Source organism: Clostridium sp. DL1XJH146 (assembly GCF_054819755.1).
In genome coordinates, this window is sequence record NZ_JBTVVN010000009.1 from 57,672 (window position 1) to 115,342 (window position 57,671).

Genomic DNA, 57,671 nt, shown 5'->3' on the forward strand with positions numbered 1-57,671 from the left:
ACAATAACATTAATTGATTCAAATAATCACAACGATGTGAAAAATATAGTGGTTGGATTATACCCTACAAAAGTTGATTTTTATGGGAACTCTAATAATTTAATAGTATGTGAAAGTTATCTAGGAAAGAATAGATCGGGTAAATTAAGAATTATTCCAATAAGAAACATATTAGATTTCTCAGAAATTGAAGTTGGAAAATCTCCAGTAGACTTTTTTATAAGAAAAGAAGAATGTTTTGTATCGAATTTTACAGAGGGTAATATTACTTATGTTGAATTAAATAGATTAAAAATTAAAAAAACAATTAGAGTTGGAGGTATGCCAAGAGGGATTGTTTGTCATCGCAATTGTTTATTTGTTGGTGATAATTATAGATATAATATTATTAAAATAAATATTGAAACAAGTAAAAAGAAAATCATACATATTGGAAAAGAACCAACAGGTATGATATTAATTAATCTTCAATAAGAACTTTAAGTAATTTATTGTATAATTCAGAAGAGTTTGCTTTCCATTTTGAACATAACTCTTTGGCTTGAGAATTACTTGCTACATTAACTTTTAAATCTAACAAAATAGATTTATTTTCAGTTGCTTTTAAATTTACAATATAATTATTTCCTTCGATAGTGTAATCAGCGGTTATAGTTATTTCTTTTTTTATTAAATCAAGATTTTGTTTTAAATATTGTTTTATAATATTTAATTTTAAAGGTGATATTCTATTAAAAAAGAGGGTTAGAACTTGTTCACCTTGATTAGTAATAACTAATCTTTGTTTACCATCTAATTCTATGTAGTCAACAAACTTTGCTGAACATAATTCGCTAATGAATTGCTGCAGTGTAAAATAGTCTGTGAAATTATTTTTTAATACTATTTCTGTTAATGAATTATTAGAAATTGGAAGATTAATTTCCTTTAAAATATATAGCACTAAAAGCTTATTCTCTGCTAATTCGGAGGTTCTATTATTAAGCATTATTTTAAACTCCTTATCGTATTCTTAAAATATATTATAACATAAAAAGCACCGATTGAAATCGGTGCTAAAAATTTTTTTATGCTTTTTTCCCATTAAGTATTTCTTTTTCGGCTAATTTAACAAGTCTTTTTGTCATTGTACCACCGACTCTTCCACAATTTTTGGAGCTCACATCTCCCCAATAATCTTCTGAGCCTTGATGTACGCCTAAAGCATACTCTTCTGCTATTTCGTATTTCATATCATCTAATAATTTGTGAACTTCTGGGACAACTTGAGTTCTTCCACTTCCAGATGAACCTAATGCCATAAATAACTCCTCCTCTATGCTGTTAGTATAATGATAGTTTGTCTTGAAAAAAAATTAATATGTAGTATTATTTCAGGTAATAAAACTATAAAGCAACAATATAGGTTTATTATTGAAAGGAAGTAATAATAATTAACTAATTTTTATATATTTTAATAAGAAATAATTATAGGGAGTTAATGATGAAAAAAATTAATAAAGCGAAAAGTTTCATTTTGGTAGGAGTTTCTATAGTACTAATTCTAGTACTAGCTGTTTCTTTAAATCTTAAAACAAAAGGGGTTTTTTTTAATACCGATAAAAAGTTGCCTATTTATTGTGTTGATACCGAGGATAAAAAAGTTGCAATTTCATTTGATGCAAGTTGGGGTGCAAATAATACAGAAAATATTTTAAATATTCTAGATGAATATGATGCTAAAGCTACTTTTTTTCTGGTTGGGAGATGGATAGATGAATTTCCAGAAGAAACTAAAGATATATTTAATAGAGGTCATGAAATTGGTAATCACTCAAATACTCATCCTGATTTCGTGAATATATCTTCTGAACAAATAGTAAAAGAAATAAATGAAACAGATGATAAATTAATGGAGGTGGTAGGTGAAAAAACTAAGCTTTTTCGATTTCCAAGTGGGTCATATAATAATAGAACAGTAGAAGCTGTTGAAAGTACAGGACATAATTGTATACAGTGGGATGTTGATAGCATAGATTGGATGGAACAGGGAGCTAGTATTGAATATGATAGAGTGATGAAAAAAGTTAAACCAGGGTCTATAGTATTATTTCACAATGCCGCTAAATATACACCAGAAAACTTACCTAAAATTTTGAGCGAGTTTAAGGAGCAAGGATATGAATTTGTTACAATATCTGAATTAATATATGAAAATAACTATTATATAGACTATTCTGGTAAACAAATCAAAAAAAATGATTAAATGGTATTGATATTTGGAACAGTTTGTATTATAATCAATATGTAAATTAATGGTAATGAAATTAGATTTTTACTTTATTATTTCTAATTTTTAGTATTCAAAACAGAATTAAGGAATATTTATTTCGAAATTTGAATATTAATATCTTTGTAGATAAGAATTTTAAAAACTAAAGGAGAGATGGGTTATTATGAATAATATGATGTACAATAACAAAATTTATCTAGAAGGTAGAATTGTTAGTGAACTAAAATTTTCACATCAAATGTTTGGAGAGGGATTTTATAATTTCGATATTAAGGTACCAAGATTAAGTGAACATAACGATTTGCTACCAATCACTATTTCAGAGAGACTTCTTACTGATTTTGATTTTAGTATTGATAGGGATATTATAGTCGAAGGCCAATTGAGATCTTATAATAAATATATTGATGGTGCTAATAGACTAATTTTAACTGTATTTGCTAGAGATATACAACCTTTGCTTGAAAAAAGTAAAAATCCTAATCAAATATTTTTAAATGGTTTTGTTTGTAAAGAACCAATTTATAGAGTTACGCCTTTTGGAAGAGAAATAGCAGATATATTATTAGCTGTTAACAGAGCTTATAATAAATCTGATTATATACCGACAATATCATGGGGCAGAAATTCTAGATTCTGTAAAAATTTAGAAGTTGGGGATAATATAAGAATATGGGGAAGACTACAAAGTAGGGAATACCAGAAAAAAATAAATGAAGATAATGTTACAACTAAGATAGCATATGAGGTATCAATTTCTAAACTTGAGAGAGAAGAAGAAGATACATTAAGTGATGACAGTGTTGAAAATGGTGAAGATATTAATAAAGAGTGTATTTAGGATGAGTTTAAAAATATTAGACAACTAGATAAAATTAAAAGGTAATTAATATAAAATAAAAAACTCACGACATACCTAAAAGAAAGGTTGTCGTGAGTTTTTTATTTTCTTAAATCATCTAGTATTTGCGTCTTATCTTTTGTTTTGTCATCAACTTTTTTAATTAGTTTTGCAGGCGTTCCAGCAACTACTACATTATCAGGAACATCTTCAACAACAACAGAACCAGCAGCTACAACAGAATTGTTACCTATTTTAACTCCTTCTAAGATAACTGCATTTGCTCCAACTAGAGCATTATCTCCTATCTCACATGGAGACTTGCTAGGTGGTTCTAATACGCCAGCTACAACGGCGCCTGCTCCGATATGAGAGTGTTTTCCAACTTTTGCTCTTGCACCTAAAACGGCATTCATATCAATCATAGTTTCTTCGCCAATTTCACAACCTATATTAATTACGGCACCCATCATAATGACAGCATTTTTCCCGATAGCTACTTTGTCTCTTATAATGCAACCAGGTTCAATTCTTGCATCAATATTTTTAATATCTAACATAGGGATTGCTGAATTTCTTCTGTCAACTTCAACTCTAGAACTTTGGATTTTATCCTGATTATCTTCAATGAATTTTACTATTTCACTGTTTTCCCCAAATAGTATGTAGAAATTATTATCTCCGAAAACATCTATGTTTCCAAAAGCACATCCATTTAAGGTACCTTTTACATAGGCTTTTGCTGGAGTTGTTTTTGTTACTTCTTTTATGTATCTAGCAATTTCGTATGGATCAGTTAAATCGTATTGCATTTAAATACCTCCTTTAATGTTGTATAGACTTATTATAGATTATATTATTGGTAAACAAAAGACATTTTATTCCAAAATATAAAATTCTTTATTAAATTTGTTGCGTTTTTAGTAAAAAATTTTGCATTTAGCAAAAAGTTGTTGTAAAATTTATGAAAGAATAAAGATAGTTGGAGGTTTATTATGGATAAGTTTATTGCAGAAAGGGTTAAAGAGGTAGAAATTTCAGGTATACGTAAATTTTTTAATAAAGTATCAAAGGTTGAAGGAGCAATATCATTAACTTTAGGACAGCCAGATTTTTCGGTGCCAGAAAAAATTAAAGAAGCACTTGTAAAAGCTATTGAAGAAGATAGAACAACATATACACCAAATGCAGGTATTGAAGAATTAAGAGAAGAGATTTCATTGTTTTTACAAAACCAGTTTAATATAAATTATGGCAAGGAAGAAATCTGTGTTACAGTTGGTGGGAGTGAAGCTTTATTTTCTACATTTAAAACTATCATTAATTATGGGGATAAAGTTCTTATACCTACACCAGCGTATCCTGCTTATGAAAGTTGTGTTACTTTGTGTGGAGGAGAATGTGTAAATTATCATTTAAATGAAGATTTTAGTATTGATATTGAAAATTTGAGAAAACAAATAGAAGATGAAAAGATTAAAGCTATTGTGCTGTCTTTTCCTTCAAATCCAACAGGAGCAACTCTATCAAAGCAAGATTTAGAACAGTTAACCCAAGTTTTATTAGAAAAAGATATAGTAATTATTTCTGATGAAATATATAGTTCCCTTTGTTTTGAAGATGTGTATTATTCGCCAGCACAAGTTGAAGAACTAAGAGAAAGGGTTATATTAATTAGTGGCTTTTCAAAAATGTTTTCTATGACTGGACTGAGACTTGGGTATGTATGTGCTTCTAAGGATATTATTTCTGAAATAACCAAGGTTCATTTATATAATGTTTCCTGTGCGACTTCCGTAGTTCAGTATGGTGTGCTTGAAGGATTAAAAAATTCCTTAAATGAAGTATTTATAATGAAGGAAAAATTTATAGAAAGAAGAGATTATGTATATAATAGATTAAAAAACATAGGATTTGATGTATATATGCCAAAGGGAGCATTTTATATATTTCCTTCAATAAAACAATTTGGAATATCATCTGAAGAGTTTTGCGAAAGACTACTTAAGGAGAAAAAAGTAGCTATTGTACCAGGTAAAGCTTTTGGAATAGGAGGAGAAGGATATATAAGAATTTCATATTGTTATGGTGATGAGCAGTTAGAAAAAGCTTTAAGTGAACTAGAAAGTTTTGTGAAATTATTTATAATTGCTGATTAAGTTTGAAAATTATTGTCTGGATGATTGGTATGAAATTTTATGCAATTTTAATGCATAAATTATATATATTTTTTTATCATTAAATTAAAGATTGAACGTTTAAGAAAGATTAAAATAGAATATCAGTTCTGTGTTTTTGATGATATTAATGTTTGGAAAAAATGCAATATGTTGTAATAAAACGGATATATTGAATTGCTTTTTATTATCAAAAACATTTGACAATGAAAAAAAAAGATGGTATTATTTTTATTGTATTTAGAAAAAGTAAGTACAATTAAAAAAACAGAAAAAACATATAGCGATTATTAAAGTAATGGAGTTTTGCGTAACTTAATTTTCATAATACGTACAGAAATCAATAGTGTAGAGGACATATGAACAATGCTATTTAAACTCAATTGAGATAAAATTATTGTAAGTTTTGTTTCAGGATAAGATTTTAGTTTTTCTAAAAGGTTAAAAGCTTTGTTATCGAATATACAACTAAGAGAGAGTTATTGCTGTTGTTATTTTTTTTTGTTCTTATATAGAGTTGAAATGAATTAACTTTTAATTTTTGAGAAATCATTAATTTTCTCTCTTAGAAAATCATAAAAACAACTCAATTATTAATAGAGAAAATAAAATTACCACTGTATTTTTATGTAGTAATTTAAGTATATATTTGTTTTTTTTGAGTTATTTTGCTTACTAATAATAGTTTAAGTTGTAGTAGTGATTGTAATTGTATATTGACTACATACTATATTTAAATTATAATTGAGAAAAAACAAAAAAAGGATGGACTTACTGTTATTTTATTAATAGTAAGTTATTAGAGTGATGGAAAGGAGTTATATATGATTAAGTATACAATTAAAAGATTTATCTCGATGTTTATAACATTGTTTTTTGTAGTTACATTGACTTTTGCTTTAATGCATTCTATTCCAGGAGGGCCTTTTACAAGAGATAAAGCTCTTCAACCAGCGGTATTAGAAGCGCTAAATGAGAAATATCATTTAGATGATCCTTTATGGAAACAATACGTAGATTATTTAAAAGGTGTTGTTACACTAGATTTAGGACCATCATTTCAAAAAATTGGAGTAGAAGTAACTGACATGATTGAAGAAGGATTTCCAGTTTCAGCTAAAGTTGGGGGAACAGCTTGTTTAGTAATAATTATAATTGGTATTCCTTTGGGATTGATATCTGCTCTGAAGCAAAATAAGTGGCAAGATTACTTAGTGACGGTAATAGCGACCTTGGGAATAACTATTCCTAGTTTTGTAATGGCTACAATGATAATTTACATATTTAGTTCGAAACTTGGTTGGCTACCGTCAAATGGATTGACATCATGGAAACATTATATTGGTCCAGTAATAGCTTTAGGTGGATTTTCATTAGCTTTTGTTGCTAGACTAACAAGGTCTAGTATGCTTGAAGTATTGAGACAAGATTATATTATGACTGCACGAGCAAAAGGTCTTAGCGAATTTAAAGTTATAAGTAAGCATGCATTGAAAAATGCTTTGATACCAGTAGTAACATATATTGGACCTATGATTGCGGCAGTATTGACTGGTTCTTTTGTAGTTGAAAGAATATTTGCAATTCCAGGTATGGGTAAGTTGTTTGTTGAAAGCGTAGGTAATAGAGATTACACTGTTATACTTGGTGTTACAATTTTTTATGCTGCTTTTTCTATATTTATGATTTTCCTTGTTGATATTGCATATGGATTAATCGATCCAAGAATTAAACTTAAGGATTAGGGGGGAAATAAAGTGGCTGATATAAAATACGATAGTACTAGATTTACTAAATTAGATAAAAGTGGATTTGATAAAGAAGTTATTTCTAGACCTAGTCTTACTTATTGGCAAGATGCTTGGAGAAGACTAAAAAAGAATGTGTTATCAATGGTTGGATTAATTACAATAATATTGATATTATTGTGTGCAGTTTTTGGACCAAAGTTTTCAGATTTTTCATATTCTGATCAACAGTTAGATTTTGCCAATATCCCACAAAGCTTTACTATTTATAAGATTGGTGATAAGTATGCATATGTACATAAAGAATACAGATTAATAGAAGTCTCAGAAGATGGTGAGCTTCTAGAAAGAGTAGATTCAACTAAAAAAGATATGGTAAATAAGGCTAATACATTTGAGTTTTATGGTAAAGAAGTAGTTATAGATTATTCTTATGCAGCTAAGACAATAGGTACAGATGGTAAAAAATTTGCACTTGAAGTAAATGGGGAAGAAATCGAACCATATAAGAATGTTAGAAATAAAACTTATAAATGGGGTTCAGATAATTTAGGAAGAGATGTAATGGTTAGAGTTTTTTATGGTGGACGAATTTCTCTCCTTATTGCATTTGTTGCTACTTTAGTAAATGCTTTGATTGGGGTAACATATGGTGCTATTTCTGGATTTGAAGGTGGAAGAACAGATAATATAATGATGCGTATTGTTGATTTGATTAATACAATCCCGTTGATGCTTATTGTTATTTTGCTTATGGTGGTAATGGGAGCAGGACTAAAAACTATGATTGTAGCATTAGGTACCGTCTATTGGGTAAGAATGGCTAGATTAGTTAGAGGTCAAGTTTTATCTTTAAAAGAACAGGAATTTGTATTAGCGGCTAGAACGTTAGGTGTATCAAAAACAAAAATAATTTTCAAACATTTGATTCCAAACGCAATGGGACCTATAATAGTTACAATGACAATGCTTATACCTACGGCTATATTTACAGAAGCTTTTTTGAGTTTTGTAGGTTTGGGAATTCCGGCACCGGAAGCATCTTGGGGTACATTAGCTAGTGATGCTTTAACTACGCTTAGAATATATCCATATCAACTTTTGTTCCCATCTTTGGCTATATGTATAACTATTTTTGCATTTAACTTTTTAGGTGATGGACTAAGAGATGCGTTAGATCCGCGTCTACGTAAATAGAAGAGGAGTGATTGGATATGGCTGATAAAATATTAGAATTAAAAGACGTTAAAACCTCTTTCTTTACTCATTTAGGTGAAGTTCAAGCCGTAAGAGGTGTTAGCTTTGATGTTAATCAAGGTGAAACAATAGGTATAGTTGGAGAATCAGGTAGCGGTAAAAGTGTTACTGCTAAATCAATAATGAAACTAATTGGTCATCCAGGCAAAGTAAAAGAAGGTCAAGTATTTTTCAAAGGTGAGAATATTTTAGATAAAAGCAAGAAGGAATTGACTGCAATTAGAGGGAATGAAATTGCAATGATATTTCAAGATCCTATGACTTCATTAAATCCTGTTTTTAAAATTGGAGATCAGATTATAGAAGTTATTATGAAACATCGTAAGCTTAGTAAGAAGGCAGCTAAAAAAGAAGCTATAGAAATGTTGCGACTAGTTGGTATTCCTTCACCAGAAGATAGAATAGATAACTATCCACATGAGTTTAGTGGAGGCATGAGACAACGTGCTATGATAGCGATTGCTTTGTCATGTCAACCGGATTTGTTAATAGCTGATGAGCCTACAACTGCTTTAGATGTAACAATTCAGGCTCAAATATTAGATTTAATGAATAATTTAAGAGAAAAGCTAGGAACTTCAATTATACTGATTACTCATGATTTAGGAGTAGTTGCAGAAACTTGTTCTAGAGTTGTTGTAATGTATGGTGGATTAATAATGGAAGAGGGAACAGCACAGCAAATTTTTAAAAGCCCTAAGAATCCATATACTTTAGGATTGATGAAATCAATTCCTAAAATTACTAAAGGTAAAAGAGAAAGATTGATACCTATAGAGGGTTCTCCACCAGATTTATTAAAACCACCTACAGGATGTCCTTTCTGTGAAAGATGTCCTTATGCAATGGATATTTGCTTAGATGAAAGACCTCCTTACTTTGAAATTGAAAAAGGACATAGGTCTATGTGCTGGTTGCTTCATGAGAATGCACCGGATATGGATACTGTTATAAAAGGAGGACAATAAAATGAGTGATGTTGAAAGTAATAATGAATTTTTAATAGAGGTTAAAGAATTAAAAAAATATTTCGTAAAAAAAGAAGGCTTTTTAGGAAATAAGATTAAATATATAAAGGCAGTAGATGAAGTTAGTTTTGGAATAAAAAAAGGTGAAACTTTTGGTTTAGTTGGGGAATCTGGTTGTGGTAAATCAACTACTGGTAGAACTTTAATTAAATTATATGAGCCAACTGGAGGAAATGTAATTTTTGAAGGAAAAGATATTAGTAAGCTATCTGAGAAAGAAATGTTTCCTTACAGAAAAAAAATGCAAATGATTTTTCAAGACCCATATGCTTCGTTGAATACCCGTATGACAGTAGCAGATATTATTGGAGAAGCTATAGATACGCATCACATTGCTAAAGGAAAAGAAAAACAAGAATACATTTATGAGCTTTTAAATAAAGTTGGTTTAAGTAAAGAACATGCAAGTAGATACCCACATGAATTTAGTGGTGGTCAAAGACAGAGAATAGGTATTGCAAGAGCTTTGGCCGTACAACCAGAATTTATAATATGTGATGAGCCAATATCTGCCCTTGACGTATCAATTCAAGCTCAAGTGGTTAATATGCTTGAAGATTTACAAAATGAACTTGGATTGACTTATTTGTTCATAGCACATGACTTATCAATGGTTAAACATATATCTGATAGAATAGGGGTAATGTATCTTGGTAAAATGGTGGAAGTAACTACCAGTGATGATTTATATGATAATCCTACACATCCATATACGCAAGCTCTATTATCTGCTATTCCTGTACCGGATACGGATTTTACAGGTAGCAAAAAAAGAGTTATACTTGAAGGGGATGTTCCAAGTCCGATAAATCCACCATCTGGCTGTAGATTTAGAACTAGATGTCAGTATTGCATGGATGTTTGCTCAGAAGTAGAACCAGAGCTAAAAAATATTGGTGATGGTCATATGGTTGCGTGTCATTTGACAAAATAGCTCATAAATAAAAATTTTGATTTTGTCAATAATAATAATGATATAAATTGTGAGAAATATAATATAATTAATTACTTGCAATTTAAATATAAAGGGGGAAATAAAATGAAAAAAGTTGTATCGATTTTAACCGCATTATTACTAACTGTTTCTGTTTTAGCTGGTTGTGGTTCAAACAATAGCGAAAACACTAATAATGGAAATGCTAACGCTGCAGATAATGAAGAAACAGCAGTAGCATCAGTATTAAAATGGAATTTAGGATCAGATCCTAAAACTTTGGATCCACAATTAAACTCGGCTTCAGATGGTGGAGATATTTTAACTAACACATTTGAAGGTTTGATGAGAGATGTTAATGGTGAGATTGTTCCTGGTATAGCAGAAAGTTATACAGTATCTGATGATCAATTAGTTTATACTTTCACTTTGAGAGATGCTAAATGGTCAGATGGAGAACCTGTAACTGCTGGTGACTTTGAATTTGGTTGGAAAAGAGGAATGGACCCTGCTACAGCTTCTGAGTATGCATTTATTTTTGAAGCAGCTGCTATAAAAGGTGCTGCAGAATTTAGTGCTGGAGAAGGTAGTGCTGAAGATGTTGGAGTTAAAGCATTAGATGATAAAACTCTTGAAGTTACTTTAGCTTACCCAGCTGAATATTTCTTAGGTTTAACTGGATTCTATACATTTATGCCTGCAAGAGAAGACATGGTTGATGTTGATGGTGTTTGGGCAAAAGATCCTGCTAAAGCAATATCTAATGGTCCTTTCAAATTAACTGAATACAAATCAGGAGATAAAATTGTCTTGAGCAAGAACGAAAACTATTGGAATGCTGATTCTGTAAAAGTTGATACTATAGAAGCTTCAATGATAGTAGAAGCTACAACTTCTTTAACTGCTTACCAAAATGGTGAATTAGATATTTTAGATGATGTTCCAAGTGCTGAAATAGCAAGATTACAAGCAGAAGATCCAACTTTTAGTGTTTTACCAATGGTTGGTACTTATTACTATACTTTTAATCTTGAAAATGTTGAAGTTTTACAAGATGTTAATGTAAGAAAAGCATTAACTTACGCAATTGATAGAAGTGCAATTGTTGAAACAGTAACTAAAGGTGGTCAAATTCCTGCAACTGGTTTTGTACCTGTAGGTCTTTTAGATGCTGATGGAAATGACTTCAATGAAACAGCTGGAGGATATGGAGTTCCTACAGATGATTCTATGTTTGATGAAGCTAAACAATTATTAGCTGATGCTGGATATCCAAATGGAGAAGGTTTCCCTGAGTTAACTCTTTCTTATAACACTTCTGAAGCCCATAAAGCGGTAGCAGAAGCAGTTCAAGAAATGTGGAAAACTAATTTAGGAATAGATGTTAAATTAACTAACTCTGAGTGGGCTGTATTCCAAGATTCAAGACAAACTGGAAACTTTGAGATTGCTAGAGGTGGATGGATTGGTGACTATGCTGACCCATTAACAATGTTAGACTTATTCTTAACAGATTCTTCTCAAAACTATGGTAAATGGAGTAGTGAAGCATTTGATGCAGCAATAGCTGAAACAAGAACTACTACTGGTCAAGATAGATCACAAAAATTCTATGATGCTGAAGAAATCATGATGGCAGAAATGCCAATGGTTCCTATCTACTACTACAGTGATTTAGTAATGGTTAGTGAAAAAGTGCAAGGTTGGATGAAAACAAAAATGGGTCAATTCTACTTTGGTCAAGTTGAAATAGTAGAATAATTCAAAAAAGAGAAGAATCTTAGGATTCTTCTTTTTTTCTTTTGGGTATAGATTTTGCTTAAATAAAATAAAGATTCTCCGAGGAACGAGGAGAATCATCATCAATTGTGCATTGTGCATTGTGCATTAATCTTTTAAATTAATCTTTTGAATTTATTCTTTAAACTTGCTTTTCAGCAATCACATCATCCATATTATATTTTCCTGCTTTTTTACCGTACATAAATTCGCAAGATTTAAGAGCTCCTATGGCAAATACTTCCCGAGAAAGTGCTGTATGTTTAAGTTCTATAGTTTCACCTTGGCCAGCGAAAATAACTTCATGTTCGCCTACAATACTACCACCTCTTAGAGCGTGCATACCAATCTCTTTTTTTTCTCTTTTTGCAATGCCGTCTCTACCGTGAACATATACTGTTTCTTCTGCTATAGCATCTTTTATAGTATCGCCTAGTAAATAAGCAGTTCCACTTGGTGCATCTACTTTTTGATTGTGATGCTTTTCTATTATTTCTATATCGTAATTTTCATATAAGAAGCCTGATATTTGCTTTAGCACAGAGTTCAATATGTTTATGCCTATTGACATGTTTGCAGACCTAAATAGAGGTATTTGTCGTGAAGCAGATTCTATAGTTGCAAGCTGGGCATCATCATATCCTGTTGTACACAAAATTAAAGGTAAGGACTTATCCTTTGCGTAAGATAATGAAGAATTAAGTGAGTCAGGTCTTGAAAAATCAAGAATTACATCCACTTGTATATTACAATCGTCAATTTTTTTAAATATAGGATAATTAAATCCATTTTCTTGTTTATAATCTATACCAGCGGCAATAGAAAGATTAGGAAAATTAGAAACAGCACTTGATATTGTTTTTCCCATTCTGCCAGAGCAGCCTACTAAAATTACTTTTATCATATATTAGTTCTCCTCAACTATTAGATTAAGTGCTTTTAATTCTTTTTCTAAAATAGATTTGTTTTCAGGAGACATTTCACATAATGGGAGTCTAAGGTCTCCTGCATCCATTCCCATGAGATTCATTGCAGTCTTAACAGGTATTGGATTAGTTTCTATAAATAAAGAACTTATAAGTGGGATTAATTTCAATTGAAGTGCAGCAGCTTCTTTTACCTTTCCGTTAAAATATAATTCACAGATTTCATGCATTTCTTTTGGAATTATATTAGCCGCAACAGAAATTACTCCTAGAGAACCCAGTGATAATAATGGAATTACCTGGTCATCATTTCCAGAATAAAAATCTATTTTATTGCCACATAAGGCTTTCATTTTAACTACTTGAGCTATATTGCTACTAGCTTCTTTTACTGCAACTATATTTTCGATTTTTGTTAATTCTAGTAATGTAGAAGGCTCTATATTAAGTCCTGTTCTAGAAGGAACATTATATACAATAGCAGGTATTTCTACTGCACTGCATATTTCGTTGTAATGAGCTACTATACCACGTTGAGTTGTTTTATTATAGTAAGGAGTTATTAAAAGTAATCCGTCTACTCCTATGCTTTCAGCCCAAGAACTTAAGCTTTTACTTGAGGCGGTATCGTTACTTCCTGTACCAGCAATTACTGGTAGTCTTTTGTTTATTACATCCACAGTGAATTTAATAGCTTCTTTTTTTTCTCGTAGTGACATTGTAGAGGCTTCACCTGTAGTACCACAAATTATTATAGCATCGGTACCAGAGGAAATATGCCATTCTAAATATTCTTCTAATTTTTCAAAATCAATTTTCCCATTTTTGAATGGAGTTACTACAGCAACACCGCTTCCTTTAAATAAACTCATAAAATCACCCTTTATTTATTATTTATTAAGCATTCAGCAATTTGAACTGCGTTTGATGCAGCTCCTTTTCTGATGTTGTCAGCTACTACCCATAGATTCAATCCGTTTTTAACACTGAAATCTCTTCTAATTCTGCCAACATAAACCTCGTCTGTTCCTTCGGCTTCAAGTGCCATTGGATAAACAAGTTCTTTTACATTGTCTCTTAATATTATACCCTTTGACTGAGCGAAAAGTTCGAAAATTTCTTCTATATTAAATTCTCTTTTAAGTTCAACGTTTATACTTTCACTATGACCATAGTAAACAGGTATTCTTACAGCAGTTGCTGTTATTTTTAATTGATCATCATGTAGTATTTTAATTGTTTCATTGACCATTTTCATTTCTTCTTTAGTATACCCATTGTCTAAAAATACATCGATATGAGGAATTGCATTTCCTGCTATAGCATAAGGGAATTTTTTAGGAGCTTCCCCTTTAATTCCATTTTCTAAATCTTTGTAACCATTAACACCGGCTCCTGATACTGCCTGATAAGTTGAGTAAACAATTCTTTCTATTCCGTATTTTTCTTGAAGTGGCTTTAAGGCAACCATTGCTTGAATTGTTGAACAGTTTGGATTTGCAATAATTCCTTTGTGTAATTTTATATCTTCGGGATTAACTTCTGGAACTACTAAAGGTACTTCAGGGTCCATTCTCCATGCGCTACTGTTATCAATAACTGTAGCTCCGTATTGAGCAAAGATTGGTGCATACTCTTCACTTACAGAGCCACCAGCAGAAAATAAAGCTATATCAATTTTCTTGTTTTTTATATTTTCTTCACATGTTTCTTCAACTTTTAAATCCTTACCATCAAACTTCACAATTTTTCCAGCAGATCTTTTAGATGCAAATAAATATAAGGTATCTATAGGAAAATTTCTTTCTTTTAAGACCTCTACAAATTTTTGTCCTACCATACCAGTAGCTCCTACAACTGCTACATTATAATTCATTAAAATTACCTCCTTGATATTAAGTTTATAATATTATTTATTTTTAAAATATTTTGGAACATATGTTAATACTAAAGTGTCTTTATATATTATTATACTATAGTTATTAATTATTGACCTTTATATTAAGTTAATTAAGAATATACAAAAAAACGATGCTAAAAGGGACACTTTTAACATCGTACGTATTATCAAATAGTGTACCTAGTAGTGCTCCACCTGTATAGATAAACAATTACAATGATTGATTTACATAAGTACAAAACTGACGGAAACATTACAAGTTTTGAATTGTATAAAGCGATTTTTGTAATGAATATCTTTAAGTGACAGCTTCATATATGTTATATATAAAGCCAGAAGATTCAGTTGGCTATAAACCTTCTTCGGCTGTAATCCCTTTCTTTGTTAATCGTAGCTTGCCAGCTTATAACAAATACTGATTATGACAGCTCCTCTACCTTGGCAACGAATAAATATTCTTTTTTTCTTTTAATTATAAAATAGTGTAACATAGATAAAATTATTATGCAACTAATAGTTATTAATCTAAAATAAATTAGCAATTAGCAATTAGCAATTAGCAATTAGCAATTAGCAATTAGCAATTGCTAATTATATTTTGAAAAATAGATGTCGCGACAGATGAATAAATTTTTTTTCTATGGCAACAATAATATACTAGGAGGGATATTATGGGAAAAACACCGTTAAAAAAGGTTATTAAGGCTAAAATTAAGGCAAATAGAGAACTAAGTGATTTAGAAAAATTAAGAGAAAAGGTAAAGTATGAAATTGCAGATGAGCTTGGGTTAAGAGACAAAGTAGATGAATGTGGATGGGGAGCTTTAACAGCAGAAGAGACAGGTAGAATTGGGGGACTGATGACTAAAAGGAAGAGAGAGATGAATATTCCTAAAAATTCAGAAATTCAAAGTAATATGGAAAAATAGAAGTATAGATATTGATTTTTATAAGGGTTATGTTTATTATAGTAAGAGCAATTATTTTAATGTTTGGAAGTGATATATTGAGTCAATATTATGAATTAGCTGAATTGTATGATGAATTAATAAATGAAGACGTTGATTATGAGCTATGGGCAGATACTATTAAAAATGAATGTGATATAAATAGTATAAAATTTAATGATTATTTGGATATTGCATGTGGAACCGGTAATTTGACACAGTTTATTGCTCCGTATTTTAAGTTTACTTTTGCTGTTGATTTATCTAGTGAAATGCTAATGATAGCACAACAAAAATTTAGAGACAAAAAATTGAAAGCAAAGTTTATTTGTCAAGATATGAGCTGTTTGAATTTAAATCAAAAATTTGATTTGGTAACATCTTGTTTAGATGCTACAAATTATTTAGTAGAAGAGGAAGATTTAATATCTTATTTTGAAAAGGTATTTATTCATCTCAAAGATGATGGTATGTTTATTTTTGATATCAATTCATATTATAAACTTACTAATATATTAGGAAATAATACTTATACATATAATAGTAATGTTGCTTCTTATATATGGGAAAATTATCTAGATGATGGTGTTTTGAATATGGAATTAACTTTTTTTACAAAAGATGGTGAATTGTACAGGAAATTTGAGGAAAATCATACAGAAAAAATTTTAAGTGAAGAGTATATTGAGGAGATAATAAAAAAAGCAGGTTTTAGGATGTTAAAGAAAGTGGACAACTATACTGATGAAGAAGTTCAGAAAGAAACAGAAAGAATAACGTATTATTTAAAAAAGTTTATATAAGGTGAAAACGGAGGGATTATTGATGAAAGATAAATTAATAAAAGCAGTTGCAAAAGATGGGCAAGTAAGGATTTTAGCAGCAGGAACAACAAATTTAGTTAATGAAGCAGTAAAGGCTCATGGATGCGCGCCAACTTCTGCAGCGGCTTTAGGTAGAATTTTGACAGCTGGTTCCCTTATGGGGTCTATGTTAAAAGGTGAAAAAGAAGTGATTACACTAAAAATGGATGGTAATGGGATTGCAGAAGGACTTGTGGCTACAGCATATGCTGACGCAAGTGTTAAGGGCTTCATAGGAAATCCATTAGCGGATTTGCCGGCTAACTCTATTGGTAAACTTGACGTTAGTGGCATAGTTGGGAAAGATGGTAGACTAGTGGTTATTAGAGATCTTGGATTAAAAGAGCCTTACGTTGCTCAGGTTCCAATTTATTCTGGTGAAATAGGAGATGATATTGCTTATTATTTTACCGTATCAGAACAAACACCAAGTGCAGTAGGGGTAGGAGTGCTAGTGGATACTGATCTATCTGTTAAAGCTGCTGGTGGTATTATCATTCAAATGCTACCTGGAGCAGAGGAAATGTTAGCTGACATCATAACCTATAGATTACAGGATTTAGGTGGAATATCTAAATTTTTAGCTAATGGCAAAACTATTGATGATTTAGTGAATTTTATGTTTGATGATATGGACCTCAAAATATTAGAAGAAATTGAACCCAAATTTAAATGTGATTGTAGTAGAGAAAAAGTAGAGAAAGCATTAATAAGTATTGGAAAAGATGAACTTCAAAATATGTATGACGAGGGAAATGAAGAAGAAATAAAATGCCACTTTTGTAATGAATCATATAAATTTAGCAAAGATGAAATTGGAGAACTGATTGAAAAAGCTTCAAAATAGAATGTAACAAATAGCAGTATATTTAATATAAATAATATTATAGGTAAAAAAATAGATGTACATGAATAAGAAAGAGTTATTGAATAAATAAGCGAGATGTTAAATTAATTTAATATAAATAGAAATATTGATGTTGACAAAAGTTATTTATTTTTATAAGATATTAATGCACTCAACGTGCAAGATTATTAAAAATAACTTTAAAAAAAGTTGTTGACAAACTTATTTAAAATTAGTATAATAAATCTTGTCGTTGAAAGAGGGAGCATAGCTCAGCTGGGAGAGCACCTGCCTTACAAGCAGGGGGTCACAGGTTCGAACCCTGTTGTTCCCACCAAATAAATGGCCCAGTGGCTCAGTTGGTTAGAGTGCCGGCCTGTCACGCCGGAGGTCGAGGGTTCGAGTCCCTTCTGGGTCGCCAATTTATTTGCTTAAGGCTTCATAGCTCAGTCGGTAGAGCAGAGGACTGAAAATCCTCGTGTCACTGGTTCGATTCCAGTTGAAGCCACCATGTTGCGGGAGTGGCTCAGTGGTAGAGCGTCACCTTGCCAAGGTGAACGTCGCGAGTTCGAATCTCGTCTTCCGCTCCAATGTGGCGCTATAGCCAAGTGGTAAGGCAGAGGCCTGCAAAGCCTTTATCCCCGGTTCAAATCCGGGTGGCGCCTCCAAAAGAAGCACGAAAACTTAGTTTTCGTGCTTCTTTTTTTAGGTATCTTAAGTAATTAAAAATTTGATGAATATCTGCTGATTTTACAATAATTTATTCTATAGAGGATGTAAGGATACTTCCTCTATCTATTAGTTTACCATCTCTCAAATAAATAGGCTTAACCTTATGTTTTTTAAGAAAATCTAAAACTTCTTTCCCAAATTTATAATAATCTAAACTACCGTAAAAGGCTAAAGTGTTTTCAGCAATTAGGCCACACGTGCCTCCTATGAAACCATAGTCTAATCCAGTCAGCACTATATCTCCTGGAGGAAGTAAGAGTACATGACAATTAATATTGATTAAAGAATTATAAATTCCTGTATCACTAGTCATAAAAACATTTTTTTTAATTATAGCAGTAGAACATTTTGTATAACCTTGTTTAACATTTATTAGTTTTTTGTTTTTAATTTTTTCAAGTAAAATTGGATCTGTATATTTTAAATTATGCATAAAAAAAGTTTCTGAAGAAAGTGCATTTAAGGGTATATTAAATGGATAACTATATTCTAAGTTGTTTTCAGATAGATATATTTTAAAGTTAAGGGAATTTAATAAATTAATGAATTGTTGTGGACAATTTTTGTGAATAACAATTTCATTCTTTGGTAGTATATGCATTAATATATCTGGATGAGCAGAAATGGCACTGTACAACTCTTGACAAGCTGGACATTTGATTATTTTGCCATATTTTTTCAAGGCATCTTCTTCTTCTTCTGTAATTCTATTATCTACAAAAAAATATTTCAAAGCATTCACTCCTTAATGGATTTTGTACAATGTAACTATATCATAAATCAATAAATGTCGTATAGCAATTATTAAAAGACACATACTATTTTTAAAGGAGTGAAGTATGTGATACTTTTGAATATAATTTTTAAAAATGAAAAATTTGATATAGTAAATAAAATAGATTTGATGAATATAAATTTCAATAAAAAAGATATAAATATTGGAATATCAGAAGCAATGGAACGTGATATTCATTTTATAGAAATAATTACAGGTGAAAATGAAGATTATGCAAGGATTAAACGAGAAGTTATAAAACACGTATCTAAAATAATTTTAGATATATTTATTGAGCAATATTGTGAAGAAGAAATAACAGGAATTATTGAAAGAAATTATTTTTTCTTAAAATATGAGGAGATGCAAATAGTATCAGAAAAATTTTATAGAGTATTTGTCCAGGATGATGTGGTTAGTGAAGACAATTTAATCTATTTCGTGAATAAAAGGAATGAAATCTTAGAAAAAATTGCTGCATGTATTAAAGAAAATAATGAAATCAATATCGATGGATTTTTTATGTTTAGAACAAAAGATATTAGAAGAAATCTTGAAGATGTATTAAATAAAATAGTTGAGAGATATATGGTAGAGAAGGAGTATGAGGAGTTTATTAAATTACTAAAATACTTTGTTGAAACGCAAGATAGTAGAATTGACAAAATTAATTTAATTGTAAAGGAAGATGATAGCTGTTTAATCCTTAATGAAGAGGGTGAGAATATAATAAATGATGTGATGAATGATCTTACAACATCTAAATATGAAGGGCAAATTGGATTTGATGATTTAGTATTGAGTGGATTAATTTCATATTCACCAAAAAAAATAGTGGTTTATAGCAATAATACTAATATTAATGATAATGAAATGATTGGCACTATTAAGAATGTTTTTGAAGAGAAAGTGGAATTTAAACATTACAAATCTATCGAAGATATAGTTCATCCGGTTAAAATTTGATTTTTTTAAAAAATATTTATGAAAATAAAGTGAAATTTTAAAATTAGTATTGACTTAAATCTTTAGGATGAATATAATTATGTTAAATTGAATGATTTTATAGGCATTGACGAGGAAAAGTATACAGATTACTATTCAAAGAGAGAGAAATCCGTTGACTGAAAGATTTCTTGGGTAAGTGCTGTTGAAAACCACCTTTGAGCCATTTGTTGAACTATAGTAGGCAAAATCGCAAGCTGCGTTATAGCTTTTGAGTGAACAGTGAAGTTTGTTTTATTACTGTTAATTAGGGTGGAAACACGATAACTCGTCCCTTTGTGGGGTACGGGTTTTTTTGTGTCTAAATATATTTCACATAATCTTTTGAGTTTTAAGATTTAAAGGTTTTAACTGCACTTTGCACTCTGCAAACTGCAAACTATTTTTGAATAAAGAACGGAGGTATTTAAAATGGTTAAAATTACATTAAAAGATGGAAAAGTTATTGAGGTAGAAAAAGGAACATCTATAAGTCAGATTGCTTTTAATATTAGTCCTTCACTTAGGAAAAAGGCTCTTGGGGCTAGAGTAAATGGCAATAAGGTTGAATTGATGATGGAAATTAATGAAGATGTTGATTTAGAAATATTAACTTTTGAAGATGCAGATGGTAAATGGATTTTAAGACATACAGCTTCACACGTACTTGCTCAAGCAGTGAAAAGGCTTTACCCAAAAGTTAAATTAGCTATTGGACCAGCAATAGAAAATGGTTTTTATTATGATTTTGATGCAGAGTTTTCTTTCACTCCAGAGATGCTAGGTGAAATTGAAAAGGAAATGAAAAAGATTGTAAAAGAAAATTTAAAACTAGAAAGATTTGAACTCCCAAGAATTGAAGCTATTAAATACATGGAAGAAAAAGGGGAAGAATATAAGGTTGAACTTATAAAAGATCTTCCAGAAGATGCTATAATTTCTTTCTATAAGCAAGGTGAATTTGTTGATTTATGTGCAGGTCCACACGTTCCTTCTACAAAAGAAATTAAATCTTTCAAATTACTTTCCTTAGCAGGTGCCTATTGGAGAGGTAATGAAAACAATAAAATGCTCCAAAGGATTTATGGTACTGCTTTTACTAAAAAAGAAGAATTGGAAGAGTATTTACACTTATTAGAAGAAGCTAAGAAAAGAGATCATAGAAAATTAGGAAGAGAATTAGGCTTATTTGACATTAAAGAAGAAGGCCCTGGATTTCCGTTTTTCTTTCCTAAAGGTATGATTCTTAGAAATATATTAGAAGATTATTGGAAACAAACTCATATAAAAGCTGGTTATGGTGAGATAAAAACTCCGATTATATTAAATGAACAGCTGTGGCATCAATCAGGTCATTGGGATCACTATAAAGAAAATATGTATTTCACAAAAATAGATGAAGAAGATTATGCTATAAAGCCAATGAATTGTCCAGGTGCCATTTTGGCATATAAGAGTAATCTTCATTCATATAGAGAACTCCCAATTAAACTTGGTGAACTTGGATTAGTGCATAGACACGAAGCATCTGGTGCACTTCATGGCCTCATGCGTGTTAGGTGTTTTACTCAAGATGATGCACATATATTTATGACAAAAGAACAAATTAAAGAAGAAATACTTAATGTAATAAAAATGATTGATGATTTTTATAAACTTTTTGGTTTTGAGTATAATGTTGAACTATCAACAAGACCAGAAGATTCTATGGGAAGCGATGAAGATTGGGAAGATGCAACTAATGGACTTAAGGATGCACTTGATGCTGCAGGGTTAGATTATATTATAAATGAAGGTGATGGTGCATTCTATGGCCCTAAAATAGATTTTCATTTAAAAGATTGTTTGGGCAGAACTTGGCAATGTGGAACTATTCAATTGGATTTCCAAATGCCAGAAAGATTTGAATTATCATATATAGGTGCAGATGGTGAAAAGCATATACCTGTTATGGCTCACAGAGTTATATTTGGAAGTATCGAAAGATTTATAGGTATTTTAACAGAGCATTTTGCGGGAGCATTCCCAACTTGGCTTGCACCAGTACAAGTTAAAATAATAAATATTACTGATAGACAAAAAGAATATGCAGAGAAGATTGGGGAAATATTAAAAGAGAATGATATAAGATTTGAAGTTGACTTAAGAAATGAGAAAGTCGGATATAAAATAAGAGAGGCACAACTTGCTAAAATCCCATTCATGTTAATAGTAGGTGATAAAGAAATGGAAGAGGGTACAGTTGCAGTAAGAAGTAGAAAAGAAGGGGATTTAGGGGCTATCAAAACTGAAGAGTTTATAGCAAAAGTTAAAGAAGAAGTAAAAAATAAAACAATTTATCTAGATTAATAATAAAATTACTATTGACAAACATATAGATTAATAGTACTATTAACATGTATGAAAAATGAATGATGTTTTAAGAAGGAACTTTGGCTGTTTCTCACCTTGCGGCTTAGCTAGTAAGGTTATTGCGTGTATTGATATTAATATATTAATTATACATGTTTATAATGGGACAGCTATGGCTGTCCCATTTTTGTTTTATAAATACTTATTATTAGCCTTACATTAATAAATTATTAAAAGAAATTAATGAAATATTATTTATTTTTTATAAAATTTCGGAGGTGAAAAGTATTAAAAAAGAAGTTCAATTAAATGATGAAATCAGATTTAAAGAGGTTAGATTACTTGGAAGTGATGGGGAACCATTAGGATTTATGTCTGCGAGAGAAGCTTTGAAACTTGCAGAGGAAAAAGAGTTAGATTTAGTGTTGATAGCAGACAAGGCAACTCCGCCAGTTTGCAAAATAATGGATTATAACAAGTATGTGTATGAACTTACTAAGAAAAACAAAGAAGCTAAGAAAAAACAAAAAATTGTTAGTTTAAAAGAAATTAGAATGAGTCCAACTATTGAAGAACATGACATTATGATAAAAGCTAATAGAGCAAGAAAATTTTTGCTCGATGAAGATAAAGTTAAGGTTACTATCAGATTTAGAGGAAGAGAAAATGACTATACTTACAAAGGTAGAGACATTTTAAAAGGATTCTTTTCTAAAATTGAAGATGTTTGTATAATGGAGAAACAGCCTAAATTAGAAGGCAGAAATATGATTATGATATTAGCTCCAAAAAAAGCATAACTGGAAGGAGGAATTACAATGCCAAAAATGAAAACTCATAGAGGTGCTGCAAAAAGATTTAAGAAAACAGGTTCTGGGAAATTAAAAAGGGCTAAAGCTTACAAAAGTCACATATTAACTAAGAAATCATCTAAAAGAAAAAGAAATTTACGAAAAGCAACTTTAGTTTCAGATTCACAAGTGAAAGTAATGAAGAAATTATTACCATACCTATAGTAGAAAAAGTAGAAGGAGGTTTACGATATGGCAAGAGTTAAAAGAGCGGTAAATGCTCGTAAAAAACATAAAAAAGTATTAAAGCTAGCTAAAGGTTATTACGGAAGAAGAAGTAAAACTTTTAAAGTAGCTAATGAAACAGTTATAAGATCAATGAGATATGCATATATTGGGAGAAAGCTTAAAAAGAGGGATTTCAGAAGATTGTGGATAGTTAGAATTAATGCTGCTGCTAGATTAAATGGATTATCTTACTCAAGATTTATGAATGGAATTAAGCTAGCTGGAATTGATATAAATAGAAAAATGTTATCAGAGATAGCTATAAATGATCCAGAATCATTTGCTAACTTAGTAGATCAAGCAAAAAAACAATTAAATTCTTAAAATATGCAGCTTATGGCTGCATATTATTTTTTTGACAAAAAATAATTAAATGATATAATTATTATCAAATGTTTAAAAGAACATAATTATTATTAGAGGGTTTAATAGAGGTGTTTACTGTGCATATGAAAGCAACAAAAAAATTGACACCAGTTCAAATACTAGCCTTAGGATTTGCAATTGTAATATTAATTGGAGTGTTTTTTTTAGGGTTACCTATTTCTTCGAGGGATGGAACTAGAACTTCATTAATTGATTGTATTTTTACTGCTACTTCGGCAGTGTGTGTAACAGGTCTTGTAACACTTAATACAGCTGAGCATTGGAGTTATTTTGGGAAAACTATTATTTTGATTTTAATTCAAATAGGTGGACTAGGATTTATGTCATTTGCTACATTACTAGCCCTTATTGCAGGCAGGAAGATTTCTTTTAAACAAAGATTAGTCATGCAAGAAGCTATGAATTCTTTTTCACTTCAAGGATTGGTAAAACTTTCAAAATATATATTATTATTTACTTTTGCAACAGAGGGTGCAGGCGCTATTTTTTTAAGTACTAGATTCATACCTAAATATGGCGTTACGACAGGGATATATTTTAGTGTATTTCATTCCATATCTGCATTTTGTAATGCCGGGTTCGATTTAACAGGAAATAGTCTTGTGCCTTTTGCGGATAATGCTGTTGTTATAATTACAATATCAGCACTTGTCATTGTAGGAGGACTAGGGTTTGCTGTATGGGCTGAAATATGGAACTATAAAGGATTTAAAAAATTGTCATTGCATGCAAAGTTGGTAATTACTATGACGTCTGTATTGCTTATTGGTGGTTGGATTCTTATGTTTCTATTTGAGTTCAAAAATCCTGCAACTCTAGGAAGTATGGGATTTAAGGACAAAATTATAAATAGTTTATTTGCTTCAGTGACAACAAGAACAGCTGGTTTTAATTCTATTTCGACAGCAGCTATGACTACGGCTGGTAAATTTTTAACTATCATGTTAATGTTTATAGGTGGTTCGCCTGGCTCTACAGCTGGTGGTGTAAAAACTACAACTGTTGGTTTGTTAATTATGACTGTTGTTTCAGTAATTAGGAACAAAGAAGATACTGTTATTTTTAATAGAACAATTAAAAAGGAAGTAATTTATAAAACACTTGCTATTGTTTTTATAGCGTTAGCAGTAATTATGCTTGATGTATTAATACTTAGTGTTACTGAAAAAGGAATGTCGTTTGAATATGTTGTTTACGAAACTTTTTCAGCGTTTGGAACTGTTGGGTTAAGTTTAGGTTTGACACCTAATTTGAGTTTTATAGGAAAGCTTATTGTTGCGATAACAATGTATATTGGAAGGGTAGGGCCTTTAACTTTAATGTTAGCTTTATCTAGTAAAGGAAAGGGAATCTCTATAAAATATCCTGAAGGTAAAATACTCGTTGGTTAGAGGTGATATTGTGAAAAAAAGACAATTCATTGTAATTGGTCTTGGAAGATTTGGATATTCGATAGCTACTACACTTTATTCATTGGGTTATGATGTATTAGCAATTGATGAAAATGAAGAAAAAGTCCAAAGCATTTCTGATGAAGTAACGCATGCAGTGCAAGCTGATGCTACAGATGAAAATATACTTAGGACACTTGGGATTAGAAATTTTGATGTAGCTGTTATATCAATAGGATCTAATGTGCAAGCGAATATTATGGCAGCTCTTTTGTGTAAAGACCTTGGGGTTCCTCATATTGTAGCTAAGGCACATAGTAATTTGCATGAAAAAGTTCTTATAAAGCTTGGAGTAAATAAAATTGTATTTCCAGAAAGAGACATGGGGGTAAGGGTTGCTCATAACTTAGTATCTTCAAGCATCTTAGATTATATCAATCTTTCACCAGAATATAGTATTACAGAAATTGCTGTTCCAGAAAGTTGGTATGGTAAATCTTTGCAAGAACTTGATTTAAGAGCTAAATATGGAATAAATGTTATGGCTATTAAAAGAGGAAAAGATATAAATGTGTCACCATCTGCATTGGATCAAGTGCAAGCTGGAGATAAGATTTTATCCATAGGTGGAGTAGAAGAAATTGGTAAAATAGAAGAAGTCATAGAAAAATAGCATGGTGATGAAATTGAGGGAAATAAAAAGCAGGGATAATTTATTGCTAAAAGATATAAAAAAACTACAAACTAAAAAATATAGACAAGAAAAAAATTTATTTGTGATTGAAGGATTGAGATTTGTTCAGGAGTTGGTATTTTCAAATTTTAATATAAAATATTTATTTGTAGAAGATAATTATATTGAGAAATTTAGTAATATAATTAATCAGTGTATGGTTAAAAAAAATGTTGACATAATAAAAGTAGATAATAAATTACTTTCGTATATATCAACTACTAAAAATCCACAGGGGATATTAGCCGTTGTTGAAATGAAACAATATATACAGCCTACTAAAAAAGGCTTATATGTTCTTTTAGATAGAATACAAGATCCTGGGAACATGGGTACAATTATAAGAACTTCACATGCTGCAGGAGTTGCTGGAGTGATTATAACTAAAGGGTCCGTAGATTTGTATAATGATAAAACATTGAGGTCTACTATGGGATCAGTTTTTAAAATTCCTATTTTTAATGATTTTGATATAAACGAATTAAAGGATTTTAAAAGAGATGGATTTAAACTAGTGGTTAGTTCTTTGGATACAGAGTTTAATTTTTATGATGTGAACTATGATGATGACGTAATATTGGCTATAGGCAACGAAGCTAATGGCTTGTGTGATGAAATTATCGATATTGCTGATATAAAGGTTAAAATACCAATGCCTGGTGGAGCAGAGTCTTTAAATGCAGCAGTAGCTGGTAGTATAATGATATATGAAATGTTGCGTCAAAAAAAATGATTTAATTAATTTAGATAAAATTATTGAAAACAAAGTAATTTGTGGTTATAATGTTACTAGTAATTCAAAAAGCATAGATTTTTAAAAATCTATTTAATTATAAGACAATGATGGAGAAAGTAAGTTAATGCATTTATTATAGGGAGAAAAGGTTGTAAACTGAGAGCCTTTTTATGAATAATTTTACTGAAGTTCCCTCCGGAGTTCTAGTTGTGAAGTAATAGTAGTGACTAGCGGTAGAGCCGTTATTTTAATGAAGTGAGCTAATATTGACGTGTGCGCGCCATTATTGCTAATTTTGGGTGGTAACACGGTAACTCCGTCCCTTTTTATGTGGGATGGGGTTTTTTTATTGGAAAAGAGTGCAATTTGCAGAACTTTTTTAAAAAGAAGAGTGCAATTTGCAGAGTGAAGAGTGAAGTTAAAAGATTAAAGATTAAAGATAAAAGATTAAAGATAAAAGATTAAAGATAAAAGATTAAAGATTAAAGATAAAAGATGATTTGTAATTGAGGATGATTTTGTTGTACAGAATTTTTGATTTAATAGAACGTAATTAATCAATAAATTGATTAATTAATATAAATAAAGATTCTCGACGGAAGGGAGAGAATTATCATTAATTGTGCATTGTGCATTGTGCATTGTGCATTGAAAAGAATGTATAAAAAGAAAGGAGATAAACAATGAAAGAAAAATTACTTCAAATCAAAAGTAATGCACTTGAAGAATTAAAAGGTGCAGAGAGTTTAAAAGAGTTGGACGATATTAGAGTTAAAGTTTTAGGTAAAAAAGGGGAACTTACAGGAATATTAAGAGGTATGAAGGAACTTACTAAGGAAGAAAGACCAATAATAGGTAAGGTTGCAAATGAAGTAAGAGAAAGCATAGAAAGTTTTCTTAATGATACTAGTGATTTATTAAAGAAGAAAGAAAAAGAAGCAAAATTGGGAAATGAGGTTATTGATATTTCTATGCCGGGTAAAAAAACTTACCTAGGACATAAAAATCCACTGCAATTAACACTTGATAGCATTGAAGAAATATTTATATCTATGGGATTTTCTATTGAAGAGGGACCAGAAGTAGAACTTGATTATTATAACTTTGAAGCTTTGAATATTCCTAAAAATCACCCTGCAAGAGGAGAGCAAGATACGTTTTATATAAATGATGACGTAGTTTTAAGAACTCAAACTTCACCTGTTCAAATAAGGACTATGGAAAATCAAAAACCACCAATTAAAATGATATCACCAGGAAAAGTGTACAGATCAGATTCGGTTGATGCAACTCACTCACCTATTTTTTATCAAGTTGAAGGCTTAGTTATAGATAAGGGAATAACTTTTGCTGATCTGAAAGGAACTTTAGAGTTATTTACTAAAAAGATGTTTGGAGATAAAATGAATACTAAATTTAGACCACATCATTTTCCTTTCACTGAACCTTCTGCTGAAATGGATGCAACATGTTTTGTTTGTGGTGGAAAGGGATGTAATGTTTGTAAAGGGGAAGGCTGGATTGAACTTTTAGGTTGTGGCATGGTTCACCCTGAAGTTCTTAAAAATTGTGGTATTGATCCTGAGGTATATAGTGGATTTGCTTTTGGATTTGGATTAGATAGAATGGTAATGCTTAAATACGGTATTGATGATATAAGATTACTATATGAAGCAGATACAAGATTTTTAGAACAATTTTAATATTTAAAGTATAGGAGGTAAAATAATGAAAGTACCAGTAAATTGGCTTAATGATTATGTTGATATAGATATAACAGCAGAAGAACTTGGAGATGCGCTTACATTATCAGGTTCAAAGGTAGAAGAAGTAATAAAAACAGGGAATAATATATCTAAGGTTGTAACAGGAAAAATTGATAAAATCGAAGTACATCCAGATGCTGAAAAGTTATTTGTATGTAGTGTAAATATTGGGCAAGAAGTAAATATTCAGATTATTACAGCGGCCACAAATATGAAAGAAAATGATGTAGTTCCAGTAGCATTGCATGGTTCAATCTTAGCTGATGGAACAAAGATTAAAAAAGGTAAATTAAGAGGAATGGTATCTAATGGTATGTTTTGTTCTAAAGAAGAACTTGGAATTGCTAATGATGAAGAGATTTTAGGACTTATGATTATGCCAGAAGAAACACCCATTGGTGTTGACATTAAAGAAGTTGTGAAATTAGAAAGTGTAGTGCTTGATTTTGAGATAACATCAAATAGACCAGATTGTATGAGTGTTATAGGTATTGCAAGAGAAACAGCAGCAACTTTAAATAAAGTATATCAATTGCCGAAACTTGAGTTTAAACCATTGTCAAAGGAAAACATAGAGGATGTATTAGAAGCGGAAATAAATGATAAACTATGTAGAAGATATATGGCTAGAGGAATAAAGAATGTTAAAATAGCACCGTCTCCAGAATGGATGCAAGAAAGATTGATAGAATCTGGACTAAGACCTATTAATAACATAGTTGATATTACAAACTTTATATTATTAGAATTAGGGCAACCAATGCATGCATATGATAGCAGACAAATTGAAACAAATAGGATTGTTGTAGAGAGAGCTAAAGATGGTGAGAAATTTATCACTTTAGATGAGCAAGAAAGAGATTTAGATTCATCAATATTGTGTATAAAAGACGGCGATAGAAAAGTTGGTATTGCTGGTATTATGGGTGGATTAAATTCTGAAATTAAGGATGATACTACTGAAGTAATATTTGAAGCTGCTAATTTTGATGGAACTAATATACGATTATCATCAAAGAAATTAGGACTTAGGACAGATGCTTCAACTAAATTTGAAAAAGACCTTGATCCGAATCTTTCTGAAATAGCTCTTAATAGGGCGTGCAGTCTTGTTCAACAACTAGGAGCTGGAGAGGTTATGAAAGGTACTGTGGATGTATATCCTGAAGCTGTAGAGCCACATGTACTAAGAGTTGACTCTAACTGGGTTAATAAGTTCTTAGGATTAACACTTTCTAAAGAAGCTATGAAAGAATACTTAAACAGATTAGATTTGATTACTTCGGTTGATGGATGTGAACTTGTAATTCATGTGCCTACTTTTAGAAGTGATGTAAACATAAGAGAAGATGTAGCTGAAGAAATTGCAAGAATATATGGATATGATAATGTACCTTCAACTATTCCTAATATAGAGAGTCCAAGAGGTGGAAAATCACCAGAACAAAAATTACAAAGTGAATTAATAGATGTTTTAGTAGCAGATGGATTAAATCAGTCTATAGCGTATTCTTTTGTAAGCCCTAAAGTGTTTGATAAGATAATGCTTGACGGAAAAGATATTTTAAGAAATACTGTTAAAATAAAAAATCCATTAGGAGAGGATTATAGTATAATGCGTACTACTACTCTTCCTTCAATGATGGAAGCTTTGTCAAGAAATTATACAAGAAGTAATGAATATGCAAGATTATTTGAAATAGGTAAGGTTTATATACCTGTTGCAGGAGAAAAACTTCCAGAAGAAAGGAATATATTAACGATTGGGTTATACGGAGATGTGGATTACTTTAATTTAAAAGGTATAGTGGAAAATTTAATTGGTAAATTTAAAATTAAAGATTTAAATTTCGAAAGAGAAAAAGATAATAAGAGCTACCACCCAGGAAAAACGGCCAAAGTACTTATCGGAAAAGAAGTAATAGGAACAATAGGAGAAATTCATCCTGATGTTAGTGAGAACTATGATATTGAAGTTCCGTGTTATGTTGGGGAAATAAATATAGATAAATTATTTACTAGTATAGAAGGAGAAGTGAAATATTCTGCGCTTCCGAAATATCCTGCTGTTTCAAGAGATTTAGCTATTCTATTAGATAAAGAAATCTTAGTAAAAGAGATAGAAAAAGTTATTAAATCTAAGGGTGGAAAACTATTAGAAAGTTATAAATTATTCGATATATATGAAGGCAAGCAGATACCAGAGGGTAAAAAATCTGTTGCATATTCATTGAAATATAGAGAAGCTGATAGAACTCTTACAGATAAGGACGTTAATAAAGTCCATGATAAAATTGTTAGAACTTTAGAGAATAATTTAGGAGCAGAACTTAGATAAAATCATTTTATAAAAAATGATAATATGTTAAAATATAGATATGTGTATTCTAAAAATACATAATTTATGAATAACTTATCTAAGAGGGTGTTCCTATGAATGTTGTAACAGTAAAGATTAATGGAATTGAATACAATTTAAAAGGTGAAGAAAACGAAGCCTATCTACATTCTGTAGCTAGTCATATAGATAAAAAATTTAAAAATATCCTTCAGTATAATTCGAAATTGAGTACTTCTGATGTAGCAATACTTACAGCTTGTAATATTGCAGATGAATGTTTTAAATTAGAAGACAATAATGAAATCATGCTAAAAGATATAAATGAGGCTAAAAAACAATATCAAGAATTGCAGAAACAATTTGAAGATATGAAAAAGTATATACAAAGCCTTGAAAACTATAATGCAGAGTTACAGATAAAATTAGATAGTACTGAGGCAAGTAGATTAATAAAGAAAAATGAAGAAGAGAATAAAGAATTAAATGTTCAAGTTGAAAATATGCACGAGGAATTAAAAAGTTATATGGGTGATAAAAAGAATCTGCTTAAGCAAAATAAAGAATTAAGATTTGAATTACAATCATCTAAATATAAGATTATGGACTTGCAAAATAAGCTTATTGAAAATCAAATTGAATTGGCTAAGCTGAGACGAAAAGATAATTCTCTTTTGACTTTGGATGAAATTAAATAAAAATGAATGACAGTGGTTGAACAATAGTTAAACGATGGTTAAACGATAGTTGAACAATAGTTGAACGATGTTTAAACGATGGTTAAAGAATAGTTAAAGAAAGTAAGCGTACAGATTTATCTGTATGCTTTTTTTGTGTAACTTTATAACTACTAGGTAAGTATTATAATAGTATAACCAAACTGTCTGAAATATGTGTACAAGCAAATTTTAATTCTAACTCTCAATGAAAGAGTTGTTGATATGGACTTATATTTAACTATAATCAAAATGATCTTTTATATAAATTACCCAGCTTAAATATCAGCAATGTTTTAAAATGTAACTCGAATTTTTTATATATGGTAGTTTGATTAGAAAAAAATAATTCATATTGGAGGTTTATATGGAATTTTCAGGTACAGCAATAGCTCATATTCCTATTGTAGCAGCAATAAATATGATTTTTAGAAGGATAGGGATTCCACAAAAATTTTTACCTTTATTATCGCTGTTTATAGGAATTTTATATGGAATAATAGCTTTAGGGACAGAAGATATCAGAAAAGGAATCTTAGAAGGAATAATAATTGGACTAGGTGCTTCAGGATTATATAATGATGGAGTAGAAGTCACAAAAAAATTGAAGAATAAAATCGATGATACTAAAAAAGAATAGATTAAAGTATTAGTTAAATATTTATAAATAATAAAATACTTGTAGATGTTTTTTTTGAAATAAATGAGTTATAAAATAAACAATTATTAAGATTAAATATAAAATTTTTGGATAAAATAAAAAATGGAGGTGCTTATATGTCAAAGAACGTAGTAGAAACTATAATTAAAGGCAGTAATAAAGAGTTCTTAAATATTCCAAGAGATGAGTATCGTTCAGAATATAATAAAATTAATATAGAATCAGCACAATTATATACAGATCAGTATTTTAAGTTGAAAAATATAGAAGCTACTCCTAATGTAGTAGATGTAGAGCTAGAGCCGGAATTTGATAATGTTAAAATAACTATAGAACTTGATGGTGAGGATAATATAGATGGATAGACCTCTTGTTTTTTATTCATTAGTAAATTTCCTTGGTTGCTTAGCATATTCATTGTTTATTGAAAATGTTTATTGTGGTGCAGTAATAACTGCATTTTTTTTTATTTTATTAATATTCAATAAAGAAGCTAGCAAATTAGTATTAGTATTCTTTTTTATCATTGGAGTATTTTCTGTTTCTTTATATTTTAATCCCAAAACAGAAGATTGTTTTGATTTAAGAGTTGTAGAGAAAAAAGGAAGCTCTTATGTATGTACATATCTAAATAGAAATGTGATTTTAGAAAAAAGCTATATTCAATTAGAAAAGGGGATGCCAATAATTGTTTTAGGCAACTACATAGACGAAAGGGATTTATCAAAAGGAATAATTGGTAGAATAGATGCGAAGGAAATCCAATTAAAAGAAAAAGATATGATTTATAAGTTTTATTCAGTGAGAGAAAAAATATTTAATAAATATATTGAGTCTTACGGAAAAGTTAGCGGAGGAGTAGTGTTGGCGGTTTGCTTCGGTGAGGATCAATATTTGAGTTATGATACTAAAGATAAAGTAAAGGCCATGGGTATATCTCATATTTTATGTGTATCAGGACTTCATATGGTTTTAATTTATAGTTTTCTAGAAAAGTTTATAGGAATTTATGCTATAATACCTAGCCTTTTATATTTGGTTTTTATAGGGGGGAAGGTATCTGCCCTTAGGGCTTTTATTATGGTTTGTACCAATAAATTTTCAAAAAAGATTTTAAAAGAATATGATTCTTTGTCATCTCTTTGCTTAGCTAGTATAATAATATTGCTAATAAAGCCTTATGAAGCTGTTAGTGTTGGATATCATTTATCTTTTTTAGCTTGTGTTGGGATAATAATCTATTATAATAGAATTAAAAGAAAGATTTATTATATACCGAAAAATATTGCTGAGAATATTAGTTTAACTATTAGTGCTCAAATTTTTACTATGCCATATCTAATATTTGTATTTGAAGAAGTGAGTATTTTTTCTTTGTTATCTAATATAATATTTTTACCCCTTTTTTCAGTTATAATTATACTGGGAAATTTAGGTGTTTTATTTTTGAAATTACCAATTGTTTTTAATGTGATTACTACAATTAATTCTATATTTATCAGTTCATTTTATAATATAGAATATCTATTCGTGAAATATATGCCATTAAGAATACAACTTAATTATTTTGATGGGATTGTTATTTTTTTGGTGTATGTGTGTTATATATTTTTCAATAAAGGCTATAAGTTGGCTAAGTATGTGCCTGTTTTTTTATTAGGACAACAGATTTTTTTGAAGATGAATTTTTGATTTAGAATTATGGAGGTAATAGTGTGAAATGTGAAGAGCGGAGTGTGGAATTATGGATGATTTCATCATTCTTATCAAATCTTTAAATTAAATAGTAGGTTTTGCGTAGCAAAACTATCCGGAACTTCACACTTCACATTCCACACTTCACACTATTATTAAAATAAATTGGGGGATGAAAAGTTGATAGATTTAGTTACATTTAATAAGAATATTAAAAAAGGTGATATTAAAAATATTTATTTATTTTGTGGAGACGATGAAAAAAACATAAAAGAATCTGTTGAAAAGATTGTTAATAAATGCTTGAATAAAGAGTTTTATGAATTGAATTATGTTGAAATTGATGGACAAACAATTGATCCTCAAAAATTAATAAATGCTTGCGAAACTCTCCCTTTTATGAGTGATAAGAAGGTTGTTTTGGTTTATAGAGCTGATTTTTTCAGGGATGATTGTGACAAGAATAGTGAAAAATCATATAAGGAAATAAAAAAATATATTGAAGAAATTCAAAAAGATTGTGTTTTGATATTTTATTATATTTTTTCTAATGCCAGAGAAAAAGAAAGCAGAAAAGTTAAGAGCTTAGATAAAAAAATTGAAGTAGTTAAAATAGGTAAACTTAAAGGAAGATTTTTAGAGGATAAGGTCAAAGAAATGTTTTTAGAAAAAGGAAAGGATATTAAAAAATTAGAATTGGCGGTATTTTGCTCTTATGTACAAAATAATTTGGATATAATTGAAAATGAAGTTGATAAATTATGCGCATATACAGAAAATGAGAATATAACTAGAAAAGACATTGATGCTTTGGTTAGTAGAAAAAGTGAAAATGATATATTTAATTTAGTTGATTTTTTATCTAAAAGAGACCCAAATGGGGCAATAGATATTCTTGATGAATTGATATTTAAAGGAGAAGCTGTAAATTCAATTTTATATATGATAGAAAGACAAATGAGATTATTAACTCAAATTCGTGTAGGAATTGATAATGGTAAAAATTCTGGGGTTTTAGCTAAAGAGTTAAAGCTTAATAGCTATATTTGTGATAAGATGGTTACTCAAAGTAGGAAATTTTCGTTTACTTACCTAAAGAAATGCCTTGAAGAATGTATCGAAACTGAAAAAAGATTAAAATCTGTTAGTGTTAATACGAAAACAGAATTAGAATTTCTGATTATGAAAATAACAGTATTATAAAGCCAGTGCAATTGCACTGGCTTTTTAATTACGCGCTTAAATTATTTAATTTTGCAGATAGTCTTGATTTTGTTCTTGCAGCTTTATTTTTATGTAAAATGCCTTTTGAAGCAGCCATATCTAAAGCTTTTATACAAGATGTTAATTCTGTTTTAGCAACACCTAAATCTTTTGCTTCTAAAGCAGATTCATATTTTTTTACTTGAGTCTTTAATGCTGATTTTATCATCTTATTTCTAAGAGTTTTAGTTTTTATAACTTTAACTCTTTTCTTAGCTGATTGAATATTTGCCATGATTTCACCCCCTTGTAATTTGGTAGGGTTAAGCAGCGCGTAGGGTTATCATATATTGCCTAACTCAACAAATGATATTATAGCATTAAATATTAACCTCTTCAAGTATAATTTTAAAAGATACAATTATATTTATGGGTAAAAAGTGAATTTATACTATAAATATGGGGAAAATAATTTTATCAATGCACAATGCAAAATACGAAAGGATGTGTAAGAGTGTCAATTAGAACAGATTTAGCTGTAGAAGCTAAAGAGATGTATGAGAAAAAAGAAGGTTCTAAATTAGATGGATTGTTAGTTGAAGAGAATGACGATGGGAAAGCTCATATTACAAAGGTAAACATTTTAAATGAAATTGGAGAGAAAAAACTTGGTAAGCCTATAGGAACATATATAACTATCGATATGCCAGAATTTGTTCATTATGATAAGGATACTATGGATGAAATTAGCGATGTTTTAGGCAGAAATTTAATGGAGTTAGTTGAAGTTAGTAAAGATATGACTGTTTTGGTTGTAGGACTTGGTAATTGGAATGTTACTCCCGATGCACTAGGTCCTAAGGTTATTTCAAAAATAATGATAACAAGACATTTAAAACAATTAATACCGGACAAAATTGACGAGGGAATTAGACCAGTCTGTGGTTTATCACCAGGTGTTTTGGGTATTACAGGAATCGAAACGGGAGAGATTATTAAATCAGTAGTTGAGAAGATAAAACCTAATTTATTAATATGTATAGATGCGCTTGCTTCAAGGAAATTATCTAGGGTAAATAGGACCATTCAAATAGGAAATACAGGAATATCTCCTGGTTCAGGAGTTGGGAATAAAAGAATGGAGATAAGCGAAAGGACCCTTGGCATTCCTGTTATAGCAGTAGGAGTTCCTACTGTAGTTGATGCTGCAACTTTAGCAAACGACACTATTGATTTGGCTATAGACGAAATGATTAAACAATCAAGCAGTGGATCAGATTTCTATAATATGCTTAAATCTTTGAATAAAACTGAAAAACAAAATATGATAAATGAGATATTAAAGCCTTATGTAGGAGATTTAGTTGTTACCCCTAAAGAAGTAGATTTAATAATTGATAGTACGTCAAAAGTTTTAGCTAATGGAATTAATATTGCCTTGCAGCCAGCTTTAAACTTAGAAGAAATAAATAAATACTTAAATTAGTAATATTTTTTTAAGGCCCCTTCATATATATAAGATATAACTTAGGAGGGGTGGTAATGAACAGGAAGAGAAATATTATTTTCACACAAAGATTAGATTACATTTTTATGGTCCTGATTATGTTTTTTATTACGTTAGTTTTATTTCTTTTTATTTTCCAAAGGTCACTTAATTATGTTATGGACAATGGCCTTAGGAGAAATGTATTTTATGCTTCTTTAATTAACGAGACAGTATCATCCATTGAAGCAACTTCATTTGAAGAAGGAGCCAATGATGAAAACTATTTATCTCTTAGTAATATAATATATACTAATTTCGGAATTAATATCTGGCAGCCTTCAACAATTTTAGTAAAAGAGATGGCATTTCTAGACGGTTTTTATAATGGGGATAGTTATGAAAGAGCTGCGAGTGATGAGAAGAATAGTAATGATGATTTAGATAATCCTGATACAAGTCAAGATGATAATTTTCAATTGGATGAGGAGGATTTAGTTCAAAAAAACGAAGATGAAATGCTAGATGCTGGTGTAGTTTTTAATGAAGCTTTAGTTAAACCAATGTCAAGTGAACCACAGATTTTAATATATCATACGCATACCTGTGAGAGTTATAAACCAGCATCGGGAACTAGTAAAAATAAAGAGGAAAGTGTTTGTGCTGTTGGAGAAGAATTGAAAAATCAATTAGAGAAATATGGTATAAAAACTATCCATGATACTACATATCATGATGTTGAAGACTACGTGCATGCGTATTCGTATTCTAGGGATACTCTTAATAGTTATATGCAACAGTATGGAGAATTTGATTTAGTTATTGATCTACATAGGGATTCTGTTGAAGACAAGAATTCTATAACAGTTAATTTAAATGGCGAGAGCTGTGCAAAATTTATGTTTGTACTGACGAAAGATAATCCATATTTTAGCACTACAGTGGAAAATGTTAATGGTATGATAGATATATCTAATGAGTTGTTCCCAGGTATCAGCAAAAATGTTTTATATCGAAATCGTGGAGTTAGTTTTTATAACCAAGACCTTAGCGAGAATGCACTATTGATAGAAGTTGGTTCATTTGTAAATACTTTAGATGAGGCTAAAAACTCAACAAAGTATATAGCGAGGATAATTGCAGAGCTTTTTAATAAGCAAACTGAATAAAAAAAGTTAAAAAGTACATCCTTTAGGTAAGGAGGTGCTTTTTTAATGAGTAAAAAAATAATTTTCTCCATTTTTATGAGTTTAATAATTATTGTGATTGGTGTTGGAATTATAAATGTGAGAATGAATAGGCAATTGTATATAAATATATTAGAGGCTACTGATGATAAAGAATTGGAAAAAGTAAAAAATGATGAATGGAATTTAGATTATATGCAAAATACTTTAGATAAAGTAGAAAATGTGTATTATCCCTTAGAAGATTTATTGAGTGTAGATATTGATCTATCTACCTATGAATACGGTGATGATACTACTCTTGTGAATGTTCTAACTGAACCTAAATATAAAGTTTTGTATTGCAATGACCCCTTTGAAATTCGATTAGATTTTCCTAAACAAACTATTGTTTTTAGTAAAGAAATTTTTACTGATACATTTAGTAAAGTTAAAGAAATTAATTTGGTTAAAACTTTCGAAGATATATTTTTGGCAATAGGAGACTAATATAATAATTTGCAATTTGCAATTTGCAATTAGCAATTAGAAATTAGCAATTAGAAATTAGCAATTAGAAATTAGCAATTAGCAATTAGCAATTAGCAATTTGCAATTAAGGATGATGTTGCTACGCAACATCTTTTAATAAATTAGATAATTAAAGATTCTCGACGATAGGAGAGAATCATCCACAATTGCAAATTGCACATTGCACACTGCACATTGCAAATTATCTTTTAAAAAGTATTGGAATATGAGTGAGCATTTATGTTATAATTTACTTTGATTTATTATGCACGTTGGAGGTTAGAACAAATGAGTATTGATAGAAAGAAATTTATAAGAAATTTTTCAATAGTAGCGCATATTGACCACGGTAAATCTACGTTAGCGGATAGATTGTTAGAAACTACAGGTACCCTAACCAAAAGAGAGATGGAAGACCAAGTTTTAGATACAATGGAGCTTGAAAGAGAAAGAGGAATTACAATAAAATCTCAAGCTGCAAGATTGATTTATAAGAGAAAAAATGGGGAAGAATACATATTAAATTTAATTGATACCCCAGGACATGTAGATTTTACTTATGAAGTATCAAGAAGTTTAGCTGCATGTGAAGGCGCATTATTGATAGTGGATGCAACGCAGGGTATACAAGCTCAAACTTTAGCAAATTGTTATTTGGCTGTAGATAATGATTTAGAGGTAGTTCCAGTTATAAATAAAATAGATTTGCCAAGTGCAAGACCAGAAGAGATTATTCAAGAAATTGAAGATGTAATTGGTATAGAAGCAGCGGATGCACCACTTGTATCTGCTAAGACGGGGCTTAATATAGAAGATGTACTAGAAACTATAGTCAAAAAAGTTCCAGCTCCAAAGGGAGATGAAGAAGCACCACTAAAAGCTTTGATTTTTGACTCGTATTATGATAGTTATAAAGGTGTTGTTTCTTATGTAAGAATAATGGATGGAACAATTAAACCTGGAAATAAAATAAAATTTATGGCTAGTGGCAAAAGTTATGAAGTTACTGAAGTTGGGGTTTTCACACCTAATTACTTGAAAACTAATGAATTAAGTGCAGGAGATGTAGGATATTTCACAGCATCTATTAAAAATTTAAGAGATGCACAAGTGGGAGATACAGTAACTGAAAAAGATAGACCTGCAGAAGAAGCCTTGGAAGGATATAGACCGGCTGTGCCTATGGTATACAGTGGTATTTATCCCGTAGATGGTGCAAAGTATGGAGAATTAAAAGATGCATTAGAAAAACTTAGAATAAATGATGCAGCGCTTAATTTTGAACCAGAAACTTCTATCGCCCTTGGTTTTGGATTTAGATGTGGATTTTTAGGATTGTTACATATGGAGATTATGCAAGAAAGAATAGAACGAGAGTTTAATCTTGATATTATAACAACGGCTCCATCAGTTATATATAATGTGCATAAGAATAATGGAGAAATGATAAAACTAACTAACCCTACTAATATGCCAGACCTTTCATCTATAGATTTTATGGAAGAACCTGTTGTTAATGCGTCTATAATGACTCCTTCTGAGTATGTAGGTGCAGTTATGGAATTGGCTCAGGAAAGAAGAGGAATTTATATTGATATGGAATACATTGAAACAACTAGAGTTTTGCTTCGATATACTATTCCATTAAATGAAATAATATATGACTTTTTTGATATGTTAAAATCTAAAACTAGAGGATATGCATCTTTAGATTATGAATTAAGTGGGTATAAAGAAGCTAAATTAGTTAAGCTAGACCTTTTATTAAATGGCGATATTGTAGATGCATTATCTATGATTGTGCCTGAAGAAAAAGCTTATCATAAAGGTAGAGGTATAGCTGAGAAATTAAAAGAAGTTATCCCAAGACAGATGTTCGAAGTTCCAATACAGGCAGCGATAGGAGCAAAAATTATTGCAAGAGAAACAGTTAAAGCAATGAGAAAAGATGTACTTGCAAAATGTTATGGTGGAGATATATCAAGAAAGAGGAAACTTCTTGAAAAGCAAAAAGAAGGTAAGAAGAGAATGCGTCAGGTTGGTAGTGTAGAAGTGCCACAGGAAGCGTTTATGTCGATACTTAAAGTAGACTAAAAGAAATGCACAATGCACAATGCACAATGCACAATTATGGAGGAAATTTTTTAGCGGAGCTAAAAAATTTCTTCATTTTATTAAAAGATTAAAAGATTAAAAGATTAAAAGATTAAAAGATTAAAAGATTAAAAGATTAAAAGATTAAAAGATTAGAATAATATGTGAGGTTTGGTTTGTAGTAAGAGAAGGCTTGTTTGTGAAAGTGATAATTGAGTAGGTGATATAGTGAATTCATATATGTTAATTTGGTTGTTTCCAATTGTTTTTATGATACATGAATTTGAAGAGATTATTTTTATACGAGGATGGATAAGTCGAAACAAAAGAAGTATTTGTGAGAAGTATCCTAGATTTGGGAAAAGAATTCTTACTCAATGTAAAGACATAAGTACTGAAGTTTTTTCGTTAATAGTTGCAGAAGAATTTATAATTGTTGCCATTATTGTTATAATAGCTGGAATTAAAAACAATTATAATTTGTTTTTAGGGTTAGTAATAGCTTATTGTATGCATCTTTTGATGCACATAATACAAACCATTATAATAAAAAAATATATTCCAGCTATTGCGACAACCATATTAACTGGCTTTTATTGTTTATATGTAATGCATTATTTCATTAACAATAACTTATTAAATTTAAATAAAGTTATTATATATGGCATTATAATGACTGTAATTGCGGCTCTGAATTTATTAGTAATGCATAAATTGGCAAAGAGAATTGAAATATTAAATTAAAGATTTTCTGACCAAAGGGAAGAAAATCATCTTTAATTGTGCATTGTGCATTGTGCATTGTGAATTGTGCATTAAATTAATAGTATATTCAAAATAAAAAGATAAAGAAACAATATAATTATCAAAAGGAATGAACAATTATGAAACGAGAATCTTTATACATCCATATACCATTTTGTGTTAAGAAGTGTTTATATTGTGATTTTCCTTCTTATGATGGTATGGAAAAATATATGGAGAGTTATATGCTGGCTCTAAGTAAGGAAATTCAAAATAAAGACATAAAAAATTTACATACTATTTACATAGGTGGGGGAACTCCTACCTATTTGTCGTTAGATTATTTGGAGATATTAAAGAAATCTCTAGATAAACAAATGAAAAATAATAAACCTACTGAATTTTCTATTGAAGTGAATCCGGGCACTTGTGATATAGAAAAATTAAAATTTTTAAAAAATATGGGTGTTAATAGGCTTAGTATAGGGTTACAAGCATGGCAAAATGATAAACTACAATTATTAGGTAGAATTCATTCGAGAGAAGAATTTTTGAAATTATATAAAGAGGCTAGAAAAGTAGGCTTTAAAAATATTAATATTGATTTGATGTTTGGAATACCTGGGCTTAAATTAGAAGAATGGGAAGAAACTTTGGAAAATATAATTAATCTTAATCCCGAACATGTTTCTTGTTATTCTTTAATAATCGAAGAAGGAACCTGCTTTTACAAAATGTTTAAAGAAAATAAATTGGAAATACCAAATGAAGATGTAGAAAGAAAAATGTATAAAAAGACCGTAGAATTATTGAAAGCTAATGGATATAATCAATATGAGATTTCCAATTTTTCTAAAAAGGGAAAAGAATGTATGCATAATCTAGTCTATTGGGAATTAGGTAACTACTTAGGAACTGGTTCATCAGCTCATTCTTATATTGATGGTGTGCGATATGAAAATGATAAAAGCATAATTAACTATATAAAGGATATGCATGATAAAGGCAATAGCAAAGTCAAGACACATATTAATACAAGTGAGGAAGAAATTGAAGAGTTTATGTTTTTAGGATTAAGGAAAAGAAAAGGAATCAGCAAGAATGAATATATCAGAAGATTTCATGAAGAAATTAATTTTAAGTATAAAAATGTAATTAGTAAATATACTAAATTGGGATTATTACTTGATGAAGATGATTACATTTCTTTTTCAGAAAAAGGTTATGAAATCTCTAATTATATATTGAGTGATTTTATATTGGATAAAAAATAGAGGAATATTAAGTAATATATAGGAAAATAGATTTATTTCAATTAGAATGTCATTAATCATAAAATTATAGCCTATAAGCATTGAATATAATATTGACAAAAAAAATGCTACATGGTAATTTAAAAGCAGGTCGTTAGCACTCGTCTTGAGTGAGTGCTAATAAAAGGTGGTGATCTTGTGAATGTTAATGAAATGACTGAAAGGAAAATTAAAATTCTAGAGGCTATCATAAGAGATTATATATTATTTGGAGAACCAATAGGTTCAAGAACTATAGCGAAAAAATATGATTTAGGCGTAAGTTCTGCAACAATAAGAAATGAAATGTCTGACTTAGAAGAGCTTGGATATCTTGAACAATTGCATACTTCTTCTGGAAGAAAACCATCAGATAAAGGATATCGACTTTATGTTGACCAATTGATAAAGATACCTGATTTAAGTGCAGAGGATCAAGTTAGGATGAAATCAGAACTTGTTAATATAGCTCTCTATGAAGTTAATAGAGTACTTAAGAATGCAACACAATTACTTTCAGAATTGACTAACATGACATGTGTTGTAAAAACACCTTCAGCAAGAACTAGTTATATTAAGGCTTTAAAACTAATTCCTATAGATAATCACAGCATCTTAGTTATTATAGTTACTCAAAATGGAATGATAAATAATAATTTGATTAGATTAGATGGTAAAATTGAAGAAGATAAATTAGAAAAATTATCTAATATTCTTAATAGTAGGTTAAGAAATAAAACTATAGATGATATCAATTTAAAAGTTATAAATCAACTTAAGAATGACCTTCAGGGATATGAGAGTATTTTTGATGCTATAATAACAGCACTCTACGATGCTCTGTCAAAAGAAGATGGAAGAGATATTTTCTTTGAAGGTGCATCAAATATATTTAACTATTCAGAATATAAAGATGTAGATAAAGCAAAACAATTTTTAGAGATGCTAGATGATAAGTCGGCAATGGCAAATTTACTAAATTTTAATAATAATTATTTAGAGGATTTGAAAATAAGCGATGGAAATGTATTGCATATAAAAAATAAAAACATTTTTGTGAAGATAGGGAGTGAGAATCTCACAGAAAATGCAAAAGACTATAGCCTTATATGTGCAGAATATAGTTTGAGGGATAAACCACTAGGAACAATAGGAGTTATCGGCCCAACAAGGATGCAATATGAAAAGATATTAGCAATAATGACACAGTTTATAAAAGTTTTAGATAAAAGTATTACAAGTATTTATTATGATGAAAATAATGAATAGTAAAATGAATAGCATGAGGTGAAAAAATGTTGAATGATGAAATTCATATTGAAAATGAAGAGGAAGTAAGTGAAGCTTTAAAGGAGGAAAATCCTTTAGAAGCAGAAGTAAATGAAGATAAGGAATTTGAAGAGGTCCTAGATGAAGAAGAGATTGAAGTAGTCAATGAACAAGAAGAATTAGAACAGAAAGAAGATCTATTAAAAGCAGAGTTAGAAGAACTAAAAGGGGAAAAAAAAGTGTTTACAAGTAAAAACAAAAAGTTATCTAATGAGCTAGACGCTTTAAAAGACAGATTATTGCGTATAACTGCAGAATATGAGAATTATAGGAAGAGAACTGACAAAGAAAAGAAAACTATATACACAGATGCATGTGCAGATGTACTTAAAAATATTCTTCCGGTTCTTGATAATTTAGAAAGAGCATTAGAAGCAGATGGTTCTGTAGAAGATTTAAAAACTGGTATACAAAAAACAATAAATCAATTTACAGATTCATTAGAAAAACTTGATGTTGAAGAAGTAGCAACTAATGAAGGGTTCGACCCTAATATGCATAATGCAATAATGCATATAGAAGATAGCTCATATGGGGATAATGAAATAGTAGAAGTTTTCCAAAAAGGCTTTAAAAGAGGCGATAAAGTATTAAGATATTCATTAGTTAAGGTAGCAAACTAGTTTATATTTCATGTATTGAATAATTTAATTAAATACAGATTCTCGACCAAAAAGGGAGAGAATCAACATAAATTGTGCATTGTGAATTGTGCATTTGAAATTAGTAAAAATTATCAATTTAGTTCAACCAATAAATTAAGTTATAAATAAAAAATTATATAAATTAAGAAAATATATTAGGAGGTAAATAAAATGGGAAAAATAATAGGTATCGATTTAGGTACAACAAATTCATGTGTAGCAGTAATGGAAGGTGGTAACCCAACAGTTATCGCAAATGCAGAAGGAGCTAGAACAACACCTTCAGTGGTTGCATTTAAAGATGGTGGAGAGAGATTAGTAGGTCAGGTAGCAAAAAGACAAGCAATTACAAATCCTGATAAAACAATAATGTCAATAAAAAGACATATGGGTACTGATTATAGAGTAGCTGTAGATGATAAAAAGTTTTCTCCAGAAGAAATTTCAGCAATGATATTACAAAAATTAAAAGCAGATGCAGAAGCATATTTAGGAGAAACAGTAACAGAGGCTGTAATAACAGTTCCAGCTTATTTTAATGATAGTGAAAGACAGGCAACAAAAAATGCTGGTAAGATTGCAGGACTTGAAGTTCTTAGAATAATAAACGAGCCAACAGCAGCATCACTTTCATATGGTCTTGATAAAACTGATGATAGTCACACAATATTAGTTTATGACCTTGGTGGTGGTACATTTGACGTATCAATATTAGAATTAGGAGATGGAGTTTTCGAAGTTAAATCTACTAATGGTAATACTCATTTAGGTGGAGATGACTTTGACCAAAAATTAATTGATTATATGGCTAATACTTTCAAAAATGATAATGGAATTGATTTAAGAAAAGATAAAATGGCTCTTCAAAGATTAAAAGAAGCAGCAGAAAAAGCTAAAATAGAATTATCATCAGCTGTAAGTACAAATGTTAACTTACCATTTATAACAGCTGACCAAACTGGTCCTAAGCACATTGACATAACAATTACTAGAGCTAAATTTGATGAATTAACTCATGACTTAGTTGATGCAACAACTGAGCCTATGAAAAAAGCATTAAAAGATTCAGGCTTAAGTATTAATGAAATAGATAAAGTTGTTTTAGTTGGTGGTTCTACAAGAATACCTGCTATTCAAGAATCAGTTAAGAAATTTACAGGAAAAGATCCTTCAAAAGGAGTTAACCCAGATGAATGTGTTGCTATGGGAGCAGCTATTCAAGCAGGAGTTCTTTCAGGAGACGTTAAAGACGTATTGCTACTTGATGTAACACCATTAACACTTGGAATTGAGACTTTAGGTGGAGTTGCAACTCCATTAATAGAAAGGAACTCAACTATTCCAGCTAAAAAGAGCCAAATATTCTCTACAGCTGCAGATAGCCAAACTTCAGTTGAAATTAATATAGTTCAAGGTGAAAGAAAAATGGCTGCAGGTAACAAAACATTAGGAAGATTTATACTTTCTGATATTCCAGCAGCACCAAGAGGGGTTCCTCAAATTGAAGTTGAATTTGATATAGATGCTAATGGTATATTAAATGTTTCTGCTAAAGATAAAGGAACAGGAAAAGAAGCTAAGATTACAATAACTGCTTCAACTAATTTATCAGATAGCGAAATTAATGATGCTGTAAAAGAAGCAGAAAAACATGCTGAAGAAGATGAAAAATTAAAAGAATCAATTGATGTTAAGAATAATGCTGATTCAACTTTATACCAAACTGAGAAAACATTAAAAGACCTTGGAGAAAAAGTTGAAGCTGGAGATAAAGCACAAGTAGAAGAAAAAATGAATGCATTAAAAGCAATAAAAGATGGAGAAGACATTGAAGCAATCAAAAAAGCAACAGAAGCAGTTACAGAGAGTTTCTATGCAATTTCTTCAAAAATATATCAACAAGAAGCAGCACAAGGTGGAGCACCTAATCAAGGAAATATGGGTGAAGAAGAAAACCAAGGTGCAGCTAATGATGATAATGTTGTAGATGCTGACTTTGAAGTAGAAGAGGATAAATAAAATACTCATTAAAGGGATGGGTTAAGACCTGTCCCTTTATTCAAGTGTCTAGAGATTTTATTCACTATTCACTTTTAATATTATTAAGGTATAATATAAATTGTATGTACTTGAAAAAAACTAGGTGGTGGATATTTTCAAATGGCAAATAAAGACTATTATGAGATTCTTGGAGTCTCAAAAGATGCAAGTGAAGATGATTTAAAAAAAGCATTTAGAAAATTAGCAATGAAGTATCATCCTGATAGAAATAAAGATAATAAAGAAGCAGAAGAAAAATTTAAAGAAATAAATGAAGCTTATCAAGTGTTGTCAGATACTGAAAAAAGATCTCAGTATGATAGATTTGGAACTACTGATTTCAATGGGTCACAAGGATTTGATGGGGCTGGTTTTGGAGGCTTTGAAGATATTTTCGAATCGTTTTTTGGTGGTGGTTTTTCCTCAGGCAGAAGAAATCAAAATGCACCTCAAAGAGGTTCTGATTTAGAATATACTTTAAATTTATCTTTTAAAGAAGCTGTTTTTGGTGTTGAGAAAGAAATTTCTATTACTAAAAATGAAACTTGTGATACTTGTAATGGTAGTGGTGCTAAAGCTGGTACTAGTCCTAAAACTTGTGATAAGTGTGGCGGTGCTGGACAAGTAAAAGTTAAAAGAAGTACACCTCTTGGAAGTTTTGTATCTACCTCAACTTGTGATAAATGTGGTGGTACAGGTAAGATAATAGAGGAAAAATGTACTACATGTCACGGTAAGGGAACTGTTAGAAAGAATAAAAAAATAACTGTGAATATTCCAGCTGGTGTTGATACTGGTAATGTTCTTCCTTTAAGAGGACAGGGTGAACCAGGTAAGAATAATGGACCAAGTGGTGACCTTTATATTAATATTAGAGTTACTCCAGATAAGCAATTTAAGAGAAAAGGCTTTGATATTCATATGGAAAGACATGTTAGCTTCGGTAGAGCCGTGTTTGGTACAGAATTAAAAGTTCCAACTATTGACGGTGAAGTTAAATATAACGTGCCAGCAGGGACTCAGTCAGGGACTGTTTTTAGATTAAAAGGTAAAGGCATACAAAGAGTTAATAGTAGTGGCAGAGGGGATCAATATGTTAAGATTATCGTTGATATACCAAAAGAACTTGATGATAATCAAAAACAAGCGCTAGTTGGATTTATGGAAGCTAGTGGAGAAAAATTAGAAGAAAAACATAAAAAATCATTTATGGATAAAATTAAAGGTCAATTTAAATAACTTGTTTCTATTTTGAAACAAGTTTTTTTCCTTTTTAGTTGATGTGAAAAAGTTTTTGAATTATAATGAGTTGATAAAACTATTGTGGAGGAACGTTTAAAGATGAATAAAGAGTGGATGGAAGTAGAAATTGTAACTAAAGAAGAAAATGTAGAGCCTATAGAGGCTGTTTTATATAGTGTGGGAGTAAGTGGCGTATCTATTCTAAATCCTTCGGATTTGGAATACGTTAAGGAAAATTCTAAAACAAATGAATATTATCCAGAGAGTCTTAATGTTATTAAAGATAAAGTTATATTAAAAACTTATTTTAAAGAAGAAGGATTTGATAACATTTATACAATGATAAAAGAAAAAATAGATGGATTGAGTAAATTTGGTTTTGATACTAAAGAAACTTATATATCTAAAGGCAAAGTTAATGAAGAAAATTGGGAGAATAATTGGAAAAAGTATTTTAAACCAACAAAAATAGGTGAAAAAGTTGTAGTTAAACCTACATGGGAAGAATATGATAAAAATGATGAGGAAATTGTAATAGAACTTGACCCAGGGATGGCTTTTGGAACGGGTACACATGAAACTACTAGCCTTTGCGTCAAGGCTCTCGAAAAATACATTAAGGATGAAGATACAATTTTTGATATTGGAACAGGTTCTGGGATACTTTCTATTATAGCGTCTAAATTAGGGGCTACAAGTATAGTAGGCGTAGATTTGGATAAGGTAGCAGTGAGAGTAGCCAAGGAGAATATTGAATATAATGGATTAAATAATATTGATATATTATATGGAGATCTAATGGAAGTAGTTAGAGGTAAAGCGAATATAGTAGTTGCAAACATATTAGCTCATATAATATTAGAATTATCAAATAATGTTAAAGATTTTATAAAAGAAGATGGGTTATTTATTTCTTCTGGTATAATTAATGATAAAAAAGATGAAGTAGTAGCAAAACTCGAAAAAGTAGGATTTGAGATTTTAGAAGTGATGAATGATGGTGAGTGGAATTGCATTGTTGCAAAAAACTAATGTAGAATAAAAAGTAAAAAGGAGAGTTTTATGCATAAATTTTTTGTTCCATCTAATCAAATTGTAGATAATTTAGCAAAAATAACAGGGGAAGATGTAAAACATATATATAAAGTTTTAAGATTGAAAAGTGGAGATATAGTTAATATAAATGATTGCCAGGGAAATGAATTTAGAGGAGAAATTGAAGAAATATCTAAGCAAGAAGTTGTTGTTAATTTAACTGAAAAACTAGAAGAAAATAATGAAAGTAATATAGATATATATTTATATCAAGGAGTACCTAAATCAGCTAAAATGGATTTAATCGTACAAAAATGTATTGAATTAGGAGTGAAGGGTATTATTCCTATTGCAACTAAAAGAGTAGTATCTAGTATACACAGTATCGAAAATGAGAATAAGAAAGTAGATAGATGGAACAGAATAGCTTTTGAAGCATGCAAACAGAGCAAGAGGACAATGATACCGAAAGTTGGCGAAATAGTCCTTACAGAGGATGTGGAAAGGGAAATTTTAGCCTTAGATTTATTGGTTGTACTATACGAGAATGAAAATAATTTTGGAATAAAATCTATGGTTGATGCTATTGGTAATGAAAAAATTAATAATATCAAAAGTATAGGAGTTTTTGTAGGGCCAGAAGGTGGCTTCGAGGAAACGGAAATCGAAAAATTCAAAGAAATGGGAGCAAATATTGTGACTTTAGGACCGAGAATCCTTAGAACAGAAACAGCTGGACTTACTGCTATATCTATTTTACAATATGAGCTAGGAGATTTAGGAGGAAACAAATAATGAAAGTAGCTTTTGCAACATTAGGTTGCAAATCGAATTTATATGAAACTGAAGCTATGATTGAAATTTTTAAGAAGAATGACTATGAAATAGTAGATTTCAATGAATTTGCAGATGTATATGTAGTAAACACTTGTACAGTAACTAATATGAGCGATAAAAAATCAAGGGCAATGATATCAAGAGCAAGAAAAAAGAATGAGTTGGCTATTATAGCAGCAGTAGGGTGTTATTCACAAATTGATCCTGATAAGGTTGCTAGTATTTCACATGTTGACGTTGTTTTAGGAACTAGAAACAAAGGTGAAATATTATATTGGATAAATAGATCAAAAGAAGAAAAAAAGCAATTTGTGGTAGTAAAGGATGTTATGATAGATAAGGAATTCGAAGACCTTTCTATTGAAGAGTTTGAAGGTAAGACAAGAGCTTTTTTGAAAATTCAAGATGGGTGTAATTCCTTTTGCTCATATTGTCTAATTCCATATTCAAGAGGAGCGATATGTAGTAAACTTCCTGAAAGAGTTATAGCAGAAGCAAGCAAACTTGCAGCTAATGGGTTTGAAGAAATAATTTTATCAGGTATAAGTATATCGTCTTATGGAAAGGATTTAGAAGGAGAATGGGATTTAGTTAAAATTATAGAAGAACTTAATAAAATAGGTGGACTTAAAAGAATAAGAATAGGGTCAATAGGGCCTAAGTTTTTTACAGATGAAAATATTGATAGATTAAAGAATATTGAAAAATTATGTCCACACTTTCATATTTCATTACAAAGTGGGTGTGATGAAACATTGAGAAGAATGAATAGAAATTACAATGCAGATGAATATAGAAATGTTGTTATGAAATTAAGAGAAACTATGGAAGACTTGTCTGTAACAACTGATGTAATAGTAGGATTTCCAGGAGAAACGGATGAAGAGTTTAATAAAACTTACGAATTTTTAAAGAAAATAAAATTATCAAAGACGCATATATTTAAATATAGCCCTAGAAAGGGAACAAAAGCAGCTGTTCTTAACAACCAGATTAATGGTAATATAAAAGATGAGCGGAGTAAAAGACTTTTAGAATTGAATATTGTAAATGAAGCAGAATTCTTAAATAGGTTTAAAGATAGATTTATGGAAGTTTTATACGAACAAGAAAAAGAAGAGAATATATATGAAGGTTATACTCCAAATTATATTAGAATATTAACAAAAGCTGATATAGATTTAAAAGGAAAAATAAAGGAAACTAAACTAATTGAAGAAAAAGAAGAACATATGATAGGTCATCTTTAAAATAATTATTTATTTTAAAGGATTATTATTATATATGTTGAATTATAAGTATTAAAGGAGGTGATTTTTAGATGAATGACTGTATTTTTTGCAAGATAATTAATAATGAAATACCTTCTGATAAAGTTTATGAGGATGAACAGGTAATCTGTTTTAATGATATTAATCCAGAAGCACCAGTGCATGTTTTGATTTTACCAAAAAGACATATAAGCAGTATAAATGATCTTAAGGAAGAGGATGAAAAACTTATTGGTCATATATTTGTAGTTGCAAAAAAAATTGCAGCAAAATTGAATATTGATGAAAAAGGTTATAGAATTGTTGCTAATTGCGGTGAAGATGGCGGTCAAACGGTGGAGCACATTCATTATCACCTTCTAGGTGGTAGAAATTTAACATGGCCACCAGGGTAAAAAGGCAAAATAAAAGTTGACATATTATAAAACTTTGTTGTATAATTACCAATGTGCTATTTTGCCCTCAGTAAAGTAATAGCTCACAAATCAATACTGCATAGGGAGGGAGGGATAAAGATGTCAGAAGTTAAAGTAAAAGATAATGAGACTTTAGAAAGCGCATTAAAGAGATTTAAAAGAAATTGTGCTAAATCTGGTGTTTTATCTGAAGTAAGAAAAAGAGAACACTATGAAAAACCTAGTGTTAAAAAGAAAAAGAAATCTGAAGCTGCTAGAAGAAGAAAGAAAAAATGATAAATTGAATCGAAAGAAGGTTGCTCAGTTATGTCTCTAAAAGAAAAAATTCAATCTGATTGGAAAGAGGCTATGAAAGCTCGAGATAGATTTAGAGCTAGTACTCTTAATATGGCCAAGGCGGCTATTCTGCAAATTGAGAAAAATGAAAAAAGAGAACTGACAGATGAAGATGTTTCTGCAATAGTATTAAAAGAAATTAAGAAGAGAAAAGATGCCATCGAACAATTTAGGTTAGGTGGTAGAGAAGATCTTGTTAATGAGACATCTGCAGAAATAGAGATTTTATCAGGGTACCTTCCTGAGCAGTTAACAGTGGACAAAATTACTGAAATAATAAATACAGTGATAAGTGAAGTAGGGGCAAATAGCGTGAAAGACATGGGTAAGGTAATGAAGGCCGTGCAACTAGAAGTAAAAGGTCGCGCGGATGGAAAACTTGTTAGTTCTATTGTGAGAAAGCAATTAATGAGTTTATAAAATTAAGGTTCAGCAAAAGCTGGACCTTTTTATTTTTTTTGTAATTAATATATTGCATCAATCATAAATTAGTATGAAAGTAATTTTTAAGGATGGTTGAATTGAAAAATAATAAAGCTGTTGAGGAAATTGCAAGAAAACTTGACATCCCAAAAGAGATAGTTATGGATTTACCTAAAATAACTATTACTGCAAATAGAGAGATTTTTATTGAAAATCATAAAGGAATAATCCTTTTTGAAGAAGATATGATTAAAGTAAACTCTAATACAGGGGTAATTATAATAAATGGTAATAAACTTAGAATTGAATATTTAGAGGGAAAAACTATTGTTGTTAGTGGTAAATTTTCATCAGTAATTTATGAGGAGAATATATATGAGTAAATTTAATTTTGAAAAATATAAAAATGGTAGAATAACAATTCAGGTCAGCTCCATAATACCTGAAAAATTTATAAATTTATTATGGAAGAATAATATTGAAGCTTCAAATTTGCAAAGAATTAACACTACTACTTTTAATGTAGAAATTAATTTAAAAGACTATGGGAAAATTGGAAAATTAGTTTCTAGAGGAAATGCAAAAATAAAAATTATTGATAGGAAAGGAGTTTCGTTCTTTTTTTTAAAGTTAAGTAGAAGAAGAGCTACAATAATAGGAATAATTTTATTTGTTAGTATAATTTATTTGCTTTCAGGGTACGTTTGGAATATAGATATAAATACAGAAAAGCATCTTACTCCTTTTGAAGTTGAAAATTACATAAATTCACTAGGTATTGAAGTTGGCGTTAAAAAAAATAAAATTGAATCTCAGTTACTAGAAGATAAATTGATTTCAGATATACCTGAAATTATGTGGGCGAGGGTGACTATGGATGGGTCAAATTTGATTATTGACGTGATAGAGAGTCGTCTTCCGCCAAATACTGTTGTTGATAATGAACCGTGTAATATTATAGCTGATAAAGATGGTATAATAGAGCAGGTTTATGCTAGTAGTGGTACAGTTGTTGTTGAAAAAGGACAAGTAGTGCAAAAAGGGGACGTTTTAATTAAAGGTATTCAAGGAAAAGAAGATGCAACATATGAAGTTCATGCAGAAGGTGAAATTGTTGCTAAAACCTTTTATGAAAAAAAGACAATAATTAATAAAAAGGAAATAATAAGAGAAAAAACAGGAAATGAAGCAGAGGATTTATATATAAAATTAGGGAATAAGGAAATATTAATAAAAAAAAGTGACAACAAATACGAAGATTATGATAAGGATATAATAGATAAACCTTTGTATAAAAAAATTGTATACTATGAAGTTGAGGAAAAAGAGCAGGAAGCTGACACTTTAAACCTTGAGGAAGCAGCTGTAAAAGAATTAAATTCAAATATTGTTGTAAATCTAGATAAATCTGTTAAAATAATAGATAAGATTGTTAATAAAAATGATGTTGGTAATATGATAGAATTAAGTGTTATTATTGTTTGTGAAGAGGAAATAGGTATACCTAGAAAATCGGAAGTATCTAGTGTTAATGACTAAGTTCATTGTACGAAGGATGTGAAAATGGTGAAGAGTTTTTTAAATGAGAAAATACCTAAAAGAATTCTTATTTTTATAAGTACTTTTATTTTGATATATTTTATTTTAATATCATCAGTTATTACTCAAAAATATGATTTAGAAGCAGGAAATGTATCAAATTATGATATAAAAGCACCAAAGGATGTTGAAGACACCTATTCAACAGAAATAAAAAAAGAACAAGAGGTAGCTACTATACCTATGCAATATAGTAAAAACCCAGAAATGAAAACTAATTCAATGAAAGAGATAGATAGTTTTTTCTTTGAACTAGATAAATTAGTATCAACAGACTTGACTACTGAAGATAAATTAGCTAGTATAGAGCAACAGACTTATGTAATTCTTTCGCAAGAGGATTATAGTACACTTATTGAGTTGAATAAAGAGGAACTGGATAGCTTTCATGATATAATAAGTTCTATTATGGGTGAAGTTTTAGAATATGATATAAGGGAAGGTAGTAGTACTGACCAATCCAAAATTGAAGCTTCACAGCAAGATGAGAAAAATGCTCAAGATGCTATAGATGTTAAATTTAAATCATCTAATCTGTCAAATAAACTAAGAGAAATAGGGATATCTATAGGTTATTCTAAACTTGAACCAAATTTTTTCTATGATGAGGAAAAAACAGAAAAATTAAAAGAAGAAGCTATAGAAATGGTTCAACCTATATTAGTTAAAAAAGGTGAAACCATTGTAAGAGAAGGAGAAAAAGTTACTGAAAGAGATATATCTGTTTTACAGGAACTTGGACTTCTTGATAATGATTTTAATACATATACTTATATAGTGATAGGTGTTTTGGTATTGATGTATTTAATACTGAGTTGGATATACTTATATAAATACCATATTAATATTTTTAGAAATTGGAAAAGACTTATTTTAATTAGCGTATTAGCAATTATTTCTTTGCTACTTGCAAGAACTTTAAAGATTATATCACCAATGATAATACCACTTGCATGTGTCCCAATGTTAATGACACTTCTGATAGATGATAAGGTATCATTAGTTTTAAATTTGATGACTTGTATTTTGATAAGTGTGGTTGTTCAATTTAATATTGAAGTTACTTTGCTAGCTCTTGTGAATTGTTTATTAGGGGCAATAACATTGAAGAAATTACAGCAAAGAAACGATATTTTGTATATATCATTAATTATCGGTATAATTAGTTTTAGTATGAGTTTTTCCATAGGATTTTTATTAAGTAGTAATGCTGTAGAAATTTTACAAAAATCTGGGTTAGCCTTTATTGGCAGTACTTTGTCATCAATTTTAACTATCGGTTTTTTACCGTTTTTTGAAAGTGCATTTGATATTGTGACTACTATTAAACTATTGGAGTTATCAAATCCAAATCACCCACTTCAGAAAAGATTATTAATGGAAGCACCGGGAACTTATCATCATAGTGTATTGGTTGCTAATCTATCGGAATTGGCTGCAGAAAGAGTAGGAGGCAATCCTGTTCTAGCAAGAGCGTCAGCCTACTATCACGATGTAGGGAAGCTTAAAAGACCAATGTTCTTTTCTGAAAATCAAATAGGAAAAGATAATCCGCATAATAATATAAATCCAAATTTGAGTACATTGATCATTACTTCTCATGTAAAGGATGGATTAGAACTTGCTAAAGAGTATAGACTCCCTGGAGTTATTAGAGATGCTATCGAGCAGCATCATGGAACTTCTTTAGTAAAATATTTTTATATAACGGCTAAAAATTCTGCAGAAAAGCCAGAGGAAATTAAGGAAGAAGATTTTATGTATCCTGGACCTATTCCAGAAAGCAAGGAAGTAGCCATTATGATGCTTGCTGACAGCGTTGAAGCAGCAGTAAGATCAATTGTAGAACCTACTCAAGGTAAAATCGAAGAAATGGTAAACAAGATAATAAAAGGTAAATTTAATGAAAATCAACTTGATAATTGTGATCTAACATTAAAAGATTTAAATGCTATAAGAGAGGCTTTCCTTAAAGTTTTATCTGGAATTTATCATCAGAGAATAGAATATCCAACAGAGAAATCTGTAAAATAGCTATTAAGGCAATGCACAATGCACAATGCACGATGCACAATTAAAAGATTAAAAGATTAAAAGATTAAAAGATTAAAACTGGTTTGCAGTGGAGAAAGCTTTTTTCAGCACTGCATTTAGGAAAACTTTGAATTGGGATGATGATTTATTATTGTTAAATCATCTATAAAAGCGAAAAAAAATTGGAGAGAAAAATGATACTTATAGATAATAGACAAGATAAAGAAGTTGTAGATAATGATTTGAATGAACTTATTGAACGAATTTTGGATTATACTCTTAAAGAAGAGGAAGTTAACATAGAAACTGAAATTAGCTTGATTTATGTTAATAATGAAGAAATACGAAGAATAAACAAGGAAACTAGGGGAATTGATAAAGAAACAGATGTCTTATCTTTTCCTCAACTTGAATATATAGAAGGGAATGTGTTCAAAAATTGCTATTTGAATTATACTTTTATGCCTTACGACCTAGACGAAGGAAAATTAGTGCTAGGAGATATTGTACTTTCAATTCAAAAGGCTAGAGAACAAAGTGAAGAGTTTGAACATTCTATTAAGAGAGAAGTATGTTATTTGTGTGTTCATTCTTTATTACATTTACTAGGATATGATCATATGGAAGACGTAGATAAGAAAATTATGAGAGAAAGAGAAGAAGAAATATTAAATAAATTTGATATAACAAGGTTTTAAAAAATGGCATACAAATAATGTATGTCAAAATTTTTGTGAAATTATATTTTATCTTTTTGCACATTGCAAATTGATCAAAGTACATTATTAGAAAAAAAGTGGGGATAATATGAAGAGAAAAGTTAGGAAATTAGTAGATAGCTTTAATTATGCATTTGAAGGTATAATCTATTCAGTTAGAACACAAAGAAATATGAGAATACATATGATTGCAACTTTAATAGTTCTTATAGGATGTTTTTTTTATGATTTATCTAAACTAGAGCTTATAGCTGTTACTTTTGCTATAACGCTAGTACTTATTTGTGAGATGATAAATACAGCCGTAGAAGCGGCTATAGATGCAACCACAAATTATTATCATCCATTAGCTAAAATTGCAAAAAATGTTGCAGCCGGTGCTGTTTTGATAGCTGCATTGAATTCTGTTTTTGTTGGTTTTGTAATATTTGGCGATAGGCTCCATCCTTTTACATTTGAAATGATAAGAAAAATAAAAAATTCAAACCCCTATATGGTTTTTTTATGCTTAGTTATTGTGTCTATTGTAACGATAATAGTAAAAGCAATCTATGGTGAAGGTACTCCTTTAAAGGGTGGTATGCCTAGTGGACATAGTACAATAGGGTTTTCAATAGCAACTACTATTGCATTACTAACAGAAGTACCAATTGTTATTGTACTTGCATATCTACTTGCAGTAATAATAGCTCAAAGTAGGGTTGATTCTGAAGTCCATTCTTCATTTGAAGTTGTCGTAGGAGCTATATTTGGAACATTATTAACCCTTTTTATTTTTGATTTGTTTGGCTAACACAAAAGTGGTATAATCTAACTACTAATAAAGAAATGTATATAATTATGGAGGAAATACTATGGAGTATAGCAAATTAATGCAAGAAGCGTTGAAGTATAGAGAAAGAGCTTATGTTCCATATTCAAATTTTAAAGTTGGGGCGGCTGTTTTGACAAGTAAAGGAAATATTTATGGAGGGTGCAATATTGAAAATGCATCATATGGAGCCACCTGTTGTGCAGAAAGAACAGCTATTTTCAAAGCTATTTCAGAAGGAGAAGAAAGACTACAAGCAATTGCTGTAGTAGGGGATTTGAAGCAACTATCTTACCCATGTGGTATTTGTAGACAAGTAATTAGAGAATTTGGTGATAGAGATATTGATGTTATTGTATTTACTAGTTTAGATAATTATAAAATATATAAATTAAAAGAATTATTACCGTATGATTTTACAAAAGAAGATTTAGATTCAAAGGAGGAATTATGTTCAAATCAGGATTTGTAACAATAATAGGAAGACCAAATGTTGGTAAATCAACATTAACGAATAAATTAATGGGAGAAAAGCTCTCAATTGTATCTTGTAGA

Annotated in this window: 58 protein-coding genes, 5 tRNA genes, 1 riboswitch and 2 other annotated features (2 of these 66 cut by a window edge); of the genes, 55 read left to right on the forward strand and 8 right to left on the reverse strand. The window is 29.9% G+C overall.

The window, feature by feature from the left end; all coding sequences use genetic code 11:
• On the forward strand, positions 1–474 hold the 3' portion of the coding sequence (locus ACVHXK_RS06390; protein WP_461205539.1) for a YncE family protein. 420 nt of this gene lie to the left of the window's left edge; only the last 474 of its 894 coding nucleotides appear in the window; the start codon falls outside the window, past its left edge; the stop codon is at positions 472–474.
• Here ACVHXK_RS06390 and ACVHXK_RS06395 read toward each other — a convergent pair.
• Both ACVHXK_RS06395 and ACVHXK_RS06400 read right to left on the reverse strand, forming a co-directional pair.
• Positions 461–988 (reverse strand): DUF4364 family protein, encoded by a 528-nt coding sequence (locus ACVHXK_RS06395; protein ID WP_461205540.1) that lies wholly within the window; start codon positions 986–988, stop codon positions 461–463. The genes ACVHXK_RS06390 and ACVHXK_RS06395 overlap by 14 nt on opposite strands.
• A 79-nt stretch (positions 989–1,067) precedes the next feature.
• Positions 1,068–1,301, reverse strand: a complete 234-nt coding sequence (locus ACVHXK_RS06400; protein ID WP_461205541.1) for a small, acid-soluble spore protein, alpha/beta type — start codon at positions 1,299–1,301, stop codon at positions 1,068–1,070.
• Between the two features lie 182 nt (positions 1,302–1,483).
• Here ACVHXK_RS06400 and pdaB point away from each other — a divergent pair, with 182 nt between their 5' ends.
• The gene (pdaB, locus tag ACVHXK_RS06405) at positions 1,484–2,245 is read left to right on the forward strand and encodes a polysaccharide deacetylase family sporulation protein PdaB (RefSeq protein WP_461205542.1); all 762 of its coding nucleotides are present in this window, start codon (positions 1,484–1,486) and stop codon (positions 2,243–2,245) included.
• A gap of 190 nt (positions 2,246–2,435) precedes the next feature.
• On the forward strand, positions 2,436–3,113 hold the full coding sequence (locus tag ACVHXK_RS06410) for a single-stranded DNA-binding protein (protein WP_461205543.1): 678 nt from the start codon (positions 2,436–2,438) through the stop codon (positions 3,111–3,113).
• A 101-nt stretch (positions 3,114–3,214) separates the two neighbouring features.
• Here ACVHXK_RS06410 and dapD read toward each other — a convergent pair whose 3' ends face one another.
• Positions 3,215–3,925 (reverse strand): 2,3,4,5-tetrahydropyridine-2,6-dicarboxylate N-acetyltransferase, encoded by a 711-nt coding sequence (gene dapD, locus ACVHXK_RS06415; protein ID WP_461205544.1) that lies wholly within the window; start codon positions 3,923–3,925, stop codon positions 3,215–3,217.
• A gap of 183 nt (positions 3,926–4,108) precedes the next feature.
• Between dapD and ACVHXK_RS06420 the strand changes: the two genes are divergently transcribed.
• The 6 genes from ACVHXK_RS06420 (at position 4,109) to ACVHXK_RS06445 (ending at position 12,018) form a co-directional block, all read left to right on the forward strand.
• Positions 4,109–5,272 carry a pyridoxal phosphate-dependent aminotransferase gene (locus ACVHXK_RS06420; RefSeq protein WP_461205545.1) on the forward strand — a complete coding sequence of 388 codons (1,164 nt, stop codon included), beginning with the start codon at positions 4,109–4,111 and terminating at the stop codon, positions 5,270–5,272.
• An 842-nt stretch (positions 5,273–6,114) separates the two neighbouring features.
• Complete coding sequence (locus ACVHXK_RS06425) at positions 6,115–7,035, forward strand: ABC transporter permease (protein WP_461205546.1); 921 nt, start codon at positions 6,115–6,117, stop codon at positions 7,033–7,035.
• Positions 7,036–7,047: 12 nt separating this feature from the next.
• Positions 7,048–8,235 carry an ABC transporter permease gene (locus tag ACVHXK_RS06430; protein ID WP_461205547.1) on the forward strand — a complete coding sequence of 396 codons (1,188 nt, stop codon included), beginning with the start codon at positions 7,048–7,050 and terminating at the stop codon, positions 8,233–8,235.
• 17 nt (positions 8,236–8,252) lie between these two features.
• A complete protein-coding gene (locus ACVHXK_RS06435) occupies positions 8,253–9,263 on the forward strand; it encodes an ABC transporter ATP-binding protein (RefSeq protein ID WP_461205548.1) in 1,011 nt (336 codons plus the stop codon).
• Position 9,264: 1 nt separating this feature from the next.
• Positions 9,265–10,257: an ABC transporter ATP-binding protein gene (locus ACVHXK_RS06440; RefSeq protein ID WP_461205549.1), complete on the forward strand. Its 993-nt coding sequence runs from the start codon at positions 9,265–9,267 to the stop codon at positions 10,255–10,257.
• A 105-nt stretch (positions 10,258–10,362) separates the two neighbouring features.
• Positions 10,363–12,018 carry a peptide ABC transporter substrate-binding protein gene (locus ACVHXK_RS06445; RefSeq protein WP_461205550.1) on the forward strand — a complete coding sequence of 552 codons (1,656 nt, stop codon included), beginning with the start codon at positions 10,363–10,365 and terminating at the stop codon, positions 12,016–12,018.
• Between the two features lie 160 nt (positions 12,019–12,178).
• Here the strand turns inward: ACVHXK_RS06445 and dapB are convergent, their stop codons facing one another.
• Genes dapB through ACVHXK_RS06460 form a run of 3 tightly spaced genes read right to left on the reverse strand, consistent with a single transcriptional unit; the run spans position 12,179 to position 14,838 of the window.
• Positions 12,179–12,940, reverse strand: coding sequence for a 4-hydroxy-tetrahydrodipicolinate reductase (dapB, locus tag ACVHXK_RS06450; RefSeq protein ID WP_461205551.1), 762 nt, complete (start codon positions 12,938–12,940; stop codon positions 12,179–12,181).
• 3 nt (positions 12,941–12,943) lie between these two features.
• Complete coding sequence (dapA, locus tag ACVHXK_RS06455; protein WP_461205552.1) at positions 12,944–13,834, reverse strand: 4-hydroxy-tetrahydrodipicolinate synthase; 891 nt, start codon at positions 13,832–13,834, stop codon at positions 12,944–12,946.
• Positions 13,835–13,845: 11 nt separating this feature from the next.
• The gene (locus ACVHXK_RS06460; protein WP_461205553.1) at positions 13,846–14,838 is read right to left on the reverse strand and encodes an aspartate-semialdehyde dehydrogenase; all 993 of its coding nucleotides are present in this window, start codon (positions 14,836–14,838) and stop codon (positions 13,846–13,848) included.
• A gap of 200 nt (positions 14,839–15,038) precedes the next feature.
• Positions 15,039–15,306, reverse strand: a riboswitch (Lysine riboswitch).
• 227 nt (positions 15,307–15,533) lie between these two features.
• Here ACVHXK_RS06460 and ACVHXK_RS06465 point away from each other — a divergent pair.
• The 8 genes from ACVHXK_RS06465 (at position 15,534) to ACVHXK_RS06500 (ending at position 18,187) form a co-directional block, all read left to right on the forward strand.
• The gene (locus ACVHXK_RS06465) at positions 15,534–15,791 is read left to right on the forward strand and encodes a small, acid-soluble spore protein, alpha/beta type (RefSeq protein ID WP_461205554.1); all 258 of its coding nucleotides are present in this window, start codon (positions 15,534–15,536) and stop codon (positions 15,789–15,791) included.
• 59 nt (positions 15,792–15,850) lie between these two features.
• Positions 15,851–16,612 (forward strand): class I SAM-dependent DNA methyltransferase, encoded by a 762-nt coding sequence (locus ACVHXK_RS06470; RefSeq protein WP_461205599.1) that lies wholly within the window; start codon positions 15,851–15,853, stop codon positions 16,610–16,612.
• Positions 16,613–16,634: 22 nt separating this feature from the next.
• Positions 16,635–17,519, forward strand: a complete 885-nt coding sequence (gene hslO / locus ACVHXK_RS06475; protein WP_461205555.1) for an Hsp33 family molecular chaperone HslO — start codon at positions 16,635–16,637, stop codon at positions 17,517–17,519.
• A gap of 261 nt (positions 17,520–17,780) precedes the next feature.
• Positions 17,781–17,856, forward strand: a tRNA-Val gene (locus ACVHXK_RS06480).
• 7 nt (positions 17,857–17,863) lie between these two features.
• Positions 17,864–17,940 (forward strand) — tRNA-Asp (locus ACVHXK_RS06485).
• Between the two features lie 14 nt (positions 17,941–17,954).
• Positions 17,955–18,030: transfer RNA gene (locus ACVHXK_RS06490), tRNA-Phe, on the forward strand.
• A gap of 4 nt (positions 18,031–18,034) precedes the next feature.
• Positions 18,035–18,109: transfer RNA gene (locus tag ACVHXK_RS06495), tRNA-Gly, on the forward strand.
• A gap of 4 nt (positions 18,110–18,113) precedes the next feature.
• Positions 18,114–18,187: transfer RNA gene (locus tag ACVHXK_RS06500), tRNA-Cys, on the forward strand.
• Between the two features lie 92 nt (positions 18,188–18,279).
• Here ACVHXK_RS06500 and ACVHXK_RS06505 read toward each other — a convergent pair.
• Positions 18,280–18,984 (reverse strand): DUF6873 family GME fold protein, encoded by a 705-nt coding sequence (locus ACVHXK_RS06505; protein WP_461205556.1) that lies wholly within the window; start codon positions 18,982–18,984, stop codon positions 18,280–18,282.
• A gap of 108 nt (positions 18,985–19,092) precedes the next feature.
• On the opposite strand from ACVHXK_RS06505, the gene ytxC reads away from it, so the two are divergent.
• The 15 genes from ytxC (at position 19,093) to holA (ending at position 35,067) form a co-directional block, all read left to right on the forward strand.
• A complete protein-coding gene (ytxC, locus tag ACVHXK_RS06510; protein WP_461205557.1) occupies positions 19,093–19,992 on the forward strand; it encodes a putative sporulation protein YtxC in 900 nt (299 codons plus the stop codon).
• Positions 19,993–20,089: 97 nt separating this feature from the next.
• Positions 20,090–20,310: a binding site (T-box leader), on the forward strand.
• Between the two features lie 132 nt (positions 20,311–20,442).
• Entirely contained in the window at positions 20,443–22,359 is a 1,917-nt protein-coding gene (gene thrS / locus ACVHXK_RS06515; RefSeq protein WP_461205558.1) for a threonine--tRNA ligase, read from the forward strand.
• A 251-nt stretch (positions 22,360–22,610) separates the two neighbouring features.
• Positions 22,611–23,162, forward strand: coding sequence for a translation initiation factor IF-3 (gene infC, locus ACVHXK_RS06520; protein ID WP_461205600.1), 552 nt, complete (start codon positions 22,611–22,613; stop codon positions 23,160–23,162).
• Positions 23,163–23,180: 18 nt separating this feature from the next.
• The gene (gene rpmI / locus ACVHXK_RS06525; protein WP_461205559.1) at positions 23,181–23,378 is read left to right on the forward strand and encodes a 50S ribosomal protein L35; all 198 of its coding nucleotides are present in this window, start codon (positions 23,181–23,183) and stop codon (positions 23,376–23,378) included.
• A gap of 27 nt (positions 23,379–23,405) precedes the next feature.
• Positions 23,406–23,765, forward strand: coding sequence for a 50S ribosomal protein L20 (gene rplT, locus ACVHXK_RS06530; protein WP_461205560.1), 360 nt, complete (start codon positions 23,406–23,408; stop codon positions 23,763–23,765).
• A gap of 125 nt (positions 23,766–23,890) precedes the next feature.
• On the forward strand, positions 23,891–25,219 hold the full coding sequence (locus tag ACVHXK_RS06535) for a TrkH family potassium uptake protein (RefSeq protein ID WP_461205561.1): 1,329 nt from the start codon (positions 23,891–23,893) through the stop codon (positions 25,217–25,219).
• 10 nt (positions 25,220–25,229) lie between these two features.
• Positions 25,230–25,892 carry a potassium channel family protein gene (locus ACVHXK_RS06540; RefSeq protein ID WP_461205562.1) on the forward strand — a complete coding sequence of 221 codons (663 nt, stop codon included), beginning with the start codon at positions 25,230–25,232 and terminating at the stop codon, positions 25,890–25,892.
• A gap of 13 nt (positions 25,893–25,905) precedes the next feature.
• Positions 25,906–26,685, forward strand: a complete 780-nt coding sequence (locus ACVHXK_RS06545) for a TrmH family RNA methyltransferase (protein ID WP_461205563.1) — start codon at positions 25,906–25,908, stop codon at positions 26,683–26,685.
• Positions 26,686–26,783: 98 nt separating this feature from the next.
• Positions 26,784–27,015: a binding site (T-box leader), on the forward strand.
• Positions 27,016–27,371: 356 nt separating this feature from the next.
• The gene (gene pheS, locus ACVHXK_RS06550) at positions 27,372–28,391 is read left to right on the forward strand and encodes a phenylalanine--tRNA ligase subunit alpha (protein ID WP_461205564.1); all 1,020 of its coding nucleotides are present in this window, start codon (positions 27,372–27,374) and stop codon (positions 28,389–28,391) included.
• A gap of 25 nt (positions 28,392–28,416) precedes the next feature.
• Positions 28,417–30,792, forward strand: a complete 2,376-nt coding sequence (gene pheT, locus ACVHXK_RS06555) for a phenylalanine--tRNA ligase subunit beta (RefSeq protein ID WP_461205565.1) — start codon at positions 28,417–28,419, stop codon at positions 30,790–30,792.
• 95 nt (positions 30,793–30,887) lie between these two features.
• Positions 30,888–31,490, forward strand: coding sequence for a cell division protein ZapA (locus tag ACVHXK_RS06560; protein WP_461205566.1), 603 nt, complete (start codon positions 30,888–30,890; stop codon positions 31,488–31,490).
• A gap of 385 nt (positions 31,491–31,875) precedes the next feature.
• Positions 31,876–32,148 (forward strand): hypothetical protein, encoded by a 273-nt coding sequence (locus ACVHXK_RS06565; RefSeq protein WP_461205567.1) that lies wholly within the window; start codon positions 31,876–31,878, stop codon positions 32,146–32,148.
• A 137-nt stretch (positions 32,149–32,285) separates the two neighbouring features.
• On the forward strand, positions 32,286–32,534 hold the full coding sequence (locus ACVHXK_RS06570) for a hypothetical protein (RefSeq protein ID WP_461205568.1): 249 nt from the start codon (positions 32,286–32,288) through the stop codon (positions 32,532–32,534).
• On the forward strand, positions 32,527–33,861 hold the full coding sequence (locus ACVHXK_RS06575) for a ComEC/Rec2 family competence protein (protein ID WP_461205569.1): 1,335 nt from the start codon (positions 32,527–32,529) through the stop codon (positions 33,859–33,861). Before ACVHXK_RS06570 ends, ACVHXK_RS06575 begins: the two co-directional genes overlap by 8 nt.
• Before the next feature lie 183 nt (positions 33,862–34,044).
• Positions 34,045–35,067 carry a DNA polymerase III subunit delta gene (holA, locus tag ACVHXK_RS06580; RefSeq protein WP_461205570.1) on the forward strand — a complete coding sequence of 341 codons (1,023 nt, stop codon included), beginning with the start codon at positions 34,045–34,047 and terminating at the stop codon, positions 35,065–35,067.
• A gap of 28 nt (positions 35,068–35,095) precedes the next feature.
• Here the strand turns inward: holA and rpsT are convergent, their stop codons facing one another.
• Positions 35,096–35,362, reverse strand: a complete 267-nt coding sequence (gene rpsT / locus ACVHXK_RS06585) for a 30S ribosomal protein S20 (RefSeq protein WP_461205571.1) — start codon at positions 35,360–35,362, stop codon at positions 35,096–35,098.
• 192 nt (positions 35,363–35,554) lie between these two features.
• Between rpsT and gpr the strand changes: the two genes are divergently transcribed.
• From gpr to era, 23 genes are all read left to right on the forward strand, one after another.
• Complete coding sequence (gene gpr / locus ACVHXK_RS06590) at positions 35,555–36,553, forward strand: GPR endopeptidase (protein ID WP_461205572.1); 999 nt, start codon at positions 35,555–35,557, stop codon at positions 36,551–36,553.
• A 56-nt stretch (positions 36,554–36,609) separates the two neighbouring features.
• Positions 36,610–37,722, forward strand: a complete 1,113-nt coding sequence (locus ACVHXK_RS06595) for a stage II sporulation protein P (RefSeq protein WP_461205573.1) — start codon at positions 36,610–36,612, stop codon at positions 37,720–37,722.
• A 45-nt stretch (positions 37,723–37,767) separates the two neighbouring features.
• Positions 37,768–38,229 carry a hypothetical protein gene (locus tag ACVHXK_RS06600; protein ID WP_461205574.1) on the forward strand — a complete coding sequence of 154 codons (462 nt, stop codon included), beginning with the start codon at positions 37,768–37,770 and terminating at the stop codon, positions 38,227–38,229.
• A gap of 309 nt (positions 38,230–38,538) precedes the next feature.
• Entirely contained in the window at positions 38,539–40,344 is a 1,806-nt protein-coding gene (gene lepA, locus ACVHXK_RS06605; protein WP_461205575.1) for a translation elongation factor 4, read from the forward strand.
• A 228-nt stretch (positions 40,345–40,572) separates the two neighbouring features.
• Positions 40,573–41,088 carry an HXXEE domain-containing protein gene (locus tag ACVHXK_RS06610; RefSeq protein WP_461205576.1) on the forward strand — a complete coding sequence of 172 codons (516 nt, stop codon included), beginning with the start codon at positions 40,573–40,575 and terminating at the stop codon, positions 41,086–41,088.
• Positions 41,089–41,228: 140 nt separating this feature from the next.
• Positions 41,229–42,362, forward strand: coding sequence for a radical SAM family heme chaperone HemW (gene hemW, locus ACVHXK_RS06615; protein ID WP_461205577.1), 1,134 nt, complete (start codon positions 41,229–41,231; stop codon positions 42,360–42,362).
• Positions 42,363–42,554: 192 nt separating this feature from the next.
• Positions 42,555–43,649 carry a heat-inducible transcriptional repressor HrcA gene (hrcA, locus tag ACVHXK_RS06620; protein WP_461205601.1) on the forward strand — a complete coding sequence of 365 codons (1,095 nt, stop codon included), beginning with the start codon at positions 42,555–42,557 and terminating at the stop codon, positions 43,647–43,649.
• Between the two features lie 26 nt (positions 43,650–43,675).
• The gene (grpE, locus tag ACVHXK_RS06625; protein ID WP_461205578.1) at positions 43,676–44,332 is read left to right on the forward strand and encodes a nucleotide exchange factor GrpE; all 657 of its coding nucleotides are present in this window, start codon (positions 43,676–43,678) and stop codon (positions 44,330–44,332) included.
• A 192-nt stretch (positions 44,333–44,524) separates the two neighbouring features.
• On the forward strand, positions 44,525–46,372 hold the full coding sequence (dnaK, locus tag ACVHXK_RS06630; protein ID WP_461205579.1) for a molecular chaperone DnaK: 1,848 nt from the start codon (positions 44,525–44,527) through the stop codon (positions 46,370–46,372).
• Positions 46,373–46,513: 141 nt separating this feature from the next.
• Positions 46,514–47,632: a molecular chaperone DnaJ gene (gene dnaJ / locus ACVHXK_RS06635; protein WP_461205580.1), complete on the forward strand. Its 1,119-nt coding sequence runs from the start codon at positions 46,514–46,516 to the stop codon at positions 47,630–47,632.
• A gap of 102 nt (positions 47,633–47,734) precedes the next feature.
• Complete coding sequence (gene prmA / locus ACVHXK_RS06640; protein ID WP_461205581.1) at positions 47,735–48,667, forward strand: 50S ribosomal protein L11 methyltransferase; 933 nt, start codon at positions 47,735–47,737, stop codon at positions 48,665–48,667.
• A gap of 30 nt (positions 48,668–48,697) precedes the next feature.
• Entirely contained in the window at positions 48,698–49,465 is a 768-nt protein-coding gene (locus ACVHXK_RS06645; RefSeq protein WP_461205582.1) for a 16S rRNA (uracil(1498)-N(3))-methyltransferase, read from the forward strand.
• Complete coding sequence (gene mtaB, locus ACVHXK_RS06650) at positions 49,465–50,757, forward strand: tRNA (N(6)-L-threonylcarbamoyladenosine(37)-C(2))-methylthiotransferase MtaB (protein WP_461205583.1); 1,293 nt, start codon at positions 49,465–49,467, stop codon at positions 50,755–50,757. The genes ACVHXK_RS06645 and mtaB overlap by 1 nt, the downstream gene beginning before the upstream one ends.
• 71 nt (positions 50,758–50,828) lie before the next feature.
• On the forward strand, positions 50,829–51,173 hold the full coding sequence (locus tag ACVHXK_RS06655) for a histidine triad nucleotide-binding protein (protein ID WP_461205584.1): 345 nt from the start codon (positions 50,829–50,831) through the stop codon (positions 51,171–51,173).
• 120 nt (positions 51,174–51,293) lie between these two features.
• A complete protein-coding gene (gene rpsU / locus ACVHXK_RS06660) occupies positions 51,294–51,470 on the forward strand; it encodes a 30S ribosomal protein S21 (RefSeq protein WP_461205585.1) in 177 nt (58 codons plus the stop codon).
• 30 nt (positions 51,471–51,500) lie between these two features.
• A complete protein-coding gene (locus ACVHXK_RS06665) occupies positions 51,501–51,950 on the forward strand; it encodes a GatB/YqeY domain-containing protein (protein ID WP_461205586.1) in 450 nt (149 codons plus the stop codon).
• Positions 51,951–52,051: 101 nt separating this feature from the next.
• Positions 52,052–52,336 (forward strand): sporulation protein YqfC, encoded by a 285-nt coding sequence (gene yqfC, locus ACVHXK_RS06670; RefSeq protein WP_461205587.1) that lies wholly within the window; start codon positions 52,052–52,054, stop codon positions 52,334–52,336.
• Positions 52,329–53,492 carry a sporulation protein YqfD gene (gene yqfD, locus ACVHXK_RS06675; RefSeq protein WP_461205588.1) on the forward strand — a complete coding sequence of 388 codons (1,164 nt, stop codon included), beginning with the start codon at positions 52,329–52,331 and terminating at the stop codon, positions 53,490–53,492. The genes yqfC and yqfD overlap by 8 nt, the downstream gene beginning before the upstream one ends.
• 24 nt (positions 53,493–53,516) lie before the next feature.
• On the forward strand, positions 53,517–55,586 hold the full coding sequence (locus ACVHXK_RS06680; protein WP_461205589.1) for an HD family phosphohydrolase: 2,070 nt from the start codon (positions 53,517–53,519) through the stop codon (positions 55,584–55,586).
• A 194-nt stretch (positions 55,587–55,780) separates the two neighbouring features.
• The gene (ybeY, locus tag ACVHXK_RS06685; RefSeq protein WP_461205590.1) at positions 55,781–56,284 is read left to right on the forward strand and encodes an rRNA maturation RNase YbeY; all 504 of its coding nucleotides are present in this window, start codon (positions 55,781–55,783) and stop codon (positions 56,282–56,284) included.
• A 109-nt stretch (positions 56,285–56,393) separates the two neighbouring features.
• Positions 56,394–57,098, forward strand: a complete 705-nt coding sequence (locus ACVHXK_RS06690) for a diacylglycerol kinase (protein ID WP_461205591.1) — start codon at positions 56,394–56,396, stop codon at positions 57,096–57,098.
• Between the two features lie 61 nt (positions 57,099–57,159).
• Complete coding sequence (locus tag ACVHXK_RS06695; RefSeq protein ID WP_461205592.1) at positions 57,160–57,588, forward strand: cytidine deaminase; 429 nt, start codon at positions 57,160–57,162, stop codon at positions 57,586–57,588.
• Positions 57,567–57,671 carry the 5' portion of a GTPase Era gene (gene era / locus ACVHXK_RS06700; RefSeq protein WP_461205593.1) on the forward strand. It continues 777 nt past the right edge of the window, so the window shows 105 of its 882 coding nt (coding positions 1–105); the start codon lies at positions 57,567–57,569; its stop codon lies off the right edge, out of view. The genes ACVHXK_RS06695 and era overlap by 22 nt, the downstream gene beginning before the upstream one ends.

Coding starts and splice junctions, on each gene's coding strand:
- ACVHXK_RS06600 (WP_461205574.1), top strand. CDS start 37,768: ATGAGTAAAAAAATAATTTTCTCCATTTTTATGAGTTTAATAATTATT.
- mtaB (WP_461205583.1), top strand. CDS start 49,465: ATGAAAGTAGCTTTTGCAACATTAGGTTGCAAATCGAATTTATATGAA.
- ACVHXK_RS06425 (WP_461205546.1), top strand. CDS start 6,115: ATGATTAAGTATACAATTAAAAGATTTATCTCGATGTTTATAACATTG.
- dapD (WP_461205544.1), bottom strand. CDS start 3,925: ATGCAATACGATTTAACTGATCCATACGAAATTGCTAGATACATAAAA.
- ACVHXK_RS06645 (WP_461205582.1), top strand. CDS start 48,698: ATGCATAAATTTTTTGTTCCATCTAATCAAATTGTAGATAATTTAGCA.
- ACVHXK_RS06395 (WP_461205540.1), bottom strand. CDS start 988: ATGCTTAATAATAGAACCTCCGAATTAGCAGAGAATAAGCTTTTAGTG.
- ACVHXK_RS06440 (WP_461205549.1), top strand. CDS start 9,265: ATGAGTGATGTTGAAAGTAATAATGAATTTTTAATAGAGGTTAAAGAA.
- hemW (WP_461205577.1), top strand. CDS start 41,229: ATGAAACGAGAATCTTTATACATCCATATACCATTTTGTGTTAAGAAG.
- ACVHXK_RS06570 (WP_461205568.1), top strand. CDS start 32,286: ATGTCAAAGAACGTAGTAGAAACTATAATTAAAGGCAGTAATAAAGAG.
- dapA (WP_461205552.1), bottom strand. CDS start 13,834: ATGAGTTTATTTAAAGGAAGCGGTGTTGCTGTAGTAACTCCATTCAAA.
- ACVHXK_RS06445 (WP_461205550.1), top strand. CDS start 10,363: ATGAAAAAAGTTGTATCGATTTTAACCGCATTATTACTAACTGTTTCT.
- ACVHXK_RS06565 (WP_461205567.1), top strand. CDS start 31,876: ATGGAATTTTCAGGTACAGCAATAGCTCATATTCCTATTGTAGCAGCA.
- ACVHXK_RS06535 (WP_461205561.1), top strand. CDS start 23,891: ATGAAAGCAACAAAAAAATTGACACCAGTTCAAATACTAGCCTTAGGA.
- pheS (WP_461205564.1), top strand. CDS start 27,372: ATGAAAGAAAAATTACTTCAAATCAAAAGTAATGCACTTGAAGAATTA.
- prmA (WP_461205581.1), top strand. CDS start 47,735: ATGAATAAAGAGTGGATGGAAGTAGAAATTGTAACTAAAGAAGAAAAT.
- grpE (WP_461205578.1), top strand. CDS start 43,676: ATGTTGAATGATGAAATTCATATTGAAAATGAAGAGGAAGTAAGTGAA.
- ACVHXK_RS06470 (WP_461205599.1), top strand. CDS start 15,851: ATGTTTGGAAGTGATATATTGAGTCAATATTATGAATTAGCTGAATTG.
- rpmI (WP_461205559.1), top strand. CDS start 23,181: ATGCCAAAAATGAAAACTCATAGAGGTGCTGCAAAAAGATTTAAGAAA.
- ACVHXK_RS06595 (WP_461205573.1), top strand. CDS start 36,610: ATGAACAGGAAGAGAAATATTATTTTCACACAAAGATTAGATTACATT.
- ACVHXK_RS06465 (WP_461205554.1), top strand. CDS start 15,534: ATGGGAAAAACACCGTTAAAAAAGGTTATTAAGGCTAAAATTAAGGCA.
- dnaJ (WP_461205580.1), top strand. CDS start 46,514: ATGGCAAATAAAGACTATTATGAGATTCTTGGAGTCTCAAAAGATGCA.
- hslO (WP_461205555.1), top strand. CDS start 16,635: ATGAAAGATAAATTAATAAAAGCAGTTGCAAAAGATGGGCAAGTAAGG.
- ACVHXK_RS06695 (WP_461205592.1), top strand. CDS start 57,160: ATGGAGTATAGCAAATTAATGCAAGAAGCGTTGAAGTATAGAGAAAGA.
- rpsT (WP_461205571.1), bottom strand. CDS start 35,362: ATGGCAAATATTCAATCAGCTAAGAAAAGAGTTAAAGTTATAAAAACT.
- rplT (WP_461205560.1), top strand. CDS start 23,406: ATGGCAAGAGTTAAAAGAGCGGTAAATGCTCGTAAAAAACATAAAAAA.
- ACVHXK_RS06400 (WP_461205541.1), bottom strand. CDS start 1,301: ATGGCATTAGGTTCATCTGGAAGTGGAAGAACTCAAGTTGTCCCAGAA.
- ACVHXK_RS06690 (WP_461205591.1), top strand. CDS start 56,394: ATGAAGAGAAAAGTTAGGAAATTAGTAGATAGCTTTAATTATGCATTT.
- ACVHXK_RS06665 (WP_461205586.1), top strand. CDS start 51,501: ATGTCTCTAAAAGAAAAAATTCAATCTGATTGGAAAGAGGCTATGAAA.
- dapB (WP_461205551.1), bottom strand. CDS start 12,940: ATGATAAAAGTAATTTTAGTAGGCTGCTCTGGCAGAATGGGAAAAACA.
- dnaK (WP_461205579.1), top strand. CDS start 44,525: ATGGGAAAAATAATAGGTATCGATTTAGGTACAACAAATTCATGTGTA.
- ACVHXK_RS06560 (WP_461205566.1), top strand. CDS start 30,888: ATGAATGTTGTAACAGTAAAGATTAATGGAATTGAATACAATTTAAAA.
- pheT (WP_461205565.1), top strand. CDS start 28,417: ATGAAAGTACCAGTAAATTGGCTTAATGATTATGTTGATATAGATATA.
- ACVHXK_RS06680 (WP_461205589.1), top strand. CDS start 53,517: ATGGTGAAGAGTTTTTTAAATGAGAAAATACCTAAAAGAATTCTTATT.
- ACVHXK_RS06655 (WP_461205584.1), top strand. CDS start 50,829: ATGAATGACTGTATTTTTTGCAAGATAATTAATAATGAAATACCTTCT.
- ACVHXK_RS06460 (WP_461205553.1), bottom strand. CDS start 14,838: ATGAATTATAATGTAGCAGTTGTAGGAGCTACTGGTATGGTAGGACAA.
- ACVHXK_RS06575 (WP_461205569.1), top strand. CDS start 32,527: ATGGATAGACCTCTTGTTTTTTATTCATTAGTAAATTTCCTTGGTTGC.
- ybeY (WP_461205590.1), top strand. CDS start 55,781: ATGATACTTATAGATAATAGACAAGATAAAGAAGTTGTAGATAATGAT.
- ACVHXK_RS06435 (WP_461205548.1), top strand. CDS start 8,253: ATGGCTGATAAAATATTAGAATTAAAAGACGTTAAAACCTCTTTCTTT.
- lepA (WP_461205575.1), top strand. CDS start 38,539: ATGAGTATTGATAGAAAGAAATTTATAAGAAATTTTTCAATAGTAGCG.
- ACVHXK_RS06420 (WP_461205545.1), top strand. CDS start 4,109: ATGGATAAGTTTATTGCAGAAAGGGTTAAAGAGGTAGAAATTTCAGGT.
- yqfD (WP_461205588.1), top strand. CDS start 52,329: ATGAGTAAATTTAATTTTGAAAAATATAAAAATGGTAGAATAACAATT.
- ACVHXK_RS06410 (WP_461205543.1), top strand. CDS start 2,436: ATGAATAATATGATGTACAATAACAAAATTTATCTAGAAGGTAGAATT.
- rpsU (WP_461205585.1), top strand. CDS start 51,294: ATGTCAGAAGTTAAAGTAAAAGATAATGAGACTTTAGAAAGCGCATTA.
- gpr (WP_461205572.1), top strand. CDS start 35,555: ATGCAAAATACGAAAGGATGTGTAAGAGTGTCAATTAGAACAGATTTA.
- thrS (WP_461205558.1), top strand. CDS start 20,443: ATGGTTAAAATTACATTAAAAGATGGAAAAGTTATTGAGGTAGAAAAA.
- pdaB (WP_461205542.1), top strand. CDS start 1,484: ATGAAAAAAATTAATAAAGCGAAAAGTTTCATTTTGGTAGGAGTTTCT.
- hrcA (WP_461205601.1), top strand. CDS start 42,555: ATGACTGAAAGGAAAATTAAAATTCTAGAGGCTATCATAAGAGATTAT.